The sequence below is a fragment of the Streptomyces sp. NPDC043812 genome (assembly GCF_056436245.1).
Window position 1 is genome coordinate 1 of record NZ_JBWKCY010000031.1, and the last position, 57,671, is coordinate 57,671.

The following is a 57,671-nucleotide window of genomic DNA, read 5'->3' on the forward strand; positions in this document are numbered from 1 at the left end:
AGCACCACCGGTGGGATCTTCGGCCCAGGACGACTCGCATCAGTCACACCAGACCAACGACGAATCTCCGACTCAGGTCACTAGGTCCTGTCCGGCGGATCAGGCCCGATCCGAACGAGAGGCCCTGGGGCCCCGGTTCACGGGGGCCCGGCGGCGGCGAAGGGGCGCCACGCTATGCGGTTGCCGCCCCCACCGCCGCCTGTGGCCTGATCGGCAGGCGGTTGACCGGCCGGCCCGTTGCCGCGCGGACCGCCGAGGCCACCGCCGCCGGGGACGTCACCACCGGGACCGCGCTCACCGGCTTCGCGCCGAACGGGGCCACCACGTCGCGTTCCTCGACCAGTTTGACGATGCGGATGTCAGGGGCGTCGAGGGCCGTCGGGAGCGCGTAGCCCGTCAGGTCCGGGCGGCGGATCAGGCCGCGGGCCGTGCGGAGGTTCTCCGTCAGCGCCGCGCCGACGCCCTGGGTGACGCCCGCCTCGATACGCGCCGCCAACTGGGCCGGGTTCAGAACGCGTCCGACGTCCTGGGCCACCGCCATCTCCACCACGCGGACCGAGCCGAGTTCGATGTCGACGTCCACCACCGCGCGGATCGCGCAGAACGCCAGGCCCACGAACGCGTCGCCCTGGCCGGACTCGTCCAGCGGCTCGGTGGGGTGCGGGCGGCACTGGGCCGTCGCCCACAGTTCCTTGCCGTCCATCGCCTCCGTCACCGTCGTCGACAGCACTCCGTCGTACGACGTGATCTTGCCGTCCGTGATCTGGAGCAGTTCCGTGGACATGCCGAACTTGTGGGCCAGCGGCTGGAGCAGCTGCGTGCGCACCATCTTCGCGGCCCGTTCCACCGCGCCGCCGGACACCCAGGTGTGGCGGCCGTGGGCGGCCGGGCCCGCGGGGGGCTGGTCGGTGTCGACCGCGGCCACACGGACCTCTTCGACACCCAGCGTCTCCTGGACGATCTGGCGCGCGAGGGTGGAGAACCCGGACCCGGTCTCCACCGCGGCGCAGATGACGGTCGCTATGCCGTCGTGGACCTTGACCGTGGCCGTCGAGACCTCGTCCGTTCCCTCGGCCCCGAGCATGTGCACCATGCCCAGCGCGTAGCCGACGCCGCGGCGTACCGCGCCCGGCTCCCCGGCGCCCTCCGGGCCGCCCGGCAGGAGCCAGTCGCCCTCGGGGGTGTCCTTGGGCAGGGAGGGCAGGGGGAAGTCCCGTACCGCCTGGAGGAGTTCGGCCACCGGCGCGGGGCAGGTGACCGTCTGGCCGGTGGGGAGGATGTCGCCGGTCGCCAGGGCGTTGCGCAGCCGGAGTTCGACGGGGTCCACGCCGAGCCTGGCGGCCAGTTTGTCCATCTGCGCCTCGTACGCGGCGCAGACCTGCATCGCCCCCTCGCCGCGGACATGGCCCGACGGCGGGTTGTTGGTGCGCACCGCCCAGCCCTCGATGAAGGCGTGCGGGACGACGTAGGGGCCGCAGGCGAACGCGACCGCGGCCGCCAGCGATTCCGAGGAGGCGTCGGCGTACGCGCCCGCGTCGAGCAGCAGTTGGGCCTCGACCTTGACCAAGTGCCCCTCGGCGTCCGCGTGGTGGCGGTAGCGCAGCAGGGTGGGGTGACGGTGCGCGTGCCCGAGGAAGGACTCCTCGCGGGTGGCCGTGAGCTTGACGGGGCAGCCGGTCCGCAGGGCGAGCAGCCCCAGCGGGAGCTGGAATCCCGGGTCCTCGCGGTCGCCCGTCGCGCCCGGCACGCCGGTGACGACGACCTTGACCCGTTCCTGCTCCAGGCCGAAGCAGGCCGCGGCGAGGGCACGGTCGGCGTGCGGGTCGGTGGACGCCATGTACAGCTCGACGCCGCCGTCCGGCCGCGGTACGGCCAGGCCAGCCTCCGCGCCGATGGGCGCGGGGTCCTGGCGGCCGATGCGGTACAGCCCCTCGACGACGATCTCGCCGGTGACGTCCGGGTCGCCGTAGCGCAGCGGGATGTGGCGGATGAGGTTGCCGTCGGGGTGCAGCGGCTCGGCGGCGAATGCCTTCTCGGGGTCGGTGACCGGTTCGAGGATCTCGTACTCGACGGCGATCGCGGCCGCCGCGAGGCGTGCCGTGTCCGGATGGTCGGCGGCGACCGCGGCGATCGCCTCGCCGTGGTGGCGGACGATCTCGGACGCGAACACCGGCCGGTCGGCGATGCGCCTGCCGTAGGCCGCGTCGCCCGGGATGTCCTCGTGAGTGATCACGGCTCGTACGCCCGGCATCTCGGACGCGGCGGAGGTGTCGATGGACACGATGCGCGCGTGGGGGTGCGGCGAGCGCAGCAGCGCCGCCCACAGCAGGCCCTCGGCCCACAGGTCGGAGGCGTACGGGAAGGTGCCCTCGGTCTTGGCACGGGTGCCTGCCGCGGGGAGGGACGCTCCGATTCCGCGCGGGGGCTGTTCCGGCCGGGGGCCGTCGACCGCCTGCGTCGTCGCAGTGGTGGCCGCGTCGTTGCTCACGCCATGCCTCCGTCGTGCGGGTGGGCCTGCACACTACCCGCGCCGGGCGGCGCCTGGTGCGGGATGCGGACCTCGTCGTGCGCTGCCCCCGGCCCTGCGGCGTGCGCTTCGTCGCCCGCGGTGGCGGCAGCCGCGCTCGCGGCACGTTCGGCGACCACCTCCCCTACGGCGTCGAGCACGCCCCGGTAGCCCGAGCAGCGGCAGAGATTGCCGCACAGGGCCTGCCGCGTCTCCAGCTCGGTGGGGGCGTGGTTGCCCTCCAGCAGGTCGTGGACGGTCATGGCCATGCCGGGGATGCAGAAGCCGCACTGAACGGCGCCGCAGCCGGCCAGCGCCCGCTGCACGTCCGACGGTTCGCCGTCGCGCGCAAGGCCCTCGACCGTACGCACCTCGGTCCCGGCGGCCGTCGCCGCGGGAACGAGACAGGACGCGACGAGCCTGCCGTCCACCTGGACGTTGCAGGCGCCGCACTCGCCCTGGGAGCAGCCGTCCTTGGCCCCGGCCAGGCCGAGGCGCTCACGGAGCACGTACAGGAGCGACTCGCCGATCCACGCGTCGGACACCGGGCGTTCGGTGCCGTTGACGCGCAGGACGTACGAGGTGGGCGGGTGCTCGTCGTTGCCCGCGGGCGCCCGGTCCGCCGAGGCTTCGTCGGGAGCGTCGTCGGGGTGGGTCCCGGAGGCATGGTCCTGCGCGGCGCCCGGCTCCGGAGTGTCGGACTCCGGCGCGGCGGACCCGGACGCATCGGGATCGGGTGCCGAGGGCTCGGGCGCCTCGGCTCCGGCGGCCTCCGGAGCGTCGGGCTCCACGGCGCCCGCCGGGGCCTCCTCGCCCTGCTGGGCCCACGGCGCGGCGGCGCCGCCCGGCAGCGTCGCCCAGGGGGCGGGCGCACCGCCCGGAAGCGTCGCCGGGGCGTCCGCGGCGGCCCACGGGGAGTCCGCCACGGGACGCTCGGAACGCGCGAACTCGCCCGATTCTTCCGGAAGGTCGCCGTCGGCGATCGGGATCGACCACTGCCCGGTCATCTCCTGCGCGGATGCGGCGGACGCCGCGGGACCGGGCTCCTCGGGGAACGCCCACTGCCCCGTCGCCTGGGGGTCGGCCGCCCGTTCACCGGGTTCGGGCCACCGCACGGGCGGAGGCACCGCGGATCCGTCGGCCGCGGGATGCCCGGCGGCGGACTGCCCGTCCGCCTCGGCCTGCGGCTGCTGCACCGCCCAGCTCCCGGTCGCCCCGGGGCCGGGCTGGGTCTCCGCGGAGGGCGAGAGCGGGGTCAGCGGCACGATCATCGGGGGCACGTAGCCGTGACCGGGCGCCTCCAGCGGCGCGGCGTCCAGCGACAATTCGGGCGGCAGCTGAAGGAATGTCGTGGACTCGCCGTCGTAGTCCGAGCCCTGGGTCGGCTGCCAGCCGCCGTACTCCTGCCCGCCCTGCCCGTACCCCTGGCCGTGGTCGGCGTAGTCCTGCTGCGACCCGTCCTGGAAGTCCTGCGGGTACCCGTACGACCCGCCCTGCACGAACGAGTCGGGCAGGTCCGGGCGGTCGCCGTGGCCGCGACGGCCCTCGTGGTCCGGCGGCTCGGGGTGCCGCCCCTGCTGGTGGTCCTCGTTGCTCACGACAGCGCCCTCCCCAGTGCCCGTCGGGCCAGCGCGGCGACGGTGCGCCGCAGATGCAGTACGGCCGGCGGCAGCACCTCCTGCTCCTCGCCCGGAGCCGCCGGGACCGGGTCGGGAATGCATGCCGCCGCCACGTATTCGCCGAAGGCAGCCAGTGCCTCGCCGGTGAGCCCGCGCTCGCCGTCCCAGTCGATCAGCGACGCGATCCACCGCTCCGCCTCCAGCGGGCGCAGCGGCATCGGCGCGATGGCGCCGACCGCGCAGCGCACCCCGCGCCGCGCGGGGTCGAGGACCACGGCGACGGATGCGGTGGCGCGGCCGGGGCCGGTGCGGCCGGTGGCCTTGAGGAACACCTGCGGGGCGTGCAGGAGCGGGACCCGCACGAAGCCGATGAGTTCGGCGGGGCCGAGCATGTCCCGGCCGGCGAGCAGGTGCGAGACGGGAATCTCGCGGCGCGCGCCGTCGGGCCCCGCGACGACCAGGTCGGCTTCGAGGGCGGCGAGGACGGGCAGGCTGTCCCCGGTGGGCGCCGCGGTGGCGATGTTGCCGCCGAGGGTGCCCGCGTTACGGATCTGGGGCGGTCCTGCCGCGCGTGCGGAGGCCGCCAGGGCGGGAATGAGGGCCGCGAAGTCGGGGCGGCCCATCCGGGCGTGGGTGAGGCCGGCGCCGAGGAGCGCGTGGCCGTCCTGGTAGCGCCAGCCGCGGATCTCGCTGATGCGGCCGAGGCCGACAAGACCTGCGGGGCGGAGCTGACCCTTGTTGACGGCGGCCATGAGGTCGGTGCCGCCGGCGACGGGCACGGCGGCAGGCATGGCGGTGAGCGCCGCCACGGCCTCGTCGAGCGAGCCCGGCAGCGTCACCGACTGTGCCGTCTGCGGTGCGTGCGTGGTCACCCAGCTGCCCCTTCCCGGTGTCCCGGCTGTCCCGCCTGTGTTGCCGTACCGTACGTGCTCACAGGCCGGACGTGGCAACTCTGGCACATCTTCCGAGCCGACCGCCGAGAGGGTCCACGAAGGGCCACTTCGCCCCGCAAGTCCGGTTTCAGGGCGATAGTTCGCTTTCGCATCTCGTTCATCACACGTGTCGCCGTCGTCCCGCGGAGGCAGGGAACAGGCAGGGGAAGCCTCCGCGGGACCGGGCTCAGACGACTGGCGGCGCGCCCTCGATCGGGCGGCCGAGGCTGCCCGCCATTCCGTCCGGGGCGGGCCGGCGCTGCCAGGGCCGCGGGCCGCCGGGGGGCCGGTAGTCGACACCGAGGGCGTCCAGCCGCGCGTAGTGGGCGGCCATGCGGCGCTCGAATCCGGCGAAGTCGCGTTCCGCGGGGGCGGGGAGGTCGGACCAGGCGACCTCGGCGAAGGCCGCGAGGCGCGGGAAGACCTGGTAGTCCACGCGGGAACGGTCCTGCATGACCTCGGTCCAGACGTTGGCCTGGGTGCCGATGACATGCGCGGCCGCCTCCGGTGTCAACGAGGGCGGTACGGGCTCGAATCGGTAGACGTCCTCCAGGGTGCGGACATATCCGATGGGCATCGGCTCGTCGTCACCGGCCGCCTGGCGGTGGTCCAGATACACCTGCTGCTCCGGGCACATGACGACGTCGTGCCCGGCCTCGGCGGCGGCGATGCCGCCCCGGTAGCCGCGCCACGAGGAGACGGCCGCGCCGGGCGCGAGACCGCCTTCGAGGATCTCGTCCCAGCCGATGAGCCGGCGGCCGCGATCGGCGAGCCAGCGGTCGAAGTGCCCGATGAACCATGCCTGGAGAGCGTCCTCGTCGGCGAGCCCGAGCTCCTCGATACGGGCCTGGACGGCCGGCGAGGCCCGCCACTGGTCCTTGGCGCACTCGTCGCCGCCGATGTGCACGAAGTCGGACGGGAAGAGTTCGAGGACCTCCTCCAGCACGCCTTCGTAGAAGCGCAGGGTGTTGTCAGTGGGTGCGAGTACGTTCTTGCTGATGCCCCAGTTGTCCCAGACCGTCAGGGAGGTCGTGTCGATGACATCGGTGTTGCCCAGCTCCGGATACGCGGCGATGGCAGCCTGCGAGTGCCCGGGGATGTCGATCTCGGGGACGACGGTGATGTGCCGCTCGGCGGCATAGGCGACGATCTCGCGGATGTCGTCCTTGGTGTAGTGGCCCCCGTGCGGCTTCTCGTCCCACAACGGCGAGGCGCGGTGCCCGTATTTGGTACGCGCCCGCCAGGCGCCCACCTCGGTGAGCCTCGGGTGGCGTTCGATCTCGATGCGCCAGCCCTGGTCGTCGGTGAGGTGGAAGTGGAAGACGTTGAGCTTGTGCGCGGCGAGCAGATCGAGGTAGCGCAGGACGTCGTCCTTGGCCATGAAGTGCCGTGAGACGTCGAGCATCATGCCGCGCCAGGCGAAGCGGGGGCTGTCCTCCACCGTGACCATGGGGAGATCCCATTCCCGGCCCGGTGCGAGCGGCGCCCTGCGGTAGGCATCGGGTCCGAGCAGTTGCCGCAGCGTCTGCGCCCCCCAGAACACCCCGGCGGCGCTGCCTCCCTCGAGACGGACGGCGGACCCGTCGACCACGAGACGGTAGCCCTCCGCCGCCAGTTGGGGGTCGATGCTCAGGACGATGCGGTTGTCGCCGGCGTCACCGGCGGGGAGGGGCAGTCCGGTGGCTGCTCCGAGGACCGCCCGCAGCCATCGTGCGGTGCCTTCCGTGCCGGGGCGCGCGTCGAGCAGCGTCTCCTGGTCGAGCGCGCGCCAACCGGGCGCGGGGGGCGCCCACGCCGTACGGCGGGGCGCGGGAATCAGGTCTGTCATGCCGTCAGCCTTTCAGGGGGCGTGCCCCCACCGTCAGTCCTTGACCGCGCCGCCCAGTCCCGAGACCAGGCGCCGCTGTACGAGGACGAAGAAGACGAGCACGGGCACGGTCATCACGGTCGACGCCGCCATGATTCCGCCCCAGTCGTTCTCGTCGGGTTTGAAGAAGACCAGCAGTGCCATCGGCAGCGTCGACTGCGAGGTGTCGCTGATGAGGAAGGACTTGGCGAACAGGAAGTCGTTCCACGACGAGATGAACGAGAAGACGCTGGTCGCCACCAGCCCCGGGAAGACCAGGGGAAAGAGGATCTGCCACAGGAATCGGGTGCGGCTCGCGCCGTCGATGTACGCCGCCTCCTCCAGTGCTTCCGGGACCGCCTTCACGAATCCGCGCAGCATCCAGATCGCGAACGGCAGGGAGAAGGCGATGTGCGGCAGGATCAGCGAGCCGAGGGTGTTCAACTGGCCGAAGTCGCGCATCAGAAAGAACAGCGGGATGGTCAGCGCCTCGATCGGCACCATCTGCGCGACGAGGAACATGATCAGCAGCGTCGTGCGGAAGCGGAAGCGGAATCGCGTCACCGCTGTCGCCGCCAGAAAGGCGATCAGCGCCGACGCGACGACGACCGTGCCGGCGACGATCAGACTGTTGAGGAAATACCGTCCGAATTCCTCCTGTTGGAAGACACGCCGGAAGGAGTCCAAGGAGGGGGCGAGCGTCCACGGCCTGGCCTCGGTGGACTGGATCTCACCGGCCGGTTTGAAGGCCGAAAGGACCATCCAGTACAGCGGAAAGGCCACGACGGCGGCGATCACCAGCGCCGCCGCCTCCGCGGCGAGCCGCCCCGGCCGACGAATCCGCAAAGAGCTTGTGCCGAGGCTCATATCTCTTCTCCCTGGCGTCGCAGCAGTCGCAGGTACACGAGCGTGACCGCCAGCAGAATCAGCAGCATGACCACGCCGATCGCCGATCCCAGGCTGTACTGCGAGGACGCGAACGCCTTCTGGTACGCGTACACGTTGAGCACGAGGTTCTGTCCGGCGATTCCTCCGCCGTTCGTCATCACGTAGATCTGCGTGAAGACCTTGAAGTCCCAGATGATCGACTGGATCGTGACCACCACGAGAATGGGCCGCAGCATCGGCGCCATGACGGAACGCCAGATGCGCCACTGCGAGGCACCGTCCAGCGCGGCGGCCTCCAGCACCTCCCCCGGGATCGCCCTGATGCCCGCGTAGACCGTCACCATCACGAACGGGAACGAGCACCAGACGACCTCGAAGAGGACGAGCGCGAACGCGCTGAAGCGCCCGTACGTCCAGGAGAAGTCGCCCAGCCCCAGCAGCCTGTTGACCGGGCCGAAGTCGGGGTCGAAGAGGAAGACCCACACCGTGGAGCCGGTGATCGCGGGGGTCGCCCAGGCGCCGAGAGCGGCCATCATCAGGGCGAGCCGCGGCAGCGCCCGGATCCGGGTGAGCAGGACGGCCAGCGCGCAGCCGACGGCGAGCGTGGCAAGGACGCAGGCGGCCGCGAAGAGCACGGTCGCGAGCAGCACCTGCCAGAACTGGCTGTCGGCGAGGAGCGTGCGGTAGTTCCCGATGCCCTGGAAGCTGGTCGGCTCGCCGCCGGAGACCTGGGCCTGTGTGTATTCGAGGAACGAGATGAGACCGAGTTGGTAGATCGGGTACACGAGCAGTGCGGCGAGCACCACCAGCGCGGGGGCGAGGTACAGCCAGGGGGTCCAGCCCCTGTGCCGCGCCCGGCGTGTGCGCGCGGGCGACCCCGGCCTCGCCGTGGACCGGGGGGCGGGGCCCGGTGCGGAGCCGCGCAAGCGTGTCCGGCCCTGTGTGCCCGGCGCTGCCGGCGCCGTCGCACCGGCCGCGTCGGCAGCCGGGGCCGTGGGGGTCCCGGTCCGCCGAGTCGTGCCGTTCGTAGGGTGCGTCATCGGCGTCAGCCCGCGTCGGCGAATGCGGTGTCCATCTTCTTCGCCGCGTCGCCCGAGGCCGCCGCCACGTCCTTCTTGCCGCTGACGATCTCCTGGAACATCGTGGGCAGGACCAGGGAGGCGTCGATCTGGCCCCAGGCCGGGGAGGCGGGCACGAACTTGGCTCCCGCGCCGAGCGTCTCGATGAACGGCTCGACGAACGGGTCCTTCTTCGCGGCCTCGTCACGCACATCGGCGTACGTCGGCAGGAAGCCCATCGCGTCGAACAGTTTCGCCTGGGTCTCCTTGCCCGCGAACTGCTTCATCAGGTCCACGGCCAGGGTGCGGTGCGAACTGCTCTTGAGCACACCGATGTTGTTGCCACCGGCGAAGGCCGGCGCGATCTCGCCCGCCTTCAGACCGGGCAGCGGCACGACCGCGTACTTGCCCTTGACCGATCCCGCCTCGACGGCCTGGTGGCTGAAGTCGCCGCCGATCGCCATGGCCGCCTTGCCGGAGGCGAACGCGGTGACGGTGGCATTGCCTCCCATGGAGGCGCACTTGGCGGCCGGGCAGTTGTCGTCCCCGAACAGGGACGTGTAGGCCTTGATGCCCTTCCGGGCGGCGGCGCTGTCGATGGCGGATCGGTAGGAGCCGCCGCTCTCCTCGGCGAGTTCGCCGCCGTTGGCCCAGATGAAGGGCATCGCACCGTAGGTGTAGGCGCCGCCGACGGCGAGCCCGTAGAGGTCCGGCTTCTCCTTGCGGATCTTCTTGGCGGTCGCGATCAGCTCGTCCTGGGTCTTGGGCGGCCGGATGCCGAGGTCCTCGAAGACGTCGGTGCGGTAGTAGAGCGCGCGGACGCCGACGAACAGTGGCGCGCCGTAGATCTTCCCGTCGACGGTGACGGACTCCTTGGCCGTGGGGTCGGTGTCCGCGGCCTCGTCCCACGCGCCGAACTCGGCGCTGACGTCGGCCAGTCCGCCGTCCTTGACATAGCCCGCGGTGTCGGTGTTGCCGTACTCGATCACGTCGGGGGCGCTCTTCGGGTCGTTGAAGGCGGCCTTGATGCGCTGGGCGCGGGTCTCGACGGGTATGTACTCGACCTCGACCTGCGCGCCCTTGTGCGCCTTCTCGAAGGCGGCGACCGCGGCGTCGACGACCTGCTCCTTGGGCTTGTTGTTGACCTCCTGGAAGAGCCAGACCCGCAGGGTGCCGCTCTTGTCGTCCTGCTCGGCGCTGTTGTCGGAGGTCTGGGGGGCGCAGGCGGTGGCGGTGAGACCCGCCAGAGCCAGGGCGGCGGCCGGCGCGGCGAGTTTGGCGATGAGCTTCATGCGGTGTCCCCTACGAATCGGCAAGCATCGGTGTTGCAGCATGCGCAACGGGCGTTTCGTAATGCACAACACGCAGGAGGCTAGAGGCGGCCGAACAGCCGGACAAGAGGTCTCAACCACTCTGTGACCGGCAGCTGCACCCCGTGCAACGCCAGAGGGCCCGGACACACGAAAACGGCCCCCGGGGCGCGCACGTGGGTGCGCGCCGGGGGCCGTCGAGTCTGCGAGCGGTACGGCCGAGCGTTACTTCTTGTCGCCGTCCTTGCCCTTGTCACCACCCGAGCCCATGGACTCGTAGATCTCCTTGCACATCGGACAGACCGGGTACTTCTTGGGGTCGCGCCCCGGCACCCAGACCTTTCCGCACAGTGCCACCACCGGAGTGCCGTCGAGGGCACTCGCCATGATCTTGTCCTTCTGGACGTAATGGGCGAAGCGCTCGTGGTCGCCGTCGCCGTGCGACACCTGCGGTGTCGGCTCTACGAGGGTCCCGGTGCCTGTCCCACGCTCGGGCTCAAGAGTGCTCATGAGCTCCAAGGGTACTCACGCGCGCACCGGTACGGGAGCGAGACCCCGCCGGGCGGGCGTGCCGTCAGTTGAGGCTCGGATCGTCCGGATACGTCGCGAACATGGCCAGTTCGTTGCGCTGGCGCCGCAGGACCGCACGCCAGAGCATCTCCGGCTGCGGCGAGGACACGTCGCCCGGCTCGGACTCCACCACGTACCAGGCGCCGTCGTCCAGCTCGGTCTCCAGCTGGCCGGGCCCCCAGCCGGCGTACCCGGCGAAGATCCGCAGCGAGCCGAGGGCCGCGCCCAGCAGCTCCGGCGGCGCTTCCAGATCGACCAGTCCGATCGCCCCGTACACACGCCGCCAGCCGAGTGGCCCCTCGTCGCCGGGGATCACGGCGACACCGAGGGCCGAGTCGAGCGAGACGGGGCCGCCCTGGAAGACGACCCCCGGCTCCCCCGTCAAAAAGGCCCAGGGTTCCAGGATGTCCCCGACACCCACGGGCGTCGGCCTGTTGAGCACCACGCCGAGCGAGCCCTCGTCGTCGTGATCGAGCAGCAGGACCACCGCGCGGTCGAAGTTCGGGTCCGCGAGGGCGGGTGTGGCGACGAGCAGCCGCCCTGTGAGCGAGGACACCTCGGTCATGCGAGACATGATCCCGCATCTTCGCCCTCCGCGGGGGCGGAGCCGCACAGTGTGAGTGGGCGCAGGTCGGAGCACGCCCGGCGCCAGGGCGCGCACGCGGCGGGGCGGTGACGGTGCGCGAGCGGTGGCGAACGGAACGTGTTGTGCCCAATTCATTACGTTCCTGGGGCCCCCCGGCCCATACAACGCAGGGCCTCTCGCCCCTTACCCTTTTCCCTGGCCCCCCGTCCGACGGCCCCCCTCGCTCCTCCCCCGGACTCAGTCCGGGAGGTGCCCCCAGGGGCCCCCTCCGGAACGCGAGTTTCATGACCGGCACTGACGATGTACTGCTTGTCCACGGCGGCACCCCGCTCGAGGGCGAGATCCGCGTCCGCGGCGCGAAGAACCTCGTGCCCAAGGCGATGGTCGCCGCCCTGCTCGGCAGCGAGCCGAGCCGGCTGCGCAACGTGCCCGACATCCGCGATGTGAGAGTCGTCCGCGGACTGCTGCAGCTGCACGGCGTGACGGTCCGCCCCGGCGAGGAACCGGGCGAGCTGGTCCTCGACCCGTCGCACGTCGAGAGCGCCAACGTCGCCGACATCGATGCCCACGCGGGTTCCTCGCGCATTCCGATCCTGTTCTGCGGCCCGCTGCTGCACCGTCTGGGGCACGCGTTCATCCCCGGTCTCGGCGGCTGCGACATCGGCGGCCGGCCGATCGACTTCCACTTCGAGGTGCTGCGCCAGTTCGGCGCGACGATCGAGAAGCGCGCGGACGGCCAGTACCTGGAGGCCCCGCAGCGGCTGCGCGGCACCAAGATCCGTCTGCCGTACCCGTCCGTCGGCTCCACGGAGCAGGTGCTGCTGACGGCCGTGCTCGCCGAGGGCGTCACCGAGCTGACCAACGCCGCGGTCGAGCCGGAGATCGAGGACCTGATCTGCGTCCTGCAGAAAATGGGCGCGATCATCTCCATGGACACCGACCGGACGATCCGGATCACCGGCGTCGACAAGCTCGGCGGCTACACCCACCGGGCCCTCCCCGACCGCCTGGAGGCGGCGTCCTGGGCGTCGGCGGCACTGGCGACCGAGGGCAACATCTACGTCCGCGGTGCGCAGCAGCGCTCGATGATGACGTTCCTCAACACCTACCGCCGGGTCGGCGGTGCCTTCGAGATCGACGACGAGGGCATCCGCTTCTGGCACCCGGGCGGCCGCCTGAAGTCCATCGCGCTGGAGACGGACGTCCACCCCGGCTTCCAGACCGACTGGCAGCAGCCGCTGGTCGTCGCCCTGACCCAGGCGACGGGCCTGTCCATCGTCCACGAGACGGTGTACGAGTCACGGCTCGGCTTCACGTCCGCACTGAACCAGATGGGCGCGCACATCCAGCTCTACCGCGAGTGCCTGGGCGGCTCGCACTGCCGCTTCGGCCAGCGCAACTTCCTGCACTCGGCGGTCGTGTCGGGCCCGACGAAGCTCCAGGGCGCGGACCTGGTCATCCCGGACCTGCGCGGCGGCTTCTCGTACCTGATCGCGGCGCTGGCGGCGCAGGGGACGAGCCGGGTGCACGGGATCGACCTGATCAACCGCGGCTACGAGAACTTCATGGAGAAGCTCGAGAAGCTGGGCGCGAAGGTGGAACTGCCGGGCGGTCCGATCGTCTGACGACGCCTCACGCCGACGGCCCCCGCGGGTTTCCCGCGGGGGCCGTCGGCGTACGTGGGCGGTCCTGTCCCTCCGGCGGCCCGGGGCGGAGCCCGGCTCAGGGACTCCCGCTCAGCGCCCACCGCCCCCGGGAAGGGGCCTGCACGGCGCGCAGACGTGACGAAGGGCGGTCACCCTGCCGGGTGACCGCCCTTCGTGCTGCCGGGGCCTTACTTGCCCTTGGCGGCTTCCTTGAGCTTCGAGCCCGCGGAGACCTTCACGCTGTAGCCGGCCGGGATCTGGATCGGGTCGCCGGTCTGCGGGTTACGAGCGGTGCGAGCGGCACGGTGGGTGCGCTCGAAGGTCAGGAAGCCGGGGATGGTGACCTTCTCGTCGCCCTTGGCGACGACCTCGCCGACGGTCTCGGCGAGAGCGGCCAGAACGGCGTCGGCGTCCTTGCGGGTCACCTCGGCGCGGTCGGCCAGCGCGGCCACCAGCTCACTGCGGTTCATTTCGTTACTCCCGTGTTCTTCTTGCCTGTGAGGCTTGGATCGAAGCCGATGCTGCCAGGGCCCTCGGACAGTCCCCGGACCCGGGTCTGCTGTCAGACCCCTCCGCGCCCGCGGGGGTCCCCCCAGGACGCAGGTCCTCGGGGAAGCATCCTGCCCCCACCAGCGGCGGGAAAGCCAATCCGGCACCCTCCGGGGTCACACGAAAAGCGCCACTGCCTCGTCGTGGTGACGTTCCGTCGATTCCCTTGAGACTCATTGGAGCGGCCGGGCCGCGGCCTGAGTGCGGCCACGGGCTCATGGTCCGCCACCCTAAAGGGGGGTTTGGGGCGCCGCGACTCGCGACGCGCCGTATGTCAGGCGGACGTGGGGCCTGTCACAGCGGCGCCGGCGGCCTTCGCGGCGTCCCGTACGGCGCCCGCGACGGCGCCCGCGACCTTGTCGTTGAAGACCGACGGGATGATGTAGTTCGGGTTGAGCTCGTCCTCGGTGACGACATCCGCGAGCGCGGCGGCGGCCGCGAGCATCATCTCCGTGTTGACGGTGCGGGACTGGGCGTCCAGCAAACCGCGGAACACGCCGGGGAACACGAGCACGTTGTTGATCTGGTTCGGGAAGTCCGAGCGCCCCGTGGCCACAACTGCCGCCGTCTGGCGGGCGATTGCCGGGTCGACCTCGGGGTCCGGATTCGCGAGAGCGAAGACGATCGCGCCGTCCGCCATGGCCGCGACATCCTCCGCGCCGAGCACGTTGGGAGCCGAGACACCGATGAACACGTCCGCGTCGACGACCGCTTCCTTGAGCGTGCCGGTGACGCCCTCGGGGTTGGTGTTGTCGGCGATCCAGCGCAGCGGCGAGTCGGGCGTGGCGTCCACCAGGTCCTCGCGGCCCGCGTGCACGACGCCGTGGATGTCGGCGACGACGGCATGCTTGACGCCCGCGGCGATGAGCAGCTTCAGGATTGCCGTACCCGCGGCGCCGGCGCCGGACATGACGACCCGCACGTCACCGATGGCCTTGTCGACCACGCGCAGGGCGTTGGTCAGCGAGGCGAGCACGACGATCGCGGTGCCGTGCTGGTCGTCGTGGAAGACGGGGATGTCCAGCGCTTCGCGCAGCCGGGCCTCGATCTCGAAGCAACGGGGCGCCGAGATGTCCTCGAGATTGATGCCGGCGAAGCCGGGGGCGATCGCCTTGACGATCTCGACGATGGCGTCGGTGTCCTGGGTGTCCAGGCACAGCGGCCAGGCGTCGATGCCGGCGAAGCGCTTGAAGAGGGCCGCCTTGCCCTCCATGACGGGCAGGGCGGCCTTGGGGCCGATGTTGCCGAGGCCGAGGACGGCGGAGCCGTCCGTCACCACTGCAACGGAGTTGCGCTTGATGGTGAGGCGGCGGGCGTCCTCGGGGTTCTCGGCGATCGCCATGCAGACGCGGGCCACACCGGGGGTGTAGATCATCGAGAGGTCGTCACGGTTGCGGATGGGATGCTTGGACTGCATCTCGATCTTGCCGCCGAGGTGCATCAGGAACGTACGGTCGGAGACCTTGCCGAGGACGACGCCCTCGATGTCGCGAAGGCCCTCGACGATCTCGTCGGCGTGCGTCGTGGAGCTGGCGGCGATCGTGACGTCGATCCGCAGCTTCTCGTGGCCGGACGCGGTGACGTCCAGGCCGGTGACGGAACCGCCGGAGGATTCCACGGCCGTGGTGAGCTGGGAGACCGCGGTTCCGCTCGCGGGCACCTCCAGCCTGACCGTCATCGAGTACGAGACGCTGGGCGCCGTTGCCATGACCGGGTTCCTCTGCTTTCCCTAGCTTCGTTGCTACGCGGCGCCAGGGGCCGGGGCCCGGCAGCGCCTTCCGATGGTGACACCTACCTGCCGGTAGCAGGTAATGCGGTCATTTAGTTTTCGGAAACTGTTTTCCACCATACGAGAAGTTGCAGGGAAACAGAAGAGGCCCGGATCACCGATACGGTGATCCGGGCCTCTTCTCCTCAAGATCAAGTGGCACCGACCCGCCATGCTCGCCTCGCGGCAAGTGGTCGCTCGTAGCGACGAAGGTTGGGCCCGGGGGCTTGGATCGAGCCGGTGCCACACCCAGGCTAACGCACCACCCCGGGAAGTGATTCCCATGCGTCCCGTTGACGTGTCGTCAGTCCCGCAACAGGTCCGGCACCCCGTCCCCGTCCGGCTGGTCGCGGACGTCCGAGACGACCGTGAGCTGCTGCGTGGCGCGGGTGAGCGCCACGTACAGCACCCGCAGTCCGGCCGGGCTCTCGTCGGCGATCTCGGCCGGGGAGACGACCACCGTGGCGTCGTACTCCAGTCCCTTGGCCTCCAACGAGCCGAGCGCCACCACGCGCTCCCCGAGTCCCGCCAGCCAGCGCGCCGCCTGCTCGCGGCGGTTCATGGCGACCACGACACCCACCGTGCCGTCCACCGTCTCCAGCAGCCGCGCGGCCTCCGCCCGTACGCTCCCTGCCAGGTCGCCGCCCGGAACGACGGCGAACCGGGGCCGCACGCCCGTCGAGCGGACCGCCGACGGCGCCTGCATCCCGGGCATGGCGAGGGCGAGCACCTTCGAGGCCAGCTCGGCGATCTCCGCCGGGTTGCGGTAGTTCACCGTCAGCTCGAACCGGCGGCGCGGACGGGTGCCCAGAGCCTCGTCGCGGGCCTCCGCCGCCTCGTCCGGGGACGACCACGAGGACTGCGCGGGGTCGCCGACGACGGTCCAGGTGGCGTGCCGGCCGCGGCGGCCGACCATCCGCCACTGCATGGGGGTGAGGTCCTGCGCCTCGTCGACGATGACGTGCGTGTACTCGGTCCGTTCGGCCGCCAGTCTTTCCGCACGCTCGCGCTGCGTCTCCTCGCGCTGCGGCATCAGCTCCTCGAGACCGGTGAGCTGGTCCAGCGGGTCGAGCTCGCGCCGCCTGCGCGGGCGCGCGGGCGTGCCGAGCAGGGTGGCCAGCTCGTCGAGCAGCGCCACGTCGTGCACGGACAGCGCCTCGCGGCGCAGCGAGCGGGCGAGCCTGCGCACCTCGCCGGGGTTGAGGATGCGGCGCGCCCAGCGGCCGAGCCTCCGCTCGTCGGCCATCGCCGACAGCACACCGCGCGGGGTCAGCTCCGGCCACCAGGCGTCCAGGAACACGAGGAAGCTGTCCTCGCCCGAGACGTCCTCGTCGAAGGACGACCGCAGCTCGGCGGCCAGTTCGGGGTCCGCGTGGCGGCCGGCGGATCCGGACTTCGCGTACAGGGCGTCGAGCAGCAGGCGCCGGGCACGCGGGCGCAGCAGGTTGACGGGCGTGGTGCCGCCGAGGACGTTGTTGCGGATGCGCTGGAGTTCCTCAGCCTCCAGCTCCAGGCGCCGCCCGAAGGCGACGACCCGCAGCCGGGTGGGGGTCGCCCGGGGGTTCGGCGGTTCCTCGCCGAGTGCGAGCTGTCCGCCGGCGGGCGCCGGGGGCTGGTCCAGCGCTCCCCTCGCGGCCTTGCGCAGCACCTTCAGCATCCGCGACGAGCCCTTGATGCGGGCCACGGCCGGTTCGTCGTACGCCGTCGCCTCGGCGCCGTCGACGAGTGAGCCGACCGCGCGGATGGCGACCTGCCCCTCCTCGCCGAGCGAGGGCAGCACTCCCTCGGTGTAGGCGACGAGCAGCGGCGTCGGCGAGACGATGAGAATGCCGCCCGCGTACCGGCGCCGGTCCTGGTACAGCAGATACGCGGCCCGGTGCAGGGCCACCGCCGTCTTGCCGGTGCCCGGTCCGCCCTCGACGTAGGTCACCGAGGCGGCGGGCGCCCGGATGACGAGGTCCTGCTCGGCCTGGATGGAGGCGACGATGTCGCGCATGGTGTGGCTGCGGGCCTGCCCGAGCGCCGCCATGAGCGCGCCGTCGCCGACGACGGGCAGCGTCGCGCCACCGAGGGTGGCGGTCAGCTCCGGGCGCATCAGGTCGTCCTCGACGCCGAGGACCTTGCGCCCCTTGGAGCGGATGACGCGGCGGCGCACGACCCGGCCGGGGTCGACGGGCGTCGAGCGGTAGAACGGCGCGGCGGCCGGGGCACGCCAGTCGATGACCAGGGGCGCGTAGTCGGCGTCGAGGACACCGATCCGGCCGATGTGCAGGGTCTCGCCGATGTCGGCCGTGCTGTCGGGCCGCACGGCGTCGTCGGCGGGCTCGACGGAGGTGTACGCGCCGTCGGGACCCTTCTCGCCGTCCTTGCCGTACAGCAGGTCGATCCGGCCGAAGAGGAAGTCCTCGAACTCGTTGTTGAGCCGGTTGAGGTGCACACCCGCGCGGAAGACCTGGGCGTCCCGCTCGGCGAGGGCACCGGGGGTGCCCACCTGGCCGCGCTGGGCGGCGTCGTTCATCAGGAACTCCGCCTCGTGGATCTTCTCCTCGAGTCGGCGGTACACCTGGTCCAGGTGAATCTGCTCGACGGCGATCTCGCGGTCTCGCACCGAATCGGCGCTCGATCCGACCACGGAATCGACAACGGAATCAGCGGCATCCTGCGCGGCCACCGAGGCCCCCTTCTGACGTGCACTGGGCAGCCGTCAACCGTACGCCAAGGGGGGCGGACATTGCACCTGTACGGGCCGTGGGCCGGGACAGCACTGTGTCCCGGCCCACGGCCGTTGTCCTGAGCGCCGGACGAATGCCTAGGCATTCACCTCGACGAGCCGCTTGCCGTCGAAGGTGCGCACCTCGAAGTGGTCGATGTCGTTGCGGTCCATCGCCGAGCCGCCGTGCACGTACAGCGGGTTCTTCCCGATCGGGTGCGAGCTGCCGGGGATGCCGTATCCCCACTTCGGAACGGCCCAGGAGGTCACGACCTCCTCCTCACCCGTCTTGGAGACGGCGATGAGGTTGCACTTCAGCGGGCCCTTGACGTTCTTCAGCTCCAGGACCGTGTGGGTGCCCCAGCCCTTCTTCTCCATGCCGATGGACGCGCTGACCTTGGTCGTCGCGTCCGTGGCCTGCACCTTCTCGTCCATGTGGTTGAAGAAGGCGTCCTCGGCCGGACTGGTCGGGTGCGGTTCGGCGGCCTGGAGCGTGTTCGGGTTCTCGTCGGACGTGACGACGACCGCGACCGCCGGGCCCCCAATGATCAGGGCCGCTGCTGCGGCAATCATGTACATGCCGCGCCGACGCTTGGCGGCACGCTTGGCCGCCACCTCGTTCAGCAGACCGCCGAGCACCCGGGGGCTCGGGGACGTCGGCACGACGGGGACCGCCGTCGGTGGCGGGAGCTGTCGTCCGGGCATGCCGGGCAGGCTGTGCACATTGCTCGGCGGTGCCGGAGCCGGGGCCTGCGCCAGCATTGCCAGCATCGGCTCCATCCCCGAGAACTCCTCGAGATGGGCGGCGCAGATGTCGCAGCCGGCCAGATGCGCCTCGAAGGCGGAGGCGTCCGCTTCGTCGAGCACGCCGAGCACATACGCCCCGACGGCGTCGTGTACGGACTCCTGCTCGTACATGGTCATGCCGAGACCCCCCTCTCCTCGAGTGCGAGCTTCATGGAACGGAGCGCGTAGAACACTCGGGACCGCACGGTCCCGCTGGGTATGCCGAGCGTTTCGGCCGCCTCATTGACCGTGCGTCCCTTGAAATACGTCTCGACAAGAACTTCCCTGTGGGCGGGCGTCAAATCATCGAGCGCATCTGAGAGCGTCATCAGCCACAACGCCTTGTCGATCTCGTCCTCCGCGGGCATGACCTCCAGCGGCGACGGGTCGACCTCCTGCGGCCGGGCCTGCCGGCTGCGGTGACCGTCGATGACGATGCGCCGGGCGACCGTCACCAGCCAGGGTCGGACAGAACCGGTCGCCCGGTTGAGCTGACCAGCATTCTTCCAGGCACGGATGAGCGTCTCCTGAACCACGTCCTCGGCGCGCTGGCGATCGCCGGCGACGAGACGCAGTACATAGGCGAGCAACGGTCCTGCATGTTCACGGTAGAGCGCACGCATCAGGTCCTCGTCGGGCACAGAGGTGTCGATGCGTGGCTTCTCACTGCGATGGCGGGCCCGTTGCGGACGGTCATCGGCCACGGCGGCATCCTTGCGCACCTGAACCTCCCGGTCGAGACCCTGTTTTTCACGGCTGGCTGTCTGTCCCCCTTCACTACGGGCGCCGCCGGTGGATCACTCAACGCGGGAGGGAAAAAGTTTCAAGATCTTTTTCAGAGTGCGGCGGACCGCCTCCGGTGACGCGCCACGCGCTCGCGATTGCCGCACACTTCGCTGGAGCACCAGCGCCGGCGGCGGCCGCGCGAGGTGTCCAGGTACACGCGGCGGCAGCTGTCCCCCTCGCACTGGCGCAGCCGGGACAGGGCGACGGGATCGGTGAGCAGCTCGACCGCGTCGCGCGCGACGGCCGCGAGCAGTGCCGCCCGCTCGGGAGCCGCGCACAGGGCCCGCACGAGCACCCCGCCTTCGGCGCGTACGGCTCTGATGCCCGGCGTCGCGCCCCCGGCGAAGGCGTTGACGATCTCCAACGCGTGCTCGGCGGGGCGCGCTTCGGGTTCGGTGCGCACCAGCCGGTCCATGCAGTCGCGGAGTTCGACGAATCCGGCGACCCAGGTGGCGTCGATGCCGGTCAGACAGGTCCCGGCAGGGATCAGTCCCGCGCCGACCAGCCAGCTGCCCAACCGCCCGGGGCCGGCGAGCGGTTCACCCCCGGGCCCGGCCGTCGGGACGGGTTCCTCCGCGGTCGCCAGCAGGTCCAGGCAGATCCGCCCGGAGTCGAACCGCCACTCTCCTCCTGGCCTCGCCGTGGGAACCTCCGGGCCCACGCGCGTGCCTGCCGCTGCCATGCCCCTGTCACCGCCTCGGGTTCACCGCCGGGTGTCCCCACCAGAGTGCCCGCCGACGCGTGCGGCCGGAAGACCGCGGAGCACCTGTGGCCGGGGCGCACCCCGCCCGCGGCTGCGCGGGCGCCGCCCGACGACGATGGTCGGGGCGCCGGCAGGGCCCCGTGCGACCACGACCGGCGCGCCGTCGGCAGCACGCTCAGGTGCCCGCGTACTTGGCGTCGGCCGCCGGGTCCAGGGCGAGCCGGTAGCCGCGTTTGACCACGGTCTGGATCAGCTTGGGCGCGCCCAGGGCGGTGCGCAGCCGGGCCATCGCCGTCTCGACGGCGTGCTCGTCCGTGCCCGAGCCCGGCAGCGCCCGCAGCAGCTCCGCACGGGAGACGACCCAGCCGGGGCGTGCCGACAGGGCGCGCAGCAGCGCCATGCCGGCGGGCGGCACGGGCCGCAGTTCGTCGTCGACGAGGACGGCGTGGCCGCGGATCTCGACGCGCCGGCCGGCGATGGGCAGCGTACGGGCGCGGGAGGGGAGTTCGGTGCCGAGCAGTTGGACGAGCGGGCCGAGGCGGAAGCGTTCGGGCTGGACGGTGTTGACCCCGGCGGACTGCAGCGGCAGAGCCGTGACGGGACCCACGCAGGCGGCCAGGACGTCGTGGTCGAGGGCGTGCAGCAACTCGGGCAGCACCCCGCGGCTCTCGGCCCTCGAGAGCAGGGACGCGGCGGCCGGGGCGCTGGTGAAGGTGATGGCGTCGAGGCCGCGGGAGAGCGACGCGTCGAGCAGCCGGTCGAGCGGGGCGAGGTCCTCGGGCTCCATCCAGCGATAGACGGGCACGAGGACGACGTCGGCGCCCGCGGCCCGCAGCGACTCGACGAATCCGGGCAGCGGCTCACCGTGCAGCTGCAGCGCGATACGGCGGCCTGCGACGCCCTCCCCCAACAGCCGGTCCAGGACCTCCGCCATCGACTCGGAGGCCGGGGACCACTCCTCGGTGAGCCCGGCGGCGCGGATGGCGCCCTTCACCTTGGGTCCGCGCGCCAGCAGTTCCACGCCGCGCAGCCGGGTGAGCAGCTGCTCGCCGAAGCCCCAGCCGTCGGCGGCCTCCACCCAGCCTCGGAAGCCGATGGCGGTCGTGGCGACCACCACGTCCGGCGCGTGGTCGATCAGCTCCTTGGTGGCCGCCAGCAGCTCGGCGTCGTCCGCAAGCGGCACGATGCGCAGCGCGGGGGCGTGCACCACGGCGGCACCGCGCCGGCGCAGCAGTGCCCCGAGCTCGTCGGCGCGGCGGGCTGCGGTGACACCGACGGTGAAGCCCGCGAGGGGGCCGTGCGGTTGGCCGTGGTCGTGCATATCGGTCGTCCCCACTGGATGTGCCCCATTGGGCGGCTGTACCCCATTGGACTGTGAACGGGCGACCGAGCCTGTCAAAAGCGCGTGACAGGCCCGGATCGCTCATATTTCGCCGTCGTTACGTACTCCGCCCGTTCACACCCTCGCGTAGACGGGCTCGGGCTCCGTTTCGGTCTGTGCGGTACGGACCGGGACCGTGACGGGCCGGCGAAGGTATACCGCCCACGTGACCACGGAGCACACGGCGTAGAAGACCAGGAAGGCGACGAAGGCGGCGGTGCCTGTGCCCGCGGTCTGGAAGGACTGGCGGAAGGCGAGGTTGATCGCCAGTCCGCCGAGCGCGCCGACGGCTCCGATGAGTCCCATCGAGGCGCCGGAGAGCCTGCGCCCGTAGGCGGCAGCGGTCTCACCGGTCATGCCCAGCGACAGCGCCTTGTTCTGGAAGATGCCGGGGATCATCTTGTACGTCGAGCCGTTGCCGAGTCCGCTGAGGACGAAGAGCGCGATGAAGCCGACGAGGAAGACGCCCAGGGACTTCTGGACGGAAGCGGCGATGACGACACCGGTGGCGACGGCCATACCGGCGAAGTTCCACAGGGTGATCCGGGCACCGCCGAAGCGGTCGGCGAGCAGACCGCCGAGAGGGCGGATCAGCGAGCCGAGGAGGGGGCCGATGAAGGTCAGCGACGCGGCCTGCAGCGGGGTCCGTCCGAACTGTGTCTGGAGGACGAGGCCGAAGGCGAAGCTGTAGCCGATGAAGGAGCCGAAGGTGCCGATGTAGAGGAACGCCATGATCCAGGTGTGTCCGTCCCTGGCGGCGTCCTTCGCGGCACCGGTGTCGTTCTTGACCGGTGCGAGGTTGTCCATCCACAGGGCGGCGCAGAGCGCGGCCACGATGATCAGCGGCATGTAGATGCCGAGCACGAGCCTGGGGTGGGCGGCCCCCGCCGTGCCGATGACCAGCAGGGCGACGAGCTGGATGACGGGGACGCCGATGTTGCCGCCGCCCGCGTTCAGGCCGAGGGCCCAGCCCTTCTTCCGCAGCGGGAAGAAGGCGTTGATGTTGGTCATGGACGACGCGAAGTTTCCGCCGCCCACACCGGTGAGTGCGGCGACCGCGAGGAACGTCGTGTAGGAGGTGCCGGGCTCCATCACCGCGTACGCGGCACCGGTCGGCACGAGCAGCAGCAGTGCGCTGAAGATGGTCCAGTTGCGGCCGCCGAACCGGGCGACGGCGAAGGTGTACGGCACCCGGATCACGGCACCCACCAGGGTCGCGGTCCCGATCAGGAAGAACTTGCCGGCCGGGTCGATGCCGTACTCGGGCCCCATGAAGAGGACCATCACGGACCACAGCGTCCAGACGGAGAACCCGATGTGCTCACTCAGTACGGAGAAGGCGAGATTGCGCCGGGCGATCCGCTCCCCCTTGTCCTGCCAGAAGGTCTCGTCCTCTGGGTCCCACTGTTCAATCCACCGGCCTGCCATCGCGCGCCTCCACCTGTGTCTGGTCGTGGGGACGACGTTATGGACGGCGCGTTTCAGGCCGGTGGCACGAGGTGACCGGTGCGGAACGTTGCTCTCACCCGGGCGCCGGACCCTGTGTGAGCCCGGCGCGGGACACGCCCGGCGCCGCGCTCGCACGGACCCGCCCGTCAGCCGGACTCCCGGGCGCGGCGACCGCCCCGACGGGCGCCGTTCGGCCACAGCCGCGGCCTGCGCTTGGCGGCGACATCCTCCAGCCAGCCGACCGACACGATCATGAGGCCGATCAGCGGCCAGACGACGATCAGCATCAGGGTGGTGTAGATGCTCTCCAGGAAGCCGGAGTAGGTGGGCCACACCCCTGGGATCTTCCACAGCAGGTCGATGACCGGGATCGTCGCCATGATCAGCAGGTTGTGCCAGAGGTAGATCGTCACGGCTCGGTTGTTGGAGAGCGTGACCAGCTTGTCGAAGCGGGCGAGACGGCCCGGCAGCTCCTGCCAGGAGGGGGCGTACTGGAGCAGGATCACGCAGAAACCGAACGACCAGGTCGCCTGTGCCAGCGGGATGTCGTTGAGGTCCCAGCCGTCGGGCCCCAGATGGCCGGAGGCCCACCACAGGCCGAATGCCATGATCAGCGCCGCGACGGATATCGACAGATAGCGCGGGATCCGCTCGAGCAGGCCCTCCTGATGCGCGAAGCCGAGCACCCAGCACGAGCCGTAGCAGGCGAAGTCGGTGATCACGTTGCCGGTTTCGCCGGGGATCGTGACGAGCCCGGATCCGACGATCGCGGTCAGCCCGAGCGGTGCCAGCAGGGTCGCCCACGGCACCTTGCGGAAGGCCCACAGCAGCAGGGGCGAGGCGATCACGAACCACAGGTACGCACGGATGTACCAGAGCGGGCCCGCGGCCTGTACGGCCCAGGTGTCCTCCAGCAGGCCGGCGTTGTCACCGCTGTGCCAGGGGTACGGCGGTGCGCCGACCGGCACGACGTACCAGGCCAGTTTGACGAACCACCACACCCCCTCCTCCTTCACTGGCTTCCAGCCGAAGTAGAAGATCACCGGCAGGACGAACGCCGAGAACGCCCACATCGGCGGCAGCAGCCTGCGGATACGGCCTCGGACGACCCCCCACGCCGGCCGCGCCAGCGAACGCGCCATCAGCGAGCCCGCGAGCGCGAACATCACGCCCATGGAGGGGAAGAGGACGGTCAGCCAGGCCCAGCCGAAGATGTGGTAGACGACGACGCGGACCAACGCGACGGAGCGCAGCAGGTCGAGATAGCGGTCCCGGCCGGGCCGCTTCCTCGTTGCGGCGGGCGGCGCCGACGGCCCGGTCTGCGCACCCTGTACGGCGTGGGTGCTCATGCGACGGGCCTCCGCTCGTCGCTGCGCCTGGGCTGTGCGGGCATTCCGCCCGGCGCCTCGACGACACCGGTGCGGCGCAGCTTCTGCCAGCGCAGCCGGCCGCCGGTGAGCGCGGTGATCCAGGACTGCAGCAGCACCACGTACATGAGCTGCCGGTACAGGAGTTGTTGCAGCGGCAGGGTGATCAGATGCGTCATGCGCTCCCGGTCGAGCCGGAAGGCGTACGCGGCGCAGACGGCCTGGACGGCGAGCACCCCGAGCCATGCGGCGATCGTCTTCCCCGTGGGCCCGAAGACCAGCCCGTACAGCAGGAAGACGTCGATCAGCGGAGCCAGCAGCGGGAACACGATCATGAACAGCGAGACCATCGGCAGGCCGACCCGGCCGAAGCGGCCCGACGGCCCGCGCTCGACGAGGGCGCGGCGGTGCTTCCAGATCGCCTGCATGGTGCCGTAGCTCCAGCGGTACCGCTGCGACCACAGCTGCTGGACGGACTCGGGGGCCTCGGTCCAGGCGCGGGCGTTCTCCGCGTAGACGACGCGCCAGCCGTCGCGGTGGATGGCCATGGTGATGTCGGTGTCCTCGGCGAGGGTGTCCTCGCTCATGCCGCCGACGCGGTTCAGGGCCTGGCGGCGGAAGGCACCGACCGCGCCGGGAATGGTGGGCATGCAGCCGAGCACGTCGTACATGCGGCGGTCGAGGTTGAAGCCCATCACGTACTCGATGTGCTGCCAGGCGCCGATCAGGCTGTCGCGGTTGCCGACCTTGGCGTTGCCCGCGACGGCGCCGACGCGCATGTCCGCAAAGGGCTTGATCAGTTCGCCGACCGTGGCGGGTTCGAAGACGGTGTCGCCGTCCATCATGACGACGATGTCGTACCGGGCGTGCCGGATGCCGTTGTTGAGTGCGGCGGGCTTGCCGGCATTGGCCTGCCGTACGACGCGGACGCCCGGCAGCCGCATCGACTCGACGATGTCGGCGGTGCCGTCCGTCGATCCGTCGTCGATGACGACGACCTCGATGGGATGCTCGCTCGCCGTCAGCGAGTTCACGGTGTTGGCGATGCATTCGCGTTCGTTGTACGCGGGGACCAGCACGGACACCGGTCCGGTGATCGGCGGCCCCCAGGTGAAACCGGGTCTGCGCACCTTTCGCGCGTGCGCGAAGGAGAGCACCAGCATCAGTCCGAAGCGGAGGAAGACGAGGACACCGATCGCGGCGAGGCCGACGACGAGGATCTCCGTGGTGTTCTCGGAGACGGCGACTGCGGCGACGAAGGCCTTGCCCTTCCACAGGTCGGGCCCGCTGACCTGGGTGTGGGCACTGGGTGCGCCGAGCGCCTCGGTCAGGTTGGCGAACCTGTAGCCGCGCTCCTTCATCTGCGGCAGGAACCGGTCCAGGGCCGCCACAGTCTGCGAGCGGTCGCCGCCGGAGTCGTGCATCAGCACGATCGAGCCCTTGGTGCCCCGGGGCGTGGCCCGCTCGATGATCGCTTCGACCCCGGGGCGCTTCCAGTCCTCGGAGTCGGTGTTGTTGAACGCGGTGATGTAGCCGCGGCTGCCGATGTACTGGGTGACCGGCCAGGACTCGTTGTCGAGCGCGTCGGAGAACGAGGAGTACGGGGGTCGGAACAGCGAGGTGCGGATCCCGGCGGCGCCGGCGATGGCCAGCTGGTTCTGCGACAGCTCCCAGTCGATGCGTCGCGTGGACTGGAAGGAGAGATCAGGGTGGTTGAAGGTGTGCAGCCCCACCTCGTGCCCCTCGCGCACCATGCGTTCCACCAGATCGGGGTGGCGCGAGGCCATGGTGCCCGTGACGAAGAAGACGGCGTGGGCGTCGTACTCCTTCAGCTTGTCGAGGACCTTCGGCGTCCACTCGGGGTCGGGCCCGTCGTCGAAGGTGAGCACGAGCCGGCGGTCCGGCACGCTCAGCGCCTTGGGCGCCTGGACGTCCCGCGCGTCGATGATGGGGCCGCCCTGGAGGATGCGCTCGGGGACCCGGTCGGTGGGCGCGGGTGGGCGGACCCGGTGGTCGGCGAGGATCTCGCTGTGCACATAGCCGCGCAGCATCAGCATGGCGAGCAGCGCGACGAGGAAGAGGACGGGGAGCAGATAGCGCATGGGCAGTCTGCGGCGTACGACGCGCTGGGGCCGCCGCCTGCGCGAGGCCCTCGGTGCGTGGTGGGTCATCTACAGAGCGCCTTCTTGCACGGGCTGTCCGGTGGGATCGTCGGTCGGCGTGGGGTCGGACGGGGAGGGGCCGGGCTCGCTGGCAGGCGGAGCGGGCTCGCTGCTGTCGACGGCGGGCGGCGGGTCGTCCGGCCCGGGGGCGGGCACGTTGCGGGAGGGCTCGGCCGGAGCGGAGTCGGACGCCGCGGGCGGGGGCACCGCGGGAAGTGACGCGCCGTCGCTCGTGGAGCCCGAGGGCCCCGGGAGAACGGCATCGGCGGATCCGGTGGCCGTGGGGGCGCCGGGGGTCGCCCCGGCCGTCGCCACCGAGGAGGGGCGGTCGGTCGGGGCGGGCTGTATCTCCACCTGATCGGCCTGCTGTTCGCCGGACTGTCCGAGGCCGGGCAGCCAGGGCGCGCTGGAGTCACCGCCGGCGAGGGCGGCGACGAGCGTGATCGCGTAGCAGGCACAGCCGGCCGCGAGGACCCAGCCGAGCCGCCGGAACTTCTTGCTGCGGCGGCCGCTCTCGTCGACGAAGACTGGGCCCTCGGCGCTGTCCGTCGCGACCACCTGGGCCATGCGGAGCGTGCCCGATTGGCGCCCGAGGCCGTCGAGTTGGACGGTCACCTCGTGCGGCTCATGTGTATGGCCGATACCGGCGTCTTCTTGCCATTTTTCCATGGCAGATTGCACATCCCCCCACTGAAAGTGATCGGGTGTGCGCTGTAACTGACCGGTGCTGTCCGATCGGGTTCCCCAACCTGTGTTCAGCGCCTCTGACCCACTCACCCACCCGGATGATGAATGTAGCGCACCCGCGTTGACCCCGGGCCCACGTCTCACGCCTTGTCACACATCAGGGACATATCACGTTCCGGCAACCATCCCGCGGGATCCCTATTCAGCCAGCCCTCCCGCGTCGCGAGCTCGGTGGCGGCCCGGCGCAGCGCATCCAGACCGGGGTGGTGCAGTCCTCTGCGCCACACCATCGAGAGGGGCGAGAGCGGTACGGGGTCCACCAGGGGCCGCCGCACCGTGCCGGGCATGGGAGCGAAGTCCACGACGACGAGCACGGGACGACTGACCTTCTCCATCAGCCGCCGGAACTCCTCGACACCCACCGCCATAGGCGCGGGCGGCGCCACGGAGATCCCCCGCCCGGCGAACAGCAGGCGTGCGAGATCGGTCCACTCCCGCGTCCGCTCGTTCCCTGCACCGGCATATACGGATTCCCCCGCGAGCGCGTTCAACGGAATGCGCTCCAGACCGACGAGCGGATGGTCCTCCCGCAGCAGGACGGCCATCGGCTCCAGCCGCACGGGAAGGTGGAGCAGCTGTGCCTGCACGGCGGGCTCCAGACCTGCGAACCGTCCGAAGGACACATCGAGCCGGCCGCTGAGGATGTCGGCCGCGGCACCGGTCAGCCCGCTCTCGTAGCGGGCCATCAGCTCGTATTCCGGGGCGAGTTCGCGGGCGCGCGCGAGAACGCGGGCGGACGTCATTCCCGGATCAGGAGAGTTGAGGTCGACCAGCAGCGGCCTGGAGCCGGCCGCAGCGGCGAGCAGTTCGTCCTGCGCGGCGAGCACCCGCCGCGCGTAAGGGAGCAGCCGCTCCCCGTCGACGGTGAGCGTGACCTGCCGGGTGGTGCGTACGAACAGCTCGGTACCGAGCTCCCGTTCCAGCCGCCGCACGTCGCGGCTCAGCGCCTGCTGGGCGACGTACAGCCGTGCGGCGGCACGGGTGAAGTGCAGCTCGTCGGCGACGGCGGCGAAGGCACGCAGCAGCCGCGGTTCCAGATCCCGGGTCACGAGGCATTCAACAACACAGATGCGTGAATGGCCATCGATCAGGTGTTGGACCCCCGACCTGCCGGGCGGCGAGGGTGGGGAGATGCCGCAAACCGCCCGGCCACGCACGGCCGTTCCCACAGCCCCGCCCGCGATCACGCCGGGCGCACCGGCGTTCATGCCGCGATTCGACGACGGATCGGGGCCCGCCCCTCGCCGCCGTACACCGGGCCCCTATCGTCGGCTCTTCGCCACGCCGGGCGCCCGCGCGTTCACCGCCGGAAATCTGATCGCCCGGCTGCCCATGGGGATGTTCAGCGTCAGTGCCGTCATCATGATCGCCGGGTCCCGTGGCTCGTACGCCCTCGCCGGCGCCGTCACGGCGGCCGGGCTCGCCGCGACCGCGCTCGTCGCCCCGTGGACAGCACGGCTCGTCGACCGCCACGGCCAGGCCCGGATCGCGGTGCCCGCCACCGCCCTGGCGGTGCTCGGCTCGCTCGCCCTGCTGCTGTGCATACGCTTCGACGCCCCCGACTGGACCCTGTTCGCCGCCTACGCGGCGACGGCGACCACCCCCAACACCGGAGGCATGTCCCGGGCCCGCTGGGCACACCTCCACAAGGGCGACCCGGCAGCCCTGCACACCGCGAACTCCTTCGAGCAGGCCGCCGACGAACTCTGCTTCATGCTGGGCCCGGTGCTCGCCGCGTTCCTGAGCTCCTGGCTCTTCCCCGGGGCCGGCACGCTGATCGGCGCGGCCCTGCTGCTCGGCGGCGTCCTGCTGTTCGCCGCCCAGCGCTCCACACAGCCACCCGTCGCCCCGCGTGCCGTGACGGGCACACCCCTGAGGGCACCGGGGATGCCCGCCCTGCTCGCCGTCTTCCTCGCCACGGGTGCGGTCTTCGGCTCGATGGAGGTCGTCACCCTCGCTTTCGTCGACGGACCGGCGGCCGGTGCGGTGCTCGCGCTGCAGGCGGCCGGCTCGTGCGTCGCCGGACTGCTGTACGGCAGAGCCCGTCGCACCGCCGGGCTCCTCACCTGCCTCACCGCGATGACCGCCCTGATGTCCCTGCCACTGCTGGCCGCGGCGGGCACCGGCTCGGTCCTCGCCCTCTCGGGAGCGCTGCTCCTCGCGGGCATGGCGACGGCACCGACGATGGTGACCGGCATGACCGCCGTGCAGCGCCTCACTCCGCAGGGCCAGGCGAACGAGGGCATGACGCTGGCCGTCACCGCGCTGCTCGGCGGCATCGCGGCGGGCTCGGCGAGCGGGGGCTGGACGGCGGAGCACATGGGCGCCGCCGCCGGGTACGTGGTGCCGGTGTGCGCGGCGGCCGTGGCGCTGGTCCTGGCGGGCATGACGAAGGCCCGGCAGCCGTAGCTGCCGGGCCTTGTCCACATGGGATGAGGGGGTATCGGGGGCATGGCCCCCGATGACCTCCATCGGTGGAGATGGCGGGAATCGAACCCGCGTCCAACGGTGCAGAACCAGGGCTTCTCCGTGTGCAGTCTGCTGCGATTTTCTCAGCCCCGGAGATCACGCAGACAAGTCTCCGACGGGCTCAGTCACTGTTTGATTTCCCTCCGGACCCCGTGACCGGGTCTAGAGGTTTAGTTCCCTAGTTGACGCCAGGAACCGGGTCGGGAACAGCCCCGGGCTGACGCTCCATTAGTGAAGGTTCGTCTCTACTGCCTGATCAGGCAGCGAGGGCGAAGGCTTCGGAGTTATCGCGCTTGGAATCGGCGATTATTGGTTGCGACATATGGTTAACGAGATCATTGCCGCTTCCTCGACACGCTTCCCCTGCCTCGACATCCGCTGTCGAAACCGATCATCCCCATGTTGATTTATCAAGCCCCTGTTGAGGGGGCTGTGCCATCGTACGTGACCAACGCACGCCGATGCCAGCGCATTCCCCGGGGTCGTCAGCCCCGCTGCTTGCGCCGGACCGCCGACATCGCCCGGTCCGCCTCGCGACGGTCCTGCTTCTCGCGCAGCGTCTGCCGCTTGTCGTACTCCTTCTTGCCCTTCGCCAGCGCGATCTCGACCTTGGCCCGGCCGTCCTTGAAGTACAGGGCGAGGGGCACGATCGTGTGCCCCGTCTCCTGCGACTTGGAATCGAGCTTGTCGATCTCCTCGCGGTGCATCAGCAGCTTCCGCCTGCGCCGGGCGCTGTGGTTCGTCCACGTTCCCTGGCTGTACTCCGGCACGTGAACGTTGTGCAGCCATGCCTCGCCGCCGTCGATCTGGACGAAGCCGTCCGCCAGCGACGCCCGCCCCTGACGCAGCGACTTCACCTCGGTACCCGTCAGCACGAGACCGCACTCGTAGGTGTCGAGGATGTGGTAGTCGTGCCGCGCCTTCTTGTTCTGCGCGATCAGTTTGCGCCCTGTTTCCTTTGCCATAGTGCGGTCATTTTCGCACTACGAGGCACCCCTGAGGCCACTCAATACCGTACGGGCCCGCTGTTCCGCGCCGTCGACCGCGACCAGGTCCGGGGTGATGCCCCGCCCGTCGACGCTGTGACCCGCCGGGGTGCGGTAGTGGCCCACGGTCAGCTCGGCCACCGAACCGTCCGGAAGCCTGCTCGGCATCTGGACCGACCCCTTGCCGAAGGTGCGCGAACCGACGGTGACCGCCCGGCCACGGTCCTTCAGCGCCCCGGTCACCAGCTCGGCGGCGCTCATGGTGCCCGCGTCGACGAGCGCGACCAGCGGCCGGCCGGTGTCCCCGCCGCGGTCCGCGTACAGCGCCTGCTGCTTGCCCCGCACGTCGTAGGTCGCCACCAGCCCGCCGTCCAGGAAGGCGGAGGCCGCCGTGACGGCCTCGGTCACCAGGCCGCCGGCGTTGCCCCGCAGGTCGAGCAGGACACCCACGCCCTCGGGGACGCTGCGCAGCGCGTCCCGCACCCGCGCGCCAGAGCCCTTCGTGAACGAAACCACCTTGATCACGACGCTGTCTCCGTCCAGCCGGCGCACGGTGACGGTCTCGGTGGTCAGCAGGGCGCGGGTCAGCGTCTCGGTCCAGCGGCGCCCGTCCCGCTCCAGGCCGAGGGCCACATCCGTGCCGTCGGCGCCGCGCAGCAGGGCCACGACCTCGGTCACCGGGCGCCTGGCGACCCCCTGGCCGTCGACGGTGTGAAGCCGGTCACCGGCCCGGATCCCGGCCCGGTCGGCGGGGCCGCCGCTCTTGACCTCGGCGACCTCCATCCGTCCGTCGCCGGTGCGTCTGGTCCGCAGGCCCACGCCGGTGTACTCGCCGTCGAGGGCGTTCTCGAACTCCTCGTACTCCCGGCTGTCGTACACCGCGCCCCATCGGTCGCCGCTGCGGCTGACGAACTCCTCGGCCGCTTCGGTCCCGGACTTGCCGTCGGCCATCGCGTCGGCGGCGGCGCGGGCCACTTCCTCGCGGTCGACGGTCACGGCGGCGGCGCGGGCCGACAGCTTGCGCGCCTGTTCATGCTCGTCGCGCGGGAGTCCGCCGGTGGCCGCTGCGGTCGCGAGAACGGTCGCGAAGACCAAAGTCAGGGCTGCCCCGCGGCGAATGCCGTGGGGCCGGGGACTGAACTCGGGGCCCGACATGGCGTTGAGTCTAGGACAAGCAAAGGGCGCCGTACGGCTGTTGACCGCACGGCGCCCGGGGCGCTTGTCACACCTTGAGGTACTTGCGCAATGCGATGAAAGCGGCCATGGCGGGCATCAGCAGACCGATCGCCAGCACCAGCGGGAGCTTGGTGACGACCGCGTCCCAGCCGATGAAGTTGACCAACTGCATCTTCTCCGCCAGCGCCAGCCCGTGGTCGATCAGGAAATACCGTCCGACGAGCAGCATCACGGAGGCGACGAGCCCGCCCAGCAGGCCGGCGAACGCGGCCTCCATGATGAACGGCATCTGGATGTAGAAGCTGGACGCTCCCACCAGACGCATGATGCCGGTCTCACGCCGACGGCTGAACGCCGATACACGCACGGTGTTGACGATCAGCATCAGCGCAATGACGAGCATCAGCGCCATCACGAAGATCGCGGCGATGTTCATGCCGTTCATCAGGGAGAACAGGTTCTCCAGGATGTTGCGCTGGTCCTGGACGGACTGCACGCCGTCCCGGCCGGCGAAGGCGGTCGCCACCACCTTGTACTTCTCCGGGTCGTGCAGCTTGACCCGGTACGACTCCTGCATCTGGTCCGGCGTGATGGTGGACGCGATCGGAGTGTCGCCGTACTGCTCGCGGTAGTGCTTGTACGCCTCTTCCGCCGACTCGTGATGGATCGTGTCGACGACGGCCATCTTATCGAGGTCGGCCTTGATCTGATCCTTCTGCGCGGTGGTGACGGCACCCTTCGCGCACTGCGCGGAGGTCGCGGCGTCGTTCTTGTTGCACAGGAAGATGGAGACGTTGACCTTGTCGTACCAGAAGTCCTTCATCGTGCTGACCTGCTCACGCATGAGCAGCGCACCGCCGAAGAGGGCGAGCGAGAGGGCTACGGAGACGATCACCGCGAAGGTCATCGTGAGATTACGACGGAGACCGACACCGATCTCCGACATGACGAACTGGGCGCGCATGGCGTGCTGTCAGCCTTTCAGTCTGGGCTCAGTGCTGGTAGCCGTAGACGCCGCGTGCCTGGTCGCGTACGAGACGGCCCTTTTCGAGCTCGATGACGCGCTTGCGCATCTGGTCGACGATGTTCTGGTCGTGAGTCGCCATGATCACGGTGGTACCGGTGCGGTTGATGCGGTCGAGCAGCTTCATGATGCCGACCGAGGTCTGCGGGTCCAGGTTTCCGGTCGGCTCGTCCGCGATCAGCAGCATAGGACGGTTGACGAACGCCCGGGCGATCGCGACGCGCTGCTGCTCACCACCGGAGAGCTCACCCGGCATCCGGTCCTCCTTGCCGCCGAGGCCGACGAGGTCGAGGACCTGGGGCACGGCCTTGCGGATCTCGCCGCGCGGCTTGCCGATGACCTCCTGCGCGAATGCCACGTTCTCCGCGACGGTCTTGTTGGGCAGGAGCCGGAAGTCCTGGAACACGGTGCCCAGCTGGCGGCGCATCTGCGGCACCTTCCAGTTGGACAGGCGGGCCAGGTCCTTGCCGAGGACATGAACGAGCCCCTGGCTGGCGCGCTCCTCGCGCAGGACCAGACGCAGGAACGTCGACTTGCCGGAACCGGACGAGCCCACGAGGAAGACGAACTCGCCCTTCTCGATTTCGAGGGAGACATCGCGCAGGGCAGGGCGGTTCTGCCTGGGATAGGTCTTGGAGACGTTGTCGAATCGGATCACGGGTGCACCACGGTCGGCCGGGAGTAGGTGTGCGTGACCTTACGCGAACCGGCCCGCGACGCGCAGGCACCGCCCTGACTTGCGCATTTTGTCCGGTCACGGATGGGGTGTAATCCGACGGGCCGCGCCGAAAAGCGCCCGAGCTGGCACAGTGGTAGGGGAACAGCCGCGTTTTCCGGTGCGTTGTCGGGAATGAAGTGTGCCGACGGTCCGCGCCTGCGGCTCCGGTGCGCGGGAGGAGGAGAGCGCATGACCTACGACCGATTGGTGTGCGCGAACTGCGCGGCACCTGTGGCCGAGGGCCGCTGCCCGGTCTGCCGGGCGAATCGTGAGCGCCTCCAGCAGGAGGGCCCCTTCGGCGGGCTGAACCCGCTGGCGCTGCTGGCCCTGCTGGCGATCCTCATCGCCGCCATGGCGCTGCTGGCGGTGTGAGCGCCGACCGAGAGTGACCGCAGACGTGGAAGGGCCCGGGGTGCTTGGCACCCCGGGCCCTTCTGTCACACGCTATGCCGTTCAGGCGGCGGCGCGGCCACCACCGACGAAGCGCGGCAGCATACGGAAGCCGATACCACCGGCGATCATCGTCGCGGCACCGATCAGCAGGAACGTGGTCTCGGCGGCGCCGGTCTCCGCCAGCTCCTCCTTGGCCTCGCCCTGCTCGACCGGCTTCGAGCCCGCGTTGTCGGTGTCCGTACCGGTGCCGGTGTCGCCGTCACCGTCGATCACGCCACCGTCGGGGTCGTTGTCGTTGCCACCGGTCTCGTTACCGCCGGTCTCGTTACCGCCGTCGGTGCCACCGTTCTGGTTGCCGCCGTCGGCACCGCCGTCAGCGCCACCGTTCTCGTTACCGCCGTCGGTGCCACCGTTCTGGTTGCCGCCGTCGGCACCGCCGTCAGCGCCACCGTCGGCACCGCCATCAGCGCCACCGTCCGCGCCACCATCGGCACCGCCATCAGCGCCACCGTCCGCGCCACCATCGGCACCGCCGTCGGCACCGCCATCAGCGCCACCGTCAGCGCCACCATCGGCACCGCCATCAGCGCCACCGTCCGCGCCACCATCGGCACCGCCGATCACGCCGCCGATCACGCCGCCGTCCGCGCCACCATCGGCACCGCCATCAGCGCCACCGTCCGCGCCACCGTCGGCACCGCCATCAGCGCCACCGTCGACGCCGCCCAGCGGGTCGCCGGTGGTGCCCTCGGTTTCGTTGATGCCGATACCGGCGTCGATGCCGTTCTCGTCGGCGTTCGCCGACACCTCGACGGGGCCGACGTCGACCCCGATACCGATGGCGCTCGCGGCGCCGGCGGCGGTCAGCGACGCACCCGCGGCAATCACCGCACCCGCGGCTATACGCGCGACACGAATCCGCGTCTTCTTGGTCATCTGGCTGCTACCCCCAGTAGCTATCTCGTCATTGGAGCAGCGTCCGGAGCCGCGGGCTCGGAGGTCGTTGCACTGTGCCCCCGCTCACACACACCCCAGAAATACGCATGCCGCGCGCCACCTTTCCTACTTGACGGGTAAACGTCAAGGTCGTTGCGCGTGCGATGTCCGAATTGCTGTCAGTTGACTGACCTGCGGGGATGCAACTGTGACATAAAAAGGAACTGCCGCCCCTGGGGCGGCAGTTCCCTTGTCGACAAAGCGTCCTTCTACTTCTCCTGCTGCTTGCGCCAGCGAATTCCGGCTTCGAGGAAACCGTCGATCTCGCCGTCGAGCACCGACTGGGGGTTGCCCACCTCGAACTCCGTACGCAGGTCCTTGACCATCTGGTACGGGTGCAGGACGTACGAACGCATCTGGTTTCCCCAGGAGTTGCCGCCGTCGCCCTTGAGGGCGTCCATCTTGGCCTGCTCCTCCTGGCGGCGACGCTCGAGCAGCTTCGCCTGCAGGACGTTCATCGCGCTCGCCTTGTTCTGGATCTGCGAGCGCTCGTTCTGGCAGGAGACCACGATGCCGGTCGGGATGTGCGTGATGCGCACCGCCGAGTCGGTGGTGTTGACGCCCTGACCGCCGGGTCCGGACGCGCGGTAGACGTCGATGCGCAGTTCGGACTCGTCGATCTCGACGTGGTCGCTCGACTCGACGACGGGCAGCACCTCGACACCCGCGAAGGACGTCTGGCGGCGGCCCTGGTTGTCGAACGGCGAGATACGCACGAGACGGTGCGTGCCCTGCTCGACGGAGAGCGTGCCGTAGGCGTAGGGCGCCTTGACCACGAAGGTGGTCGACTTGATGCCGGCCTCTTCCGCGTACGACGTCTCGTAGACCTCGGTGCCGTAGCCGTGCCGCTCGGCCCAGCGCATGTACATGCGCTGCAGCTGCTCGGCGAAGTCCGCCGCGTCGACGCCGCCGGCCTCGGCACGGATGTTGACCAGCGCCTCGCGCTCGTCGTATTCGCCGGAGAGGAGGGTACGGACCTCCATCTCGTCCAGCGCCTTGCGCACGGCCTCGAGCTCGGTCTCGGCCTCGGCACGGGTGTCCGGGTCGTCCTCTGCCTCGGCGAGCTCGAAGAGGACTTCGAGGTCGTCGATACGGCTGCGGAGGGCCTCGGTCTTGCGGACCTCGGCCTGGAGGTGCGAAAGCTTGCTGGTGATCTTCTGCGCCGCGTCGGGGTCGTCCCACAGGGACGGTGCCGCCGCCTGCTCCTCGAGCACGGCGATGTCTGCCCTCAGCCTGTCGAGGTCCAGGACGGCCTCGATCGACCCCATGGTCGAGGAGAGGGACTTCAGCTCTTCGGATACATCGACGACTGCCACGGGTCCAGCGTAACGGCTGAGTGGAGTAAGCCGTGCTGGCCCCGGACCCTAGGGCTCGGAGGGGGCCGACTGCTGGGAGTCACGCGGCGGCGGCTCGTTCTCGTCGCTGCTCGTCGCCAGCCAGCCGCCTACCCCCACCGCCGCCGCCACGACCAGGGCGGCCACGCCCAGGGCGATACGGCGCTTGCGGACCGAGGCAGCCCTGTTGCGGGCCGATCCGGGGCGGCGCTGGCCTGGGGCGCGAGGGGCACGGGCAGTGCCGTGGGCGCCCCCGGCGAGCTCGTCGGGGGCCGGGACGCGCATCGAGGTGTGGGTGTCGCGGTTGGAGTCCGCGGGGGCCGACCCGGGCACGAGAGGGACCGCCCCACGGCGGCGCGGCTCGCCGTGGGCGACCGGGACGACGTCCTCGTACGGCTCGGGCTCCGGTTCGGAGCCGGGCTCGTCGACGTCGAGCGGCGGCATGCCTGCCAGCAACGGCAACAGGTCGTGCAGCCGGTGGGCGAGCTCGGAGGCACGCAGCCGGGACGCGGGCGCCTTGGCCAGGCACTGGACGATGAGCTGCCACAGCTCGTCGGGGATGCCCGGCAGCGGAACCACGGTCTCGGTCACGTGGCGTCGCAGGACGGCGCCGGGGTGGCCACCGCCGAAGGGGGTGAAGCCGGCCAGCAGCTCGTACAGCACGGTGGCCAGGGCGTAGATGTCGACCGCGGCGCGCGGCGGCAGGCCCTCGACGATCTCGGGGGCGATGTAGTCGGGGGTGCCGATGATGCCCGACGGGTTCGGTGCACCGCTGCCGGTGGGACGGGCGGCCTTGGTGCGGCGCGGGGTGTCGATCAGCTTTGCCACGCCGAAGTCGGTGAGCAGCGCCGGATGGGACCCGGCGGGGCCGAGGGGGCCCTCCATGTCGAGCAGGATGTTCTCCGGCTTGACGTCACGGTGCACGACTCCGGCCGCGTGCGCCGCGGCGAGGCCCTCGGCGACGTCCGCGATGATCGCGACGGCCGCCTCGGGGGCGAGTCGGCGTTCGCGGTCGAGTCGCGTGCGCAGGTCGGTCCCGCGGACGAGGTCCATGACCAGGGCGAGGTCGTTGCCGTCCACGACGAGGTCGCGGACGCCGACGACCCGGGGGTGGTCGAGCCCGAGCAGGGCGGTGCGCTCCTGTACGAAGCGGCCGACGAGCTCCTGATCGGAGGCCAGGTCCTCGCGCAACAGCTTGACGGCGACGGGCCCTTCGGGTCCTTCGCCGAGCCACACCGTGCCGGCGCTTCCCCGCCCCAGGATCTGATGGGCCGTGTACCGGCTGCCGATATTCCGTGCCAAGACTGCTCCCTCAGCGGCTGGCGTTGCCCATAAAGTACCCCGGCCCGGGCCGCGGTGAGCCAGGGCTGGGGCCCTTGGTGGTTTCTCCCGGTGGGTGGTTTCCCCGGGGTCGGCCACGCGGGCGTTGGGGAGCTGTGTGCCCCGGATGGCGCCGACCTTCACTTCTGCGGGATAAATCGGCCCGCAGAAGTCGACAAATCCACGAAGTGGCGTGCGACAGGCCGCCCGTGGGGGCTACTGCTGGTTGTTGACCTCATCGCCGATCTGGTCGGCGGTGTCCTTCGCCTCACCGAGTTGCGAGACCCAGTCGGTCACCGTCGAGATCCCGTCGCCGATGGCGTCCCAGTAGCTCTTGCCCTCGGCGATCCAGCCCTGGAGAGGCGTGAGCTCCCAGATGAGCCAGCCGCCGACGAAGAAGAGCACCACCATGACGAGGCAGCCCTTGAGGCAGCCGAGCCCCGGGATGCGCACCGGGTTGGCGCTGCGCCGGCGCGGCTCGCGCGGCGGGCGCAGGACCGGCTGCTGGGGCGGCGGCTGCGGAGGCGCGTACTGCTGCGGCTGCGGGGCGTACTGCTGCGGCTGGTGCCGCTGAGGCGGCTGCGCGTAGGGCTGCTGCCGCTGCGGCGGCCGCTGCTGCTGGCGCTGGGGCGGCTGCTGCTGGCGCTGCGGCTGACGCTGAGGGCGCCGGCGCATGGGGTCCTGGCTCGGGTCCAGGTACTGCATCTGGGTCTGCTCGTTGCGGTCGCGCGCCGCCTGCAGCTGCGACTGCCACGGGTGCGGGTCCTCGGGACCGCCGGGCTGACCCTGCGGCATCGGCGGCATCACCGACGTGGCGTCGGCGCCACCGGACGGACCGGTCTGCGGCAGGACACTGGTCGCACCCGCCGGGTCGTACGCCGGGGCGCCGGTGTTCGGCAGGAACTGTGTGGCGTCGGCCGCACCGGGCGTCTGGGGGACGGGGGCCGGGGCGGGGTCCGGCGCGAGCAGGGCGGCCACACCGAGCGCGGCGTCGACCTGCGCGGCGTTGGAGTGCACCCCGATACCGGCCGCGACCGTACGCAGCCCGCGGGCGAGGTTCTCGGCGCTGGGCCGCTCGGAGGGCTCCTTGCGCAGACAGCGCTCTATGACCGTCCACAGCGGCTCGGGAACCGTCGTGGGGCGCCGGGGCTCCTCGCTCAGATGCCGGTGCAGCACCTCCAGCGCCGTGCCGCCCGCGAACGGGGGACGGCCGGTGACCAGCTCGTACAGCAGGATGCCCGCGCCGTAGATGTCGACGGCGGAGGTCTGCGGGCGGCCCTCTGCGGACTCGGGTGCGATGTACGCCGGGGTCCCGACGAACTCGTGGGTTCGGGTCAGACCCGGTGAATCGGCGAGCCGCGCGATACCGAAGTCGGTCAGCATCGGATGCATCTGGCCGTCGACGTCGGTCTTCAGCAGGACGTTCGCCGGCTTGAGGTCGCGGTGGACGACGCCGTCGGCGTGGCTGGCGGCCAGGGCGTCCGCGATCTGCGCGGTCATCAGCGACGCGGCGACCGGTGACAGCGGCCCGTTGTCCCGCAGATAGTGGTGCAGGTCGGGGCCGTCGACGAGGTCCATGACGAGGGCGAGCAGATCGCCCTCGACGACGAGGTCGCGCGTGCGCACGATGTTCGGGTGTGTGAGGCGGAGGAGGACCGAGCGCTCCCGGAGGAAACGCATCACCACGTCCGCGTCGTTCGCAAGCTCCTCCTTGAGGACCTTGATCGCGACGGTCTCGCCGGGCTGACCCGCGACGGCTGCCTCGGCGCCCGCGGTCTCCCTCTGACGTGCTCGCCAGACGGTGCCCGTGGCGCCGCGCCCGAGCGGCTCCTCGAGCAGGTACTTGCTGCCTACCGGCCGCACGTCGCGCTCCCTGCTGATCGGTCCTCACATGGTCCCCGCCCGCCCGATGATCCTTTGATCCTGGGGACTGCCGGGTGTCCGACCCACTTTAATGCCGCCGGACGAATGACCGGCAGGCTCGCATTCCGTCGTCTCTGTTCGAAGACAGACGCGGGCATCGTACGGATGGTTGCCGTACGGAAGTGCAGCGAACCTCACGATCGGGGGCGCGGACGTTCCGGATCTTGTCCCAACCAGGCATTTTTACGCCCAGAGCCGACCAATCAAGATCACTTATGGCTGGGCCCCGGGCGTGTTGTCAGTGGCAGGTGCAAGGATGCCCTCAAGCACACGGCCGCGGGAGGGAGCCCGTGGCGCGTGCCGACCTGCCGGGCGGGGGCGATCAGGGCAGTTCCCCTGCCGGGTGCCCCGCGCAGAAGGGATTGCTGACGGCGATGCAGATCCGGCTGACTGTCCTCCCGCCGCGCGGCGGACCGTCCACGACCGGGGGGCGCCCCTGCGACGTGCTGGTCACCGCGCCCGCGGGGACCGCGCTGGCCGCGGTGGCCTCCGGTGTCGCGGCCGCCGTCTCGGGCCCGGACGCCTCGGGCGCCGTCGTGCTCTACGCGGGACAGGAGCGGCTGGACCTCCAGCGGCGCACGCTCGGAGAGCCGCCGCTGGTGGACGGCGCGGTGCTCTCCCTCCAGTCCCCCGTCGACGACGAGTCCCACGGCACGGACGTCCCGGCCCAGCTCCATGTGGTGGCCGGACCGGACGCCGGTGGTGTCCATCTGCTGCACGGCGGCCGCATCAGCATCGGCCGCTCGGCGGACGCGGACGTGCCGCTGGACGACCCGGACGTCTCCCGCCTGCACTGCGCCGTCACGGTCGCGGACGACGGCCGGGTCACGGTCTCGGACCTCGGCTCGACGAACGGCACGACCGTCGACGGCACGACCGTCGACACCCGCCCCGTCCGCCTCCCGGTGGGAGCGCTGCTGCGGCTCGGGGAGTCGACGCTGCGGCTGACCACGACGGAGCCGGCTGCGCCGCGGCTGTTGACGGCCCCGGACGGCGAGGGCCACCTGCGGGTGGCGCGCGCGGACGGCCGCGACGGGGATGCGGAGGAGCCGTCGGACGGCGCGGAAGCACTCGGGCAGGGCGGCGGCGCGGGCGTCCGGGACCGGGCGGTCGCCGACGGTGTCACCGCGTCCGGACAGGGCGCCTCCGCGACGATGGGCAGCGCGCCCCATGGTGACGGGGGCGCAGGATTCCGTGGCGCTTCCGGTCATCGGGACGGCACCGGCAGGCCGGGCGGAGGGGGCTATCCCGAGGTCGACGAATCCTTGCCCCATGCCGGCGGTTCCGGCCGTGCCGAGCCATGGGAGCCGGCGAGCGGCTTCCCGTACGGCGCCGAAGGCACCACCCATCACCGCGGGACGGTCCGGCCCGGTCCCACCGACGCCCGGCGGAGCGCCGGTCCGCCGGCGGGCGCGCCGCTCCCGGACGGATCGCGCTCGGCCGACGGGACCGGCACCCCCGGCGGCTCCTGGAGCGACGAGGGACCATGGGGTCCTCACGACGCCGGCAGCGCAGCCTCGCGAGCGAACGGGACGTACGGGGCCGACGAGCCGTACGCGCGTGACACGGACGCGTACGGCGCCGCAGGCGCCCCCGCCGGCCCGGCAGGAGGGTCTCGGACCTACCGGGCGGACGGCGTCCACATCCCCGGTGCCCGCGCGGGAGCGCGCCGCGACAGCGGCCTTGGCGAGTACGGATCACCGCCCCCGTCGGCCGACGGACACGACCAGGACCGCCCCGGCGCAGCCGGTTCCGCGCGCGTCCCCGCGCAGTACGACCCCGGCGTCACACACGGCCGGTCCGCCGGCCCGACAGGCCCGGAGCCCACGCGCAGCCGCGGCCCCGAAGGGCCCACCGGCCGGCGACGCGGCATAGGAGCCTGGGCGCGGCGCCTCGCCGGGGGGCGCGAGGCGCGGGTGCCCGAGCAGGCCGGTGCGGTCGGCGCGGTGCCGGCCGCTGCCGCGCCCACCGCCCAGCGATGGCCCGACCCCGCCGCCGTGCTGCTGACCGCACTCGGCCCCGGCCCCCGGCTGTGGGAGCGCGGGCCCGGGCATCCGGAGTCCCTTGTCGTCCGGCTCGGCACGGCCGACCGCGCGGAGCTGCCGTCCGTACCGGTGACGGTCGCGCTGCGGGAAGCCGGTTCGCTCGGACTCGCCGGGCCGAGGGCGCGGCTCGCTGGCCTCGCCCGGTCCGTCTTCGCCCAGCTCGCCGCGCTGCACTCCCCCGCAGATCTGGAGATCGTGCTGATCAGCACGGACCGCTCGCGCAGCCTGGAGGAGCGGCGTGCGGAGTGGGCATGGCTCGGCTGGCTGCCGCATCTGCGCCCGGCGCACGGCCAGGACTGCCGCCTCCTCCTCGCCTACGACCGCGACCAGGCCACGGCGCGCACCGCCGAGCTGACGCGCCGGCTGGACGACGGTCCGCTGGGCCAGGGCTGGCCGAGCGCGGACCGCCGGTCCGTGGCAGAGGCCGCCGCACGCCACACCGGCCCGCGCACGGTGGTGATCGTCGACGGCGACCCGGGATCCGCCGCACTGCGCGAGACCACCGCCCGGCTGGCAGGAGCGGGCCCGGCCGCGGGGATCCATCTCGTCTGTCTGGCCGAGACCCCGGCCGCCTCTCCGCTGTCCCCCGTCGCCGCGACATACGAATCCGCCTGCGCCGCATCGCTCGCCTTCCGGGAGTGCGGCGCGGTCGCGCTGCTGAGCGGTGACGTGGCGACCGCCCTCCGTCTGCTGCGGGTGGCCGGCGGCCGGCCCGCCGGCCACGGCACGGTCGGCGCGGTGGACGCGGTGTCCCCGGCGTGGGCGGAGCGTTTCGGGCGGGCGCTGGCGCCGCTGCGAACCGAAGGCGCCACGACGCATCCCGGCCGTGCGGCGGTCCTGCCGCAGTCGGCCCGGCTGCTGGACGAGCTGGAGCTCGCCCGCGCGACCCCGGCGTCGCTGATGGCGCGCTGGGCCTCGGCGGACGACGGCACGATCGTCCTCGGAGCAGGGCCGCGCGGCCCGCTCGCCGTGGACCTGGCGCAGGAGGGCCCGCATCTGCTGATCGAGGGCCCGGCGGGCAGCGGGCGTACGGAGCTGCTGCGCGCGGTGGCCGCGTCGCTGGCCGCCGGCGGCCGGCCGGACCGCCTCGGGTTGTTGCTGGTCGACGGCGCGGGCGGCGAGCGCGGCGACGGCCTGTCGGTGTGTACGGAACTGCCGCACGTCACCGACCATCTGGTGGCCAGCGACCCCGTCCGGATGCGGGTGTTCGCACAGGCACTGGGCGCGGAACTGAAGCGCCGGGCCGAGCTGCTGGACGGCATGGGGTTCGCAGAGTGGAAGCAGCAGCGCGAGGTGGCGGAGCACATGGTGGGCCGGCGCGGTCCCCGCACCGCACCCGATCCCGCCGACCAGCGCGGCGATCTGGACTCCCCCGCTTCCGGGACGCTGCGGCTGCGCCCCGGCGGGCGTACGAAGAGCGAGGCGCCGGACCCGCTGCCGCGGCTGGTGGTGCTGGTGGACGACTTCGACGCGCTGGTCGCGCCGGCGCTCGGCAGTCCGGGCCGCCCCGCGGCAGGTTCGGTCGTACGGGCACTGGACGCGGTGGCCAGGGACGGTGAGCGGCTGGGCGTGCATCTGGTGGCGACGTCGTCGCGTCCGGAGCGGACCGCCGACACCCGGCTCGCGGAGGGTGCCCGGCTGCGGGTGGTGCTGGAAGCGGCCCCGGTGGCGCCCGGCCCCGACGATCCGGCACCCGGCCGGGGCAGGCTGGGGCATCCGGACGGCCGGGTGACGGCGTTCCAGGGCGGCCGCGTCACGGGCCGCATACCGAGGACGGCGACACTGCGCCCCACAGTGGTCCCACTGGAGTGGGAGCGGATGGGCGATCCGCCGACCCGTCGGCCCGTCCGCGAACTGGGCAACGGTCCGACGGACCTGGCGCTGCTGGCCAGCGCGCTGGAGCGGGCCGGTCGCTCGGTGAACGCCCGTGCGATGCCGCCTCTCGCCCCCGATGTTCCCTGACGCGGCCACCGCCCGGACGCGCCCGCACGGGCGCGTAGTTTGACCTGACATCACGTCACAAGGCCATCACGAAAGGCCGGTTGACGCAGGGGGCGGTATTGCGACACCCGTACCGCGGGCGTAGACCTGCTGTCACGGGACAGCAGTGCACGGGAGAGACGGGGCAGCAATGCGCACAACTCTTCGTACGGGCAGGGCCGCAGTGGTGTTCGCAGCCGTCGGCGCGCTCGCCCTTGCCGGTTGCGGCGGCGACAGTGACGACGACGGGGCACCGAAGGACGGCGAGAGCAAGAAGCCGGTCGCGACGGTCCAACTGCCGAAGTTGGACGGTGAGACGCTCCAGGTCGCCGCGGTCTGGAGCGGTCCGGAGCAGGAGAACTTCACCAAGGTCCTGAAGGAATTCGAGAAGCGCACCGGCGCCACGGTGACCTTCGTCCCCGCCCAGGACCCGATCGTCAACTTCCTCGGCACGAAGATCGCCGGCGGCAGTCCGCCGGACGTGGCGATGCTCCCGCAGGTCGGCGCGATCCAACAGGCCGTGCAGCGCAAGTGGGCCAAACCCGTGGGTCCGGAGGCCAAGGCGCAGCTGGAGAAGAACTACTCGCAGGGCTGGCAGGACCTCGGTGCGGTGGACGGGACCCAGTACGGCGTCTACTACAAGGCGGCCAACAAGTCCCTGATCTGGTACAACAACACCGCCTTCGAGAACGCGGGCGCGAGCGAGCCGAAGACCTGGAAAGAGTTCCTGACGACCGCCGAGACGATCTCCGCGTCCGGTGTCACCCCGGTCTCGGTCGCGGGCGCCGACGGCTGGACGCTCACCGACTGGTTCGAGAACGTCTATCTCTCGCAGGCGGGCCCGGAGAAGTACGACCAGCTCGCGAAGCACGAGATCAAGTGGACCGACCCGTCGGTGAAGGACGCCCTGACCACGCTCGCCGAACTGTTCGGCAAGCCGTCGCTGATCTCGGGCGGCACGGACGGCGCGCTGCAGACCGAGTTCCCCGCGTCGGTGACGCAGACGTTCAGCGGCGGTGACCAGCCCAAGGGCGCGATGGTGTTCGAGGGCGACTTCGTGACGGTCAACATCGCCCAGACCGACGCGAAGATCGGCACGGACGCGAAGGTGTTCCCGTTCCCGGCCGTCGGCGCGCAGGCGCCTGTGGTGACGGGCGGCGATGCGGCGGTCGCGCTGAAGGACAGCAAGGGCGCTCAGGCGCTGCTGACGTTCCTCGCCTCACCGGACGCGGCGGCCATCTCCGCCGCGGCGGGCGGCTTCATCTCGCCGAACAAGTCCCTGGACGCGGCCGCGTATCCGAACGATGTGCAGCGCGACATCGCGAAGGCGCTGATCGCCGCGGGCGACGACTTCCGCTTCGACATGTCGGACCAGATGCCGCAGTCGTTCGGCGGTTCGCCCGGTCAGGGCGAGTGGAAGGCACTGCAGGACTTCCTGAAGAACCCGAAGGACGTCGCGGGGGCCCAGCAGAAGCTGGAGTCGGACGCGGCCAAGGCGTACAAGAGCTGACGGCGTGCCTGCCGTGACGAAGGGGGGCCCGGCGCGTCCGGCGCCCCCCGCCGACAAGCGCAAGAGCGTGACAGGCACCCGCAAGGTCGCGGCGGCAGGCTTCCTGCTGCCCGCGCTGGTGCTCCTGGGCGCGCTCGTGGTCTACCCGATCGGGTACTCGCTCTACCGGTCCTTCTTCGACCAGTCCGGCAGCGGCTTCGCCGGATTCGGGAACTACCAGGAGATCTTCACCGACGACACGATCGTGACCGCGGTGAAGAACAACGCGATCTGGGTGGTCGTCGCGCCGACGGTCTCCACGGCGCTCGGTCTGATCTTCGCGGTGCTCACGGAGAAGATCCGCTGGGGCACGGCGTTCAAGCTGATCGTCTTCATGCCGATGGCGATCTCGATGCTCGCCGCGGGCATCATCTTCCGGCTGGTGTACGAGCAGGACCCGGAGCGCGGGGTCGCCAACGCGGTATGGGTCGGCGTCCACGACACGTTCAGCGAGTCGGCCGGATTCCCCAAGGCGCATCCGCTGCCGGTGCATCCGCTGAAGGCCGGCGGTGGCGGTGCGTTCGTCACCAAGGAGCCGGTGACGGCGGGCACCCCGGTCCAGCTTCCGCTGGTCGGTGTGGCGCCGGCGAAGATGCCCTCGGACGCGCAACCCGCGAAGGCGCCGGAGGCCGCCGACGGCACCGTCAGCGGCACGGCATGGCTGGACTTCACCAAGGGCGGCGGTGGCAAGCCGAACGTCGTCGACTCCAAGGAGCTCGGGCTCAAGGGCATCAAGGTCGAGGCGGTCCGGGACGGCAAGGTGGTCGCCGAGGCGCATGCCGGCGCGGACGGGCGGTTCACCCTGCCGGCGTCGGCGGAGGGCGCGCTGCTGCGACTGCCCGCGGAGAACTTCCGTGAGCCGTACAACGGCGTGAACTGGCTCGGCCCGGGTCTGGTCACCCCCGGGATCATCGGCAGCTACGTGTGGATGTGGGCGGGCTTCGCGATGGTGCTGATCGCGGCCGGGCTGGCGAGCGTGCCACGCGAACTGATGGAAGCGGCGCGGGTGGACGGCGCGAACGAGTGGCAGGTCTTCCGCCGCGTGACGGTGCCGTTGCTCGCCCCGGTGCTCGCGGTGGTCCTGGTCACGCTGATGATCAACGTGCTGAAGATCTTCGACCTGGTGTTCATCATCGCGCCCGGCTCCTCCCAGGACGATGCGAACGTCCTGGCGCTGCAGTTGTACCGCTCGTCGTTCGGCACGGACGCGGACCTGGGCGTGGGCAGCGCGATCGCGGTGCTGCTGCTTCTGCTGGTGCTGCCGGTGATGTTCTTCAATATCCGGCGGATGCGAAGGGAGGCCCGGCGATGAGCGCCGCCTGCCGCACGGCCGCCCCCTGCCGGGGGTCCGGGGGTCGCCCCCCGGGCAAGCACAGCAATATCCGGCGGATGCGAAGGGAGGCCCGGCGATGAGCGCCGCCTGCCGCACGGCCGCCCCCTGCCGGGGGTCCGGGGGTCGCCCCCCGGGCAAGCACAGCAATATCCGGCGGATGCGAAGGGAGGCCCGGCGATGAGCGCCATCCCCGCCGAGGTGCCGGCCGCCCAGCCGGCGCAGACCGTGGCCAAGGCCAAGCAGTCCGTCGCCACCCGGATCGCCGCCCGGACCGGCGGCGGTGTGATGCGGGTCTTCCTCGTTCTCGCCGCCCTGTTCTGGCTGATGCCGACCATCGGCCTGCTGCTCTCCTCGCTGCGCAGCCCCGGTGACATCGCCGAGAGCGGCTGGTGGGAGGCGCTGACCGCGCCTGCCCAGCTCACCACCGAGAACTACTCCCGGCTGCTGGAGAACGAGGCGATCACGGACTCCCTCCTCTCCACGATCATGATTACCCTCCCTGCCACGGTCCTTGTCGTGGTGATCGGCGCACTCGCCGGATACGCCTTCGCCTGGATGGAGTTCCCCGGCCGGGACTGGTGGTTCATGATCGTTGTCGGTCTGCTGGTCGTCCCCGTGCAGGTCGCGCTCGTGCCCGTGTCCGAACTGTTCGGCGTGATCGGCATCTTCGAGACCACGCTGGGCGTCGTGCTCTTCCATGTCGCCTTCGGACTCCCCTTCGCGATCTTCCTGTTGCGCAACTTCTTCGCGGAGATCCCCAGGGAGCTGCTGGAGGCGGCCCGCCTCGACGGCGCGGGCGAGATACGGCTGTTCACCCGTGTCGTGATGCCGCTCGGCGGTCCGGCGATCGCCTCGCTCGGCATCTTCCAGTTCCTGTGGGTGTGGAACGACATGCTGGTCGCACTGATCTTCGCGGACTCGAACTCCGCGCCGATCACGGTCGCGCTCCAGCGCCAGGTACGGCAGTTCGGGAACAACATCGACGTGCTCGCTCCCGGCGCCTTCGTATCGATGATCATTCCGCTGGCGGTGTTCTTCGCGTTCCAGCGGCAGTTCGTCTCCGGCGTCATGGCGGGCGCGGTCAAGTGACGTGACAGCAGCGGGAGAAGGGCGCCCGGTCACCTCGTGACCGGGCGCCCTTTCCCGCTCGTCCCCCGGATGCCACGTCCGGCGTAACCAAGTCACCCCATTGGCCGTTCTCGGGCCATCTGCCCGCGCCGACCCATGGATGTGCCGTGCCCCGGTTCAGCATCATCGTGCCCGCCTTCGAGGTCCAGGCCCACCTGCATGAATGCCTGGATTCGGTGCTGACCCAGAGTTTCGACGACGTCGAGCTGATCGCGGTGGACGACGGCTCCCCCGACACCTGCGGTGCGATCATCGACGGGTTCGCGGCGCGCGACCCCCGCGTACAGGCCGTCCATCTGCCGGAGAACTCCGGCCCGGGGCAGGCGCGCAACGCCGGACTCGAGCGGGCGAGCGGCGAGTACGTGCTCTTCCTCGACGGCGGCGACACCCTGACGCCCGGCGCGTTGCAGGCGGTTGCCGACCGGCTCAAGCACACCGAGGAGCCGGACATCCTGGTCCACGGCCACGCCCGCGTGTGCAGGACGGGCGAGGTGGAACGCGACGAGCTCGCCGCGCTGCTGACCGAGCAGGGCCCGGCGGCCTTCCGGCTGGAGGACCGCCCCGGGCTGCTGAATCTGCCGGCGGTGGTGTGGAACAAGGCGTACAAGCGGGAGTTCGTCGAGCGCGAGGGCTTCGCCTTCCCGCCCGGCTCCTACGCCGACGTCCCGTGGACGTTTCCGGCCCTGCTGACCGCCGCCACGGTCGCCACCCTGGACCGGGTGTGTGTGCACCACCGTCTGCGCCGGTCCGTCCTCGCGACCACGGGCCGCGGGCACTTCGACATCTTCGACCAGTACGACCGGGTGTTCGCGTTCGTCGAGGCGCGGCCGGAGCTCGCACCGTGGAAGCCGGTGCTGTTCCGCCGCATGGTCGACCAGCTCGCGATGCTGGTGACGACATCCGGCCGCCTCCCGCGCAGCGACCGCGCCGAGTTCTTCCGCCGCGTCCGCGAGCACTGCCTGCGCCACCGCGGCCGGGGCGCACGGCCGACACTGCGCCATGTGCTGCTCCGGCGCGGCTGTCACCGCACCCACCGGGTACTGCGTACCGCGGAGTTGCTGTGCGCGCGGGCACGCCGGACCGCGGCCGCCGGGCGCCGGTTGCTCCACGCCGGGGCGGTGCGGCTGCACTACCGCATCCAGCTGCGGCTGCCGGTCCGCGCGAATCTGGCCGTGTTCTCCGCGTACGGGAGCAGCGGCTACTCCTGCAACCCGGCGGCGATCGAGGAGAAGGTCCGTGAACTCGCGCCGCACCTCCGCACCGCATGGATCGCGGACCTTGCCCACCACCACACCGTCCCGGCGGGCACGCGGCGGCTGCGACCCGGTTCGTTCACGTCCTGGGCAGCGCTCGCCCGCGCCAAGTACCTCGTCAGCAACGTCGGCTTCGACCACGGGCTGGTGAAGCGCCCCGGGCAGATCATGCTGCAGACCCACCACGGCACCCCGCTGAAGACCATGGGTATCAATCTTGCGGAACGTCCGGCGGCGGCCCGCTCCCTGGACGTGGGGCAGCTCCTCGCCGACGCCGACAGGTGGGACTACTCCCTGTCCGCCAATCGGCATTCCACGCTGGTGTGGGAGCGGGCCTACCCCGCGGACCGCACCACGCTCGAGTACGGGCATCCCCGCAACGACGTCTTCCATCGCGCCACACCCGATGACGTCGCCCGCCTGCGCGCCTCGCTCGGCGTTCCGGACGGCTGCACGGCGATCCTGTACGCCCCCACCCCTCGCGACTACCGCCGTACCCAGCTCTCCCCGATCGGCCTGGAGCGGTTCGCGGACGCGCTCGGCCCCCGCTTCGTCGTGCTCGCCCGCGTCCCGAACGTCGCCGACGGCACGGCGTTCCGCGGTTCCGAGGGGATCATCGACGTCTCCGACCACCCGAACGTCGCGTCCCTCGCGCTGGCCTCGGACGCGCTCGTGACGGACTATTCGTCGCTGATGTTCGACTACGCGGTCCTCGACCGCCCGATCGTGCTGCACACCGCCGACTGGGATGCCTTCCAGGCGGCGCGCGGCACCACCTTCGACGTACGGGAGTGTCCGCCGGGCGCGGTGGCCCGCACGGAGGACGAACTGATCGACATCTTCACCAGCGGCCACTGGCGCGGCTCCCGCTCGGCCCAGCTGCGGACCGCGTTCAGGGAGCGTTTCTGCCCGTTCGACGACGGGCACGCGGCGGAGCGGGTCGTACGCAGGGTCTTCATGGGGGAGACCGCGGGACTGCCCGTGTTCGTCCCGCTGCGGGAGCGCCGCCCGGTGCCGGGCGCGTCCGCCGTACCGCTGCTGCCGGGAGCGCGTCAGGCCCCCGCGGGGCCGGTACCGGCGCCGCACGCCTGACGACCGCCGCCTCCGGGCACCCGGAGGCGCTCGGCGCCGCCTGCGGCCGCCCTCGCGGTGTCCGGGAGGGGAATCGCGGGGCTTCGGACGCGTCACGCCTTGAGTGCCGCCACCGCCGCCCTAGCGATGTCCGAGAGGGGAATCGCGGGACTTCGGACGCGTCACGCCCTGAGTGCCGCCACCGCCGCCCTCGCCATCCCGTCCAGGTACCCCTTCGGCAGCTCGCCCCGCACCACCACCAGGCGCCAGTAGAGCGGCCCCACGATCAGGTCCAGCGCACGGTCCGGGTCCGTGTCCTCGGGGAGCTCGCCCCGGGACACCGCCTCGCGCACCACCACGGCGGCGACGCCCTGCTGGCTGTCCAGCAGGGCCGCCCTGATCGCGTCGGAGATCTCCGGATTGCGCGCCGACTCGACCAGCAGGTCGGGGATCACCTGCGAGGCCACCGGGTGGCGCAGCGCATGTGCCGCCACTTCGAGCAGCGCACGGACGTCCCCGTACAGCGATCCCGTCGACGGTGCCGGCAGTCCCTGCACCGCGACGGCCGAGACCAGGTCCAGCACGAGCGACAGCTTGGACTTCCAGCGGCGGTAGACCGCCGTCTTGCCGACGCCCGCCCGCCGTGCGATCCCCTCGATGGACATGCGGGCGAAGCCGACCGCCGCCAGTTCCTCGAAGACGGCGCCGCGGATCGCGTCGGTCACGTCCTCCCGGAGTACGGCGGCTCCGGCGGGGGCGCGCCGCGGGGTTCCAGGGTGCGTAGCCATGCCCAGGAGCATACCCGTGACGACGATACGGTTGCGTTCCGACGCAGGCCCGTCCTACTCTCGGCGTAGCGACGAAACGGGACCGTCCCGTCGTCATCTCGAGGATCCTCCGCATTGCCCGTCACCCGCTTCGCGCCCTGACCACCGAAAGCGACCCTCGCGTGACCACAGCCGTGACCCCGCCCCCCACGTCGACCGCGCCGCCGCCCACCGACCTCGCCGCGCTCGCGGCCCGCCACGGCCTCACCGTGAGCGGCGCCCGGCCCACGCTCGGCGCATACGTCCGGCAGCTCTGGTCGCGCCGCCACTTCATCACCACGTTCGCGACGGCCAAGCTCACCGCCCAGTACAGCCAGGCCCGGCTCGGGCAGATCTGGCAGCTGGCCACGCCGCTGCTCAACGCGGCCGTCTACTACCTGATCTTCGGCCTGCTCCTCGGCACCGGCGACGACGTCCCCGACTTCGTCCCGTTCCTGGTCACAGGCGTGTTCATCTGGACCTTCACCGCGAACTCGATCATGGCCGGCACCCGGGCGATCTCCGGAAACATCGGACTGGTCCGGGCTCTGCACTTCCCGCGCGCCGCGCTGCCCGTCGCGCTCGCTCTCCAGCAGCTGCAACAACTGCTGTTCTCGCTCGGCGCGCTCGTCGCCATCCTGTTCTGCTTCGGCGAGTTCCCGCGCGCGTCCTGGCTGCTCGCGATCCCCGCGCTGGTCCTCCAGGCCGTGTTCAACACCGGTCTGTCCATGGCCATGGCCCGGGTCGCCGCCCGCACCCCGGACATCGCCCAGTTGATGCCGTTCCTGCTGCGCACCTGGATGTACGCGTCCGGCGTGATGTGGTCGATCGACAAGGTCCTCGGCGACGACCGGGGGCCCTCCCTCGTGGCGTCCCTGATCCGGTACAACCCGGCCGCCGTCTACATCGACCTGGTGCGGTTCGCGTTCATCGAGTCCTTCACCGCCGACCGGCTGCCGCCGCACGTCTGGGCCGCGGCCCTGCTGTGGGCCCTCGCCGCCGGCATCGGCGGATTCGTGTACTTCTGGAAGGCAGAGGAGCAGTACGGCCGTGGCTGAGCCGACCGAACCCACCCCCACCGTCGTCGTCGACGGCGTCCACATCACCTACAAGGTCAACGGCGCCCGCACCGGCCGCGGCAGCGCCACCTCCGCCCTCAACCGGCTCGTCTCGCGCCGGGCCTCGCCCGGCGTACGCGAGGTGCACGCCGTCAAGGGCGTCAGCTTCGCCGCGTACAAGGGCGAGGCCATCGGCCTCATCGGCTCCAACGGCTCCGGCAAGTCGACCCTGCTCAAGGCCATCGCCGGTCTGCTGCCCACGGCCGAGGGCAAGATCTACACCCAGGGCCAGCCTTCCCTCCTCGGCGTCAACGCGGCCCTGATGTCCGACCTGACCGGCGAACGCAACGTGGTCCTCGGCGGCCTGGCCATGGGCATGACCCGTGAACAGGTCCGCGAACGCTACGACGACATCGTCGACTTCTCCGGCATCAACGACAAGGGCGACTTCATCTCCTTGCCCATGCGCACGTACTCCTCCGGCATGGGCGCCCGGCTGCGCTTCTCCATCGCCGCCGCGAAGAGCCACGACGTGCTGCTCATCGACGAGGCCCTCTCGACGGGCGACGCCCGCTTCCGGCGCCGCAGCCGGCAGCGCATCGACGAACTGCGCAAGGAGGCGGGCACGGTCTTCCTCGTCAGCCACAGCAATTCGACGATCACCGAGAGCTGCGACCGCGCGATCTGGCTGGAGGCGGGGGTGCTGCGGATGGACGGCCCGGCGAAGGAAGTCGTCGCGGCGTACGAGGAGTTCACGCGCCGCAGATGAGGCAGCCCGGCTTAGGGGTAGGCTCCCCTGCCGTCGTGCGAGGGGGTTGGGATGGGCAGCAGTCGGGGGCCGGAGCCGCTGCGGGACGACGATCCGCGGGAGATCGCCGGATACACGCTCCGGGCGCGGATCGGCGAGGGCGGCATGGGGGCCGTGTTCCTCACCCGCAGCCGCGACGGCGCGATGCCCGTCGCGCTGAAACTGATCCGCCGCGAGCATGCGCAGAACGAGAAGTTCCGGCGGCGCTTCGCCCGCGAGGTGGCAGCGGCCGGCAGGGTGCAGGGCCGCCACTTGGCGCCGGTCGTCGACCACGACGCGACCGCGGACCGGCCGTGGCTCGCGACCCGCTACGTGCCGGGGCTCGCGCTGGACACGGCACTCGCCGAGTTCGGTCCGCTGCCGGCTTCGTGCGTCCTGCAACTGACGGCCTGCACGGCGCACGCGTTGAGCGCCGTGCACGCGGCGGGGCTGATCCACCGGGACGTGAAGCCGGCCAATCTGCTGCTGGCGGCGCAGGGACCGTGGCTGCTCGACTTCGGCATCGCACGGGCGGCAGACGGCACATCCGTGCTGACCACGGTGGGGCGGATGGTCGGCACGCCGAAGTACATGTCCCCCGAGCACGCGCTCGGACGTGATCTGACGCCCGGGTCCGACGTGTTCACGCTCGGCCTCCTCGCCGCGGAAGCGGCGGCCGGGCACCATCCGTACGGGGAGGGCGGCGGCCTCGTCGTCGCCACTCGCATCGCCGGCACCGCACACGAGCCGCCGGACCTGAGCGCCCACCCGGAGCCGCTGCGCCGGCTCCTGACCGCGACGCTCGCGGCCCGCGCGGAGGACCGCCCGACGGCCCGGGAGGTGGCGGAACTGTGCGAGGCGGCGTCCCCACGGGACACCCGGGACTTCGCGTCCTGGCTGCCGAAACCCCTCACCTCGGCGATCGCCTCGGTGACCCGTGCCTCTCTCGCCCCCAAGGACCCCCGCACCACCGGCTGGCTCAACCGCCTCCGCGGCAACACCTGACCGCCCCTCACGCTGCCCGCTCCGGGAGCCGCGCAGGGAACGCGCGCACAGCAAGGGGTGGCCCCCGCGCCGGACTCCGGCGCGGGGGCCCCCGACGTCTCACACGCGCGCGGCGCGCTCCGTCACGTGTGCGTCCGCAGCAGCTGCCGCATCGTCCGCATCGCCACCGACAGGTTCGCCAGGTCGAACGTGTCCGAGCCCTGGATCTCGTCCAGCGTCGACCGCGCCCGCCCCAGGATGGCCGCGTTCTTCTGCTGCCAGGCCTCGAAGCGCTCCTCCGGCGTCGACGTCCCGTTGCCCACCGACAGCACGTCCGCCGTCAGCGCGGCGTGCGCCGCGTACAGGTCCTCGCGGATGGAGGCGCGGGCCATGGACTGCCACCGGTCGGCGCGCGGCAGTTCGATGATCCGGTCCATCAGCTGGGTGATCGACAGCCGGTCCGCCAGGTCGTAGTACACCTCGGCGACAGCCAGCGGCTCCTGCCCGGTGCGGTCCGCGATCGCGACGACGTCGAGCGTCGGGAACGCGGACGAGAACCCGGCGACGCGCATCGCGAGCTCCTCCGGGACACCCGCGGCGGTGAGCTCGTCCAGGATGCCCTGGTACCACTCCAGGTCCGCGCCGCGCAGCATCTTCGGCAGCGATCCCCACACCTGCTCCACGCGCTCCGCGAAGAACTCGATCGTCGCGGCGAGCTCCAGCGGCTGCGGCCGGTTGCCCAGCAGCCAGCGCGTACCGCGCTCGACGAGCCGACGCGAGTGCAGCCGGATCCGGGTCTGGACATCGGCCGCGACCTTGTTGTCCAGCGCCTCCACGGCGTCCCACACCGCGCTGAGGCCGAAGATCTCGCGCGCCGCGGTCTGCGCCCGCACGATCTCCTCCATCGACGCCCCGGTCTCCTCCCGCAGACGGTGCAGGAAGGTCGATCCGCCGGTGTTCACCGTGTCGTTGACCAGCACGGTCGTGACGATCTCGCGGCGCAGCGCATGCGAGTCGATCGCCTCGCCGAACTGCTCGCGCAGCGGCTTCGGGAAGTACGCGTGGAGCAGCCGGCGCAGATACGGGTCGTCCGGCAGGTCCGTGACGATCAGGTCCTCGGCCACCGTGATCTTGGTGTAGGCGAGGAGCACGGCCAGCTCCGGCTGGCTGAGACCACGGCCGGTGTTGAGCAGCTCACGGATCTGGCGGTCGTTGGGCAGGAACTCCAGCGCCCGGTCCAGATGCCCGTCCCGCCCGAGGCGCCGCATGAAGCGCTGGTGGGCGTGGAGCAGGGACGGCGACTGCGCAACGGCGTTGCTCAGGGCGACGTTTTGCGCGTAGTTGTTGCGCAGCACGAGCGCGCCGACCTCGTCGGTCATCCTCGCCAGCAGCTGGTTGCGCTGCTTGACGGTCAGATCGCCGTCCGCGACCAGCCCGTTGAGCAGGATCTTGATGTTGACCTCGTGGTCGGAGGTGTCCACACCCGCGCTGTTGTCGATGGCGTCGGTGTTGATCCTTCCGCCGTGACGGTCGAACTCGATACGGCCCAGCTGGGTCAGACCCAGGTTGCCGCCCTCGCCCACGACGCGGACCCGCAGATCCTCACCGTTGACGCGAATGGCGTCGTTGGCCTTGTCGCCGACGTCGGCGTGCGACTCCGTGGACGCCTTGACGTACGTCCCGATGCCGCCGTTCCACAGCAGGTCGACGGGCGCCTTGAGGATGACCTGCATCAGCTCGGCGGGCGTCACCTTGGCGACACCCGGCTCGATGCCCAGCGCCGTGCGCATCGCGGCGTTGACCGGGATCGACTTGGCGCTGCGCGAATGGATGCCGCCGCCCTGGGACAGCAGCTCCGTGTTGTAGTCGGCCCACGAGGAGCGCGGCAGGTCGAAGAGCCGGCGTCGCTCGGCGTACGAGACGGCCGCGTCCGGGGTCGGGTCGATGAAGATGTGCCGGTGGTCGAAGGCCGCGACGAGCCGGATGTGCTCGCTCAGCAGCATGCCGTTGCCGAACACGTCGCCGGACATGTCACCGACGCCGACTACCGTGAAGTCCTCGGTCTGCGAGTCGTGTCCCAGCTCGCGGAAGTGCCGCTTGACCGACTCCCACGCGCCGCGGGCGGTGATGCCCATGCCCTTGTGGTCGTAACCGGCCGAGCCGCCGGACGCGAACGCGTCCCCGAGCCAGAAGTTGTAGGCGACGGCGACCTCGTTGGCGATGTCGGAGAAGGACGCGGTGCCCTTGTCCGCGGCGACGACGAGGTAGGTGTCGTCCTCGTCGTGCCGGACGACCTGGGCCGGCGGGACGACCTCGCCCGCGACCATGTTGTCGGTGATGTCGAGCAGCGCCGAGATGAAGATCTTGTAGCAGGCGATGCCCTCGGCCAGCCACGCGTCACGGTCGACGGACGGGTCGGGCAGCTGCTTGGCGACGAACCCGCCCTTCGCTCCGACCGGCACGATCACGGTGTTCTTGACCATCTGCGCCTTGACCAGGCCGAGGATCTCCGTACGGAAGTCCTCGCGCCGGTCGGACCAGCGCAGACCGCCTCGCGCGACCTTGCCGAAGCGCAGGTGGACGCCCTCGACCCGCGGCGAGTACACCCAGATCTCGAACGCCGGGCGCGGCGCCGGGAGGTCCGGGATGACCTGCGGGTCGAACTTCATCGACACGTAGCTGTGCCGCCCGCCGTCCTTCGCCGACTGGAAGAAGTTCGTCCGCAACGTCGCCTTGATGACGGTGAGGAAGGAGCGCAGGATGCGGTCCTCGTCGAGCGAGGCGACCTGGTCGAGGGCTCCGTCGAGCTCCTCCAGCAGACCGTCCGTCAGCTCGGTGCCCGCCCGCTGGCGTTCCGGCGACATCCGGGCCTCGAAGAGGGAAACCAGGAGCCGCGTGGTGTGGACGTTGTTGTGGAGGGTGTCCTCCATGTAGTCCTGGCTGAACGTGGAGCCGGCCTGCCGCAGGTACTTGGCGTAGGCACGCAGCACCATCGCCTCGCGCCAGTCGAGTCCCGCCCCGAGCACCAGGGAGTTGAAGCCGTCGTTCTCGGCCTGGCCGGTCCACACGGCGGCGAACGCGTCCTGGAAGCGCTCGCGGGCGTCGTCGGCCAGGTAGTCGCCGTTCCCGCTGGGCAGCGGCATCCGCAGACCGAAGTCGTAGATCCAGGCGTGCGTACGGTCCGCGCAGCGCAGCTCGTACGGGCGCTCGTCGACGACCTCGCAGCCGAGGCGCTGCAGCACCGGCAGGACGGCGGACAGCGAGACCTGCTCACCGGTCCGGTAGATCTTGAAGCGGCGCTCACCGGGGGCAGCGCCCACCGGCTCGTACAGCGAGAGCGCGAAGTCCTTGTCGGCGTGCCGCAGCTCCTCGAGGCGGACCAGGTCGGCCACGGCCGAGCGCGGCGAGTGGTCGGCCTTGTAGCCCTCGGCGAACGCGTTGCCGTAGCGGCGCAGCAGCTCGGCCGCGCGCTCCTCGCCGAACTCGGCGTTCAGCGCCTCGCCGAAGCCGTCCGCCCACGAGCGGGCGGCCTCCACCAGGCGGGCCTCGATGCGTTCCTTGTCGGCGTCCGTGAGATGCGGCAGCACGGTGCCCGGCGCGACGCGGATCACGAAGTGGATGCGGGACAGGATCGACTCGGTGTTCCAGGCGGTGAAGTCGACACTGGTGCCGCCGAGCTCCTCCTTGAGGATGTCGATCAGGCGCAGCCGGACACCGGTGGTGTAGCGGTCCCGCGGCAGGTAGACGAGCGCCGAGTAGTAACGGCCGTACTCGTCCTGGCGCAGGTACAGCCGCAGCCGGCGGCGCTCCTGGAGGTACAGCACGCTGGTGACGATCGACCGCAGCTCGTCGACGGGCGTCTGGAAGAGCTCGTCGCGCGGGTAGGTCTCCAGGATCTGCAGCAGGTCGCGGCCGTCGTGGCTGTTGGGCGAGAAGCCGGCGCCCCGAAGGACCTCTTCGACCTTGCGG

Annotated in this window: 42 protein-coding genes and 1 other RNA gene (1 of these 43 running past the window's edge); 11 read left to right on the forward strand and 32 right to left on the reverse strand. The window is 71.2% G+C overall.

Features of this window, described 5'->3' with window-relative positions; genetic code table 11:
* Positions 1 to 172 precede the first annotated feature (172 nt).
* The 9 genes from AC067Z_RS32805 to AC067Z_RS32845 form a co-directional block, all read right to left on the reverse strand.
* The gene (locus AC067Z_RS32805; RefSeq protein WP_478793300.1) at positions 173 to 2,488 is read right to left on the reverse strand and encodes a xanthine dehydrogenase family protein molybdopterin-binding subunit; all 2,316 of its coding nucleotides are present in this window, start codon (positions 2,486 to 2,488) and stop codon (positions 173 to 175) included.
* On the reverse strand, positions 2,485 to 4,104 hold the full coding sequence (locus AC067Z_RS32810; RefSeq protein ID WP_478793301.1) for a (2Fe-2S)-binding protein: 1,620 nt from the start codon (positions 4,102 to 4,104) through the stop codon (positions 2,485 to 2,487). Before AC067Z_RS32810 ends, AC067Z_RS32805 begins: the two co-directional genes overlap by 4 nt.
* The gene (locus AC067Z_RS32815) at positions 4,101 to 4,997 is read right to left on the reverse strand and encodes an FAD binding domain-containing protein (RefSeq protein WP_478793302.1); all 897 of its coding nucleotides are present in this window, start codon (positions 4,995 to 4,997) and stop codon (positions 4,101 to 4,103) included. The genes AC067Z_RS32810 and AC067Z_RS32815 overlap by 4 nt, the downstream gene beginning before the upstream one ends.
* 247 nt (positions 4,998 to 5,244) lie before the next feature.
* On the reverse strand, positions 5,245 to 6,885 hold the full coding sequence (locus AC067Z_RS32820; protein ID WP_478793303.1) for a beta-N-acetylhexosaminidase: 1,641 nt from the start codon (positions 6,883 to 6,885) through the stop codon (positions 5,245 to 5,247).
* 33 nt (positions 6,886 to 6,918) lie between these two features.
* Positions 6,919 to 7,770: a carbohydrate ABC transporter permease gene (locus AC067Z_RS32825; protein ID WP_478793304.1), complete on the reverse strand. Its 852-nt coding sequence runs from the start codon at positions 7,768 to 7,770 to the stop codon at positions 6,919 to 6,921.
* The gene (locus AC067Z_RS32830) at positions 7,767 to 8,831 is read right to left on the reverse strand and encodes a carbohydrate ABC transporter permease (protein ID WP_478793305.1); all 1,065 of its coding nucleotides are present in this window, start codon (positions 8,829 to 8,831) and stop codon (positions 7,767 to 7,769) included. Before AC067Z_RS32830 ends, AC067Z_RS32825 begins: the two co-directional genes overlap by 4 nt.
* 5 nt (positions 8,832 to 8,836) lie before the next feature.
* On the reverse strand, positions 8,837 to 10,141 hold the full coding sequence (locus tag AC067Z_RS32835; protein ID WP_478793306.1) for an extracellular solute-binding protein: 1,305 nt from the start codon (positions 10,139 to 10,141) through the stop codon (positions 8,837 to 8,839).
* Between the two features lie 243 nt (positions 10,142 to 10,384).
* Positions 10,385 to 10,669 (reverse strand): DUF3039 domain-containing protein, encoded by a 285-nt coding sequence (locus AC067Z_RS32840; RefSeq protein WP_215181849.1) that lies wholly within the window; start codon positions 10,667 to 10,669, stop codon positions 10,385 to 10,387.
* A gap of 64 nt (positions 10,670 to 10,733) precedes the next feature.
* On the reverse strand, positions 10,734 to 11,294 hold the full coding sequence (locus tag AC067Z_RS32845) for a YqgE/AlgH family protein (RefSeq protein WP_478793307.1): 561 nt from the start codon (positions 11,292 to 11,294) through the stop codon (positions 10,734 to 10,736).
* A gap of 305 nt (positions 11,295 to 11,599) precedes the next feature.
* On the opposite strand from AC067Z_RS32845, the gene murA reads away from it, so the two are divergent.
* Positions 11,600 to 12,940 (forward strand): UDP-N-acetylglucosamine 1-carboxyvinyltransferase, encoded by a 1,341-nt coding sequence (gene murA / locus AC067Z_RS32850; RefSeq protein WP_478793308.1) that lies wholly within the window; start codon positions 11,600 to 11,602, stop codon positions 12,938 to 12,940.
* A 209-nt stretch (positions 12,941 to 13,149) separates the two neighbouring features.
* Here murA and AC067Z_RS32855 read toward each other — a convergent pair whose 3' ends face one another.
* The 12 genes from AC067Z_RS32855 to AC067Z_RS32910 form a co-directional block, all read right to left on the reverse strand.
* On the reverse strand, positions 13,150 to 13,431 hold the full coding sequence (locus AC067Z_RS32855) for an HU family DNA-binding protein (protein WP_004571953.1): 282 nt from the start codon (positions 13,429 to 13,431) through the stop codon (positions 13,150 to 13,152).
* A gap of 353 nt (positions 13,432 to 13,784) precedes the next feature.
* Positions 13,785 to 15,218 (reverse strand): NAD-dependent malic enzyme, encoded by a 1,434-nt coding sequence (locus AC067Z_RS32860; protein ID WP_478793309.1) that lies wholly within the window; start codon positions 15,216 to 15,218, stop codon positions 13,785 to 13,787.
* A 364-nt stretch (positions 15,219 to 15,582) separates the two neighbouring features.
* On the reverse strand, positions 15,583 to 17,949 hold the full coding sequence (locus AC067Z_RS32865; protein WP_478793310.1) for a HelD family protein: 2,367 nt from the start codon (positions 17,947 to 17,949) through the stop codon (positions 15,583 to 15,585).
* A gap of 138 nt (positions 17,950 to 18,087) precedes the next feature.
* The gene (locus AC067Z_RS32870; RefSeq protein WP_478793311.1) at positions 18,088 to 18,912 is read right to left on the reverse strand and encodes an anti-sigma factor family protein; all 825 of its coding nucleotides are present in this window, start codon (positions 18,910 to 18,912) and stop codon (positions 18,088 to 18,090) included.
* Positions 18,909 to 19,496 (reverse strand): sigma-70 family RNA polymerase sigma factor, encoded by a 588-nt coding sequence (locus AC067Z_RS32875; RefSeq protein ID WP_478793312.1) that lies wholly within the window; start codon positions 19,494 to 19,496, stop codon positions 18,909 to 18,911. The genes AC067Z_RS32870 and AC067Z_RS32875 overlap by 4 nt, the downstream gene beginning before the upstream one ends.
* Before the next feature lie 113 nt (positions 19,497 to 19,609).
* Entirely contained in the window at positions 19,610 to 20,242 is a 633-nt protein-coding gene (locus AC067Z_RS32880) for a CGNR zinc finger domain-containing protein (RefSeq protein WP_478793313.1), read from the reverse strand.
* Between the two features lie 196 nt (positions 20,243 to 20,438).
* Positions 20,439 to 21,584 (reverse strand): uroporphyrinogen-III synthase, encoded by a 1,146-nt coding sequence (locus AC067Z_RS32885; protein ID WP_478793355.1) that lies wholly within the window; start codon positions 21,582 to 21,584, stop codon positions 20,439 to 20,441.
* Between the two features lie 135 nt (positions 21,585 to 21,719).
* Positions 21,720 to 23,072 carry a nitrate/nitrite transporter gene (locus AC067Z_RS32890; protein WP_478793314.1) on the reverse strand — a complete coding sequence of 451 codons (1,353 nt, stop codon included), beginning with the start codon at positions 23,070 to 23,072 and terminating at the stop codon, positions 21,720 to 21,722.
* A 167-nt stretch (positions 23,073 to 23,239) separates the two neighbouring features.
* Positions 23,240 to 24,442: an acyltransferase family protein gene (locus AC067Z_RS32895; protein WP_478793315.1), complete on the reverse strand. Its 1,203-nt coding sequence runs from the start codon at positions 24,440 to 24,442 to the stop codon at positions 23,240 to 23,242.
* Positions 24,439 to 26,562, reverse strand: coding sequence for a bifunctional polysaccharide deacetylase/glycosyltransferase family 2 protein (locus AC067Z_RS32900; protein WP_478793356.1), 2,124 nt, complete (start codon positions 26,560 to 26,562; stop codon positions 24,439 to 24,441). The genes AC067Z_RS32895 and AC067Z_RS32900 overlap by 4 nt, the downstream gene beginning before the upstream one ends.
* A 69-nt stretch (positions 26,563 to 26,631) precedes the next feature.
* On the reverse strand, positions 26,632 to 27,291 hold the full coding sequence (locus tag AC067Z_RS32905) for a hypothetical protein (protein WP_478793316.1): 660 nt from the start codon (positions 27,289 to 27,291) through the stop codon (positions 26,632 to 26,634).
* A gap of 158 nt (positions 27,292 to 27,449) precedes the next feature.
* Complete coding sequence (locus AC067Z_RS32910) at positions 27,450 to 28,418, reverse strand: LysR family transcriptional regulator (protein ID WP_478793317.1); 969 nt, start codon at positions 28,416 to 28,418, stop codon at positions 27,450 to 27,452.
* A gap of 157 nt (positions 28,419 to 28,575) precedes the next feature.
* Here AC067Z_RS32910 and AC067Z_RS32915 point away from each other — a divergent pair, with 157 nt between their 5' ends.
* Positions 28,576 to 29,778, forward strand: coding sequence for an MFS transporter (locus tag AC067Z_RS32915; RefSeq protein WP_478793357.1), 1,203 nt, complete (start codon positions 28,576 to 28,578; stop codon positions 29,776 to 29,778).
* Positions 29,779 to 29,841: 63 nt separating this feature from the next.
* Here the strand turns inward: AC067Z_RS32915 and ssrA are convergent.
* From ssrA to ftsE, 5 genes are all read right to left on the reverse strand, one after another.
* Positions 29,842 to 30,237, reverse strand: a transfer-messenger RNA (tmRNA) gene (gene ssrA, locus AC067Z_RS32920).
* Between the two features lie 86 nt (positions 30,238 to 30,323).
* Positions 30,324 to 30,803 (reverse strand): SsrA-binding protein SmpB, encoded by a 480-nt coding sequence (gene smpB, locus AC067Z_RS32925; RefSeq protein ID WP_478793318.1) that lies wholly within the window; start codon positions 30,801 to 30,803, stop codon positions 30,324 to 30,326.
* 18 nt (positions 30,804 to 30,821) lie between these two features.
* A complete protein-coding gene (locus AC067Z_RS32930; RefSeq protein ID WP_478793319.1) occupies positions 30,822 to 31,979 on the reverse strand; it encodes a S41 family peptidase in 1,158 nt (385 codons plus the stop codon).
* Positions 31,980 to 32,046: 67 nt separating this feature from the next.
* A complete protein-coding gene (ftsX, locus tag AC067Z_RS32935) occupies positions 32,047 to 32,964 on the reverse strand; it encodes a permease-like cell division protein FtsX (RefSeq protein ID WP_478793320.1) in 918 nt (305 codons plus the stop codon).
* A gap of 28 nt (positions 32,965 to 32,992) precedes the next feature.
* On the reverse strand, positions 32,993 to 33,682 hold the full coding sequence (ftsE, locus tag AC067Z_RS32940; protein WP_389226477.1) for a cell division ATP-binding protein FtsE: 690 nt from the start codon (positions 33,680 to 33,682) through the stop codon (positions 32,993 to 32,995).
* 249 nt (positions 33,683 to 33,931) lie between these two features.
* Between ftsE and AC067Z_RS32945 the strand changes: the two genes are divergently transcribed.
* On the forward strand, positions 33,932 to 34,114 hold the full coding sequence (locus AC067Z_RS32945) for a hypothetical protein (RefSeq protein ID WP_478793321.1): 183 nt from the start codon (positions 33,932 to 33,934) through the stop codon (positions 34,112 to 34,114).
* A gap of 81 nt (positions 34,115 to 34,195) precedes the next feature.
* Here the strand turns inward: AC067Z_RS32945 and AC067Z_RS32950 are convergent, their stop codons facing one another.
* The 4 genes from AC067Z_RS32950 to AC067Z_RS32965 all read right to left on the reverse strand — a co-directional run bounded on the left by AC067Z_RS32950 (position 34,196) and on the right by AC067Z_RS32965 (position 39,648).
* Positions 34,196 to 35,071, reverse strand: a complete 876-nt coding sequence (locus AC067Z_RS32950) for a hypothetical protein (protein ID WP_478793322.1) — start codon at positions 35,069 to 35,071, stop codon at positions 34,196 to 34,198.
* Between the two features lie 269 nt (positions 35,072 to 35,340).
* The gene (prfB, locus tag AC067Z_RS32955) at positions 35,341 to 36,447 is read right to left on the reverse strand and encodes a peptide chain release factor 2 (RefSeq protein WP_478793323.1); all 1,107 of its coding nucleotides are present in this window, start codon (positions 36,445 to 36,447) and stop codon (positions 35,341 to 35,343) included.
* 48 nt (positions 36,448 to 36,495) lie between these two features.
* The gene (locus AC067Z_RS32960) at positions 36,496 to 37,767 is read right to left on the reverse strand and encodes a serine/threonine-protein kinase (RefSeq protein ID WP_478793324.1); all 1,272 of its coding nucleotides are present in this window, start codon (positions 37,765 to 37,767) and stop codon (positions 36,496 to 36,498) included.
* Positions 37,768 to 38,001: 234 nt separating this feature from the next.
* Entirely contained in the window at positions 38,002 to 39,648 is a 1,647-nt protein-coding gene (locus tag AC067Z_RS32965) for a serine/threonine-protein kinase (protein WP_478793325.1), read from the reverse strand.
* 434 nt (positions 39,649 to 40,082) lie between these two features.
* Between AC067Z_RS32965 and AC067Z_RS32970 the strand changes: the two genes are divergently transcribed.
* The 5 genes from AC067Z_RS32970 (at position 40,083) to AC067Z_RS32990 (ending at position 50,088) form a co-directional block, all read left to right on the forward strand.
* The gene (locus tag AC067Z_RS32970; RefSeq protein ID WP_478793326.1) at positions 40,083 to 43,715 is read left to right on the forward strand and encodes an FHA domain-containing protein; all 3,633 of its coding nucleotides are present in this window, start codon (positions 40,083 to 40,085) and stop codon (positions 43,713 to 43,715) included.
* 169 nt (positions 43,716 to 43,884) lie between these two features.
* A complete protein-coding gene (locus AC067Z_RS32975) occupies positions 43,885 to 45,243 on the forward strand; it encodes an ABC transporter substrate-binding protein (RefSeq protein ID WP_478793327.1) in 1,359 nt (452 codons plus the stop codon).
* 13 nt (positions 45,244 to 45,256) lie between these two features.
* Positions 45,257 to 46,594: a carbohydrate ABC transporter permease gene (locus AC067Z_RS32980; protein ID WP_478793328.1), complete on the forward strand. Its 1,338-nt coding sequence runs from the start codon at positions 45,257 to 45,259 to the stop codon at positions 46,592 to 46,594.
* Positions 46,595 to 46,792: 198 nt separating this feature from the next.
* Positions 46,793 to 47,704, forward strand: coding sequence for a carbohydrate ABC transporter permease (locus tag AC067Z_RS32985; RefSeq protein WP_478793329.1), 912 nt, complete (start codon positions 46,793 to 46,795; stop codon positions 47,702 to 47,704).
* Between the two features lie 146 nt (positions 47,705 to 47,850).
* Complete coding sequence (locus AC067Z_RS32990) at positions 47,851 to 50,088, forward strand: bifunctional glycosyltransferase/CDP-glycerol:glycerophosphate glycerophosphotransferase (RefSeq protein ID WP_478793330.1); 2,238 nt, start codon at positions 47,851 to 47,853, stop codon at positions 50,086 to 50,088.
* A gap of 161 nt (positions 50,089 to 50,249) precedes the next feature.
* On the opposite strand, the gene AC067Z_RS32995 is transcribed toward AC067Z_RS32990, so the two are convergent.
* Positions 50,250 to 50,855, reverse strand: a complete 606-nt coding sequence (locus tag AC067Z_RS32995; RefSeq protein WP_478793331.1) for a TetR/AcrR family transcriptional regulator — start codon at positions 50,853 to 50,855, stop codon at positions 50,250 to 50,252.
* 161 nt (positions 50,856 to 51,016) lie between these two features.
* Here AC067Z_RS32995 and AC067Z_RS33000 point away from each other — a divergent pair, with 161 nt between their 5' ends.
* Genes AC067Z_RS33000 through AC067Z_RS33010 form a run of 3 tightly spaced genes read left to right on the forward strand, consistent with a single transcriptional unit; the run spans position 51,017 to position 53,723 of the window.
* The gene (locus AC067Z_RS33000) at positions 51,017 to 51,931 is read left to right on the forward strand and encodes an ABC transporter permease (protein WP_478793332.1); all 915 of its coding nucleotides are present in this window, start codon (positions 51,017 to 51,019) and stop codon (positions 51,929 to 51,931) included.
* On the forward strand, positions 51,924 to 52,700 hold the full coding sequence (locus tag AC067Z_RS33005; protein WP_478793333.1) for an ABC transporter ATP-binding protein: 777 nt from the start codon (positions 51,924 to 51,926) through the stop codon (positions 52,698 to 52,700). The genes AC067Z_RS33000 and AC067Z_RS33005 overlap by 8 nt, the downstream gene beginning before the upstream one ends.
* A gap of 51 nt (positions 52,701 to 52,751) precedes the next feature.
* Entirely contained in the window at positions 52,752 to 53,723 is a 972-nt protein-coding gene (locus AC067Z_RS33010; RefSeq protein ID WP_478793334.1) for a serine/threonine-protein kinase, read from the forward strand.
* A 122-nt stretch (positions 53,724 to 53,845) separates the two neighbouring features.
* On the opposite strand, the gene AC067Z_RS33015 is transcribed toward AC067Z_RS33010, so the two are convergent.
* On the reverse strand, positions 53,846 to 57,671 hold the 3' portion of the coding sequence (locus AC067Z_RS33015) for an NAD-glutamate dehydrogenase (RefSeq protein ID WP_478793335.1). It continues 1,109 nt past the right edge of the window; only the last 3,826 of its 4,935 coding nucleotides appear in the window; its start codon lies beyond the right edge, outside the window — the gene reads right to left on this strand; it ends in the stop codon at positions 53,846 to 53,848.

What these genes read in the sequence shown, in the direction of transcription:
- AC067Z_RS32885 (WP_478793355.1), bottom strand. Translation starts at nt 21,584, where the DNA reads ATGCACGACCACGGCCAACCGCACGGCCCCCTCGCGGGCTTCACCGTC.
- AC067Z_RS32995 (WP_478793331.1), bottom strand. Translation starts at nt 50,855, where the DNA reads ATGGCTACGCACCCTGGAACCCCGCGGCGCGCCCCCGCCGGAGCCGCC.
- AC067Z_RS32825 (WP_478793304.1), bottom strand. Translation starts at nt 7,770, where the DNA reads ATGAGCCTCGGCACAAGCTCTTTGCGGATTCGTCGGCCGGGGCGGCTC.
- AC067Z_RS32985 (WP_478793329.1), top strand. Translation starts at nt 46,793, where the DNA reads ATGAGCGCCATCCCCGCCGAGGTGCCGGCCGCCCAGCCGGCGCAGACC.
- murA (WP_478793308.1), top strand. Translation starts at nt 11,600, where the DNA reads ATGACCGGCACTGACGATGTACTGCTTGTCCACGGCGGCACCCCGCTC.
- AC067Z_RS32845 (WP_478793307.1), bottom strand. Translation starts at nt 11,294, where the DNA reads ATGACCGAGGTGTCCTCGCTCACAGGGCGGCTGCTCGTCGCCACACCC.
- AC067Z_RS32930 (WP_478793319.1), bottom strand. Translation starts at nt 31,979, where the DNA reads ATGTCGGGCCCCGAGTTCAGTCCCCGGCCCCACGGCATTCGCCGCGGG.
- AC067Z_RS32835 (WP_478793306.1), bottom strand. Translation starts at nt 10,141, where the DNA reads ATGAAGCTCATCGCCAAACTCGCCGCGCCGGCCGCCGCCCTGGCTCTG.
- AC067Z_RS32870 (WP_478793311.1), bottom strand. Translation starts at nt 18,912, where the DNA reads ATGACCATGTACGAGCAGGAGTCCGTACACGACGCCGTCGGGGCGTAT.
- AC067Z_RS32840 (WP_215181849.1), bottom strand. Translation starts at nt 10,669, where the DNA reads ATGAGCACTCTTGAGCCCGAGCGTGGGACAGGCACCGGGACCCTCGTA.
- AC067Z_RS32945 (WP_478793321.1), top strand. Translation starts at nt 33,932, where the DNA reads ATGACCTACGACCGATTGGTGTGCGCGAACTGCGCGGCACCTGTGGCC.
- AC067Z_RS32950 (WP_478793322.1), bottom strand. Translation starts at nt 35,071, where the DNA reads ATGACCAAGAAGACGCGGATTCGTGTCGCGCGTATAGCCGCGGGTGCG.
- AC067Z_RS32880 (WP_478793313.1), bottom strand. Translation starts at nt 20,242, where the DNA reads ATGGCAGCGGCAGGCACGCGCGTGGGCCCGGAGGTTCCCACGGCGAGG.
- AC067Z_RS32975 (WP_478793327.1), top strand. Translation starts at nt 43,885, where the DNA reads ATGCGCACAACTCTTCGTACGGGCAGGGCCGCAGTGGTGTTCGCAGCC.
- AC067Z_RS32895 (WP_478793315.1), bottom strand. Translation starts at nt 24,442, where the DNA reads ATGAGCACCCACGCCGTACAGGGTGCGCAGACCGGGCCGTCGGCGCCG.
- AC067Z_RS32915 (WP_478793357.1), top strand. Translation starts at nt 28,576, where the DNA reads ATGCCGCGATTCGACGACGGATCGGGGCCCGCCCCTCGCCGCCGTACA.
- AC067Z_RS32855 (WP_004571953.1), bottom strand. Translation starts at nt 13,431, where the DNA reads ATGAACCGCAGTGAGCTGGTGGCCGCGCTGGCCGACCGCGCCGAGGTG.
- AC067Z_RS32905 (WP_478793316.1), bottom strand. Translation starts at nt 27,291, where the DNA reads ATGGAAAAATGGCAAGAAGACGCCGGTATCGGCCATACACATGAGCCG.
- AC067Z_RS33010 (WP_478793334.1), top strand. Translation starts at nt 52,752, where the DNA reads ATGGGCAGCAGTCGGGGGCCGGAGCCGCTGCGGGACGACGATCCGCGG.
- AC067Z_RS32900 (WP_478793356.1), bottom strand. Translation starts at nt 26,562, where the DNA reads ATGCGCTATCTGCTCCCCGTCCTCTTCCTCGTCGCGCTGCTCGCCATG.
- smpB (WP_478793318.1), bottom strand. Translation starts at nt 30,803, where the DNA reads ATGGCAAAGGAAACAGGGCGCAAACTGATCGCGCAGAACAAGAAGGCG.
- AC067Z_RS32820 (WP_478793303.1), bottom strand. Translation starts at nt 6,885, where the DNA reads ATGACAGACCTGATTCCCGCGCCCCGCCGTACGGCGTGGGCGCCCCCC.
- AC067Z_RS32970 (WP_478793326.1), top strand. Translation starts at nt 40,083, where the DNA reads ATGCAGATCCGGCTGACTGTCCTCCCGCCGCGCGGCGGACCGTCCACG.
- AC067Z_RS32860 (WP_478793309.1), bottom strand. Translation starts at nt 15,218, where the DNA reads ATGGCAACGGCGCCCAGCGTCTCGTACTCGATGACGGTCAGGCTGGAG.
- AC067Z_RS32890 (WP_478793314.1), bottom strand. Translation starts at nt 23,072, where the DNA reads ATGGCAGGCCGGTGGATTGAACAGTGGGACCCAGAGGACGAGACCTTC.
- ftsX (WP_478793320.1), bottom strand. Translation starts at nt 32,964, where the DNA reads ATGCGCGCCCAGTTCGTCATGTCGGAGATCGGTGTCGGTCTCCGTCGT.
- AC067Z_RS32830 (WP_478793305.1), bottom strand. Translation starts at nt 8,831, where the DNA reads ATGACGCACCCTACGAACGGCACGACTCGGCGGACCGGGACCCCCACG.